The organism is Candidatus Phycosocius spiralis, assembly GCF_030158815.1.
Lineage (GTDB): Bacteria > Pseudomonadota > Alphaproteobacteria > Caulobacterales > Aquidulcibacteraceae > Aquidulcibacter > Aquidulcibacter spiralis.
In genome coordinates, this window is the sequence record NZ_BPFZ01000009.1 from 57,672 (window position 1) to 107,200 (window position 49,529).

Consider the following 49,529-nt stretch of genomic DNA (forward strand, 5'->3'; position numbering starts at 1 on the left):
GTTGCTCCCGTTCCCACCGCATTGAGTACCCGACCGCCCGCAGCACGTAAAGTTCCATCGCCGTCGCGGGTCGTGCCAGCATGCAACACATAGCCTTGCTCACCCCATTGGTTTGCTGCTTCCTCGCCAATACTGGAACCTGTTTGGGGATGATCAGGATAGCCTTGCGCAGCGAGTACGACAACAGCAGCACTCTGATCGTTTAGGTGAAAAGTGGGTGCTTGATCTAATTCACCCCGCGCACAGGCCATAAGCACAGAGGCAAGATCGCCTTCAAACCGCGCCAACAAAGCCTGACATTCAGGATCGCCAAAGCGCGCATTATATTCAACCAGCTTTGGCCCTTGCGGGGTTAACATCAAACCCGCGTATAAAACCCCACAAAATGGCATGCCTAACGTGTTCATGGCCCGCAAAGTCGGATCAATAAAGCGTTCCATAATATCGTCAACAAAAACAGGTGTTACCAAGCTTGTGGGAGAATAAGCGCCCATACCGCCGGTATTGGGTCCCTTTTCACCGTCATAGGCGCGCTTATGATCTTGAGCGGAACCAAAATAGCGGCTCGTTTTGCCGTCACATAAGGCAAAAAACGAAACTTCTTCCCCCACCATATGCTCTTCAATAACAACTTGAGAACCCGCACCGCCAAAGCGACCGCCAAACAGATCAGCAATGGTCTGTTCCGCCTCCTGTAAGTCTGTTGTAATGACAACGCCCTTGCCTGCCGCCAAGCCATCCGCCTTGATCACAAAAGGGCCTGAGCGGGTGCGCAAATACGCCACAGCTTTGTCTTTGTCCTCAAAGATTGTATAGGCAGCGCTAGGAATATCATTGGCTTGACACAAGGCCTTGGTAAAAGCTTTGGAGCTTTCGAGTTGAGCGGCACCCTGGGTTGGGCCAAAACAGGCAATTCCAGCTTGTTGCAAATTATCTGCTAATCCTGCTGCCAATGCCACCTCCGGCCCAACCACCACCAAATCAATGTGTTCAGCCACTGCGTAGTTCACTAAGCTTGCCACATCATCGCTTGCAATTGGGGCCAATGCCGCTAAGGTTCCTATACCTGGGTTACCGGGTGCTACAACCAGAAAGCTGACCTTGGGGCTATCTTTCAGCACTTTTGCCAATGCATGTTCGCGCCCACCCGATCCAACCACCATCACACGCATTTGACTTCCACTATCTTTGGCACCTGAGCAATAGCAGGTGCGTCGCTCCTAAATGACTCTAGCCGCTCTAGGCAGTCATCGACTTTGCGTCAAGCAACACAGGCCAAGTTTCGCCTTTAAACGGTCTTGAATAATTCCTAAATGCTTTCATTGTCTCAGATAGGGTGGAGTACAGATAGTTAGATCGCGCAAATCAGAGTAAGTATGTTGACCATTACAATCTAAAGACAAGACAGCATGACCAGACATTATGACTTGGCACGCAGTGAGGGACGGTTTTGACTACGACCGATCTGGGCCCCATCACGATAACAGACATCGGGGATGCAAGACCCCCTGTTTGGACTTTTAGTGCGGTTTTAACGGCACATATTTTTGTGTCTGCCCTCATTTTACACTACACAAGCCCCATCACCATTCCTAAGTTCGCAGACCGAATCGATATCGTTACCTTGGAAGACGTGGTGCCTCTGTTACCCCACATAAACCCAGAAGTTCCCCCAAACACGGCCCCGATTATGCCCAAGCCAGATGCGGTGGTAGTGCCAGAGGCCGCTGCACCAGTGAACCACAATACCAGCCCCACCCAGCCATCAATCGCGAAACAACCGCACATAGCCGAACCCACTCGATCCAATGTAATCCGTGTCCCCGATGTCGATTCTAACCAACAACCGACCCCCGTTCCCAAATCCGTGACACCGCTCAAAAGCCCATTGCCTGGAACCACCCCAATTTTACCTAAAGATCTACCGCCAACAGACCAAGCCATTGCGCCCTTACCCGCTAAACGCCCTAACGATCAACCCAGCCCAATGTTGCGCGAACCTCCACCTGCCTCACTCCAAATTCAGGGTAAGAATTCCACCCCAAACGCAACTCCTGCTTTACCCAAGGCAGCCGAGGTCACAATGACTAACCCCATCCAACGAGAAGTCGCTAAATCATCATCTCCATCAGAGACACCCAAACCGCAACTGGCCCTGCCCAAGGTGCAAGTCCCCCGCATTCCTCAATTGGATAGACGCCAACCAGAATCAGCCATAGCCACCCCCACCGCTGAAGGAGAAAAGATCGCCCCCACCGGTGCTATTGGGGAGGGACAAAAGGTAAATGGGACTACAGGTGCAACAATCACCCAAGGTATGCCTAACCAAGGGGCTGATACAGCTTTAACCGGGGGAGGCGGGGGATCTTTACCACGCCGTCTCGGCGGTGCTGGCGTGACTGGCATTTTCCCATCCAGTCAAAATAACGACATTTTAAGCCGCATGGCACGCAGTGGTGAATGCGCACGGATCAATCGTCCACGCGATGCCAAATGCCCTGACTGGAAACCATTGGAGGCCACCTCGACACGACCAAACAAATCTTACAGCATCGCCGTGCCAAAAGATGCAGCACCTGGACGCTATGAAATTGGTACCAACCCCTTGCCTCTATGCGCAAAAGGCACACCCCAAGCACAATTTGGACTTTCTTGCCTGCCCAGCATGGAAGGCCCTGGCATTCCCAAACCTTGATTCCTGCACACCTCAACCAAGAATGAAAAGAACAAGGGGTTATCCGGCTGCTTGTGCATCCACACCGCGTTCACGCTTAGCCCGTAATCGGGCCAAAGCACTTGCGTAGGCCTTTGCGGAAGCCACCAAAGTATCCGCATCGGCCGAACGCGCTGTCACCATTCGCCCATGCTCACTCAAACGGACAGACACTTCGGCTTGGGCGTCGGTGCCTTCGGTGACAGCATGCACCTGATAGAGATCAAGCGTGGCATGATGGGGTACGAGCGCGGAGATTGCGTTAAAAACTGCATCGACTGGCCCATTGCCGCGCTGGGTTGTCCAAACAGGTTTGCCATCAATTTCAAGATCAATTTCGGCAGTTTGGGGGCCATCTGTTCCTGCCACAACGCGTAGTCGAACAACCTTAATAGTTTCATCCAAATGGGCGGCAGCATCATCGACCAATGCAATGATATCATCGTCATAGACATGTTTTTTGCGGTCTGCCAGAGCTTTAAATCGTCCAAACGCATCTTGGAACGCATTGTCTGACAACTCATAGCCTAAATCGTGCAGTTTATCCTTAAAGGCGTGGCGGCCAGAATGCTTGCCCATCACAAGATTGGTCGAACCTTGACCGACATCTTCGGGGCGCATGATTTCATAGGTTTGCGCGTGCTTCAGCATACCATCCTGATGGATACCGCTTTCATGGGCAAAGGCATTTTTACCCACAATCGCTTTGTTATATTGCACGGGAAAGCCCGTGATACGACTGACCATTTTGGAAGCCATCAACAGGCGTGTCGCGTCAACTCGGCTGCTATAGGGCATGCCATCGCCCCGCACCCTTAAAGCCATGACAATTTCTTCAAGCGCCGCATTGCCTGCCCGTTCACCCAAACCATTGATTGCACACTCAATCTGGCGTGCACCACCTTGAACTGCTGCTAATGAATTGGCCACGGCCAATCCCAAGTCATTATGGCAATGGGCCGAAAAAATCACTTGATCGGCGCCTGGTACGCGGGCAATGACATCGGCGAAAAGCGCGCCATACTCGTTGGGAAAAGAATAACCGACCGTGTCGGGCAGATTAATGGTGGTTGCCCCAGCGCGGATCGCGATTTCAACCGCGCGCAGCAAAAACTCGCGCTCGGTCCTCGTGGCATCCTCTGCCGACCATTCGACGTCATCGGTGTGATTGCGCGCCAGTGAAACAGAAGCGTGAATGGCTTCAAGAACGGCTTGAGGTTCCATCTGAAGCTTGTGCTTCATATGGATGGGTGAGGTTGAAATGAAGGTGTGAATGCGTTGACGTGGTGCCGGTTTAATGGCCTCAGCACAGCGTTCAATGTCTGTAGTTCCTGCCCGCGATAACCCGCACACCACACTCGATTTGACGGTTTTGGCGATCGCATGCACCGCCTCAAAGTCGCCCTGACTGGCAATTGGAAAGCCTGCTTCGATTACGTCAACACGCATATCTTCAAGCACTTTAGCAAGCTCGATTTTTTCATTGTGGGTCATGGAGGCACCAGGCGATTGCTCGCCATCGCGCATGGTGGTGTCAAAAATACAGATAGCTTGGGTCATGATTATAAATGGCCTGATTTGGTAAAAAATAAAAGATTGAGCTCACTGGCTCGGCCCTGTGTAGCTCATTTTACCCCTAGGTTCCGACCCAAAACCAATTAGCCTAAGAACCCGTGCGCGCCTAAGGGCATTAAAGCAGACCTAGAAATTCTGACCAAAAACACAGCTTACTAGCTAAATCACCCAAACTGATAGGCCCGATAAAGCATAAAATGCTGAGATATTCGCAAAATAGGGATAAATCATGCCCATAAAGTTGCAATTATCCCAAGCAGTGGAATTATAGACCACATCAAGCTTCTAATCAAGGCTTTGGCGTATCTACTTTGGCTTGTCCCCGCAAAAGCATGGGGCGCAAGATGGCAATTACCACAAGATAAACCAGCGTGGCTGCGACAAAAAACCAAAGCGCGCCTTGGTTTTGCCCTTTCATGACTTCGCCCAACCCATGCGCGCCAAAGGCAACGAGGCATATTTTCGGCAAGATACCAAGGCCCGTCCCCCCGATGAACGATGCTAAGGAGACCTTGGCGGCACCCAGCGCCATATTGCACAGAATAAACGGGCCGGAGGGAACAAAGCGTATAATCAAACTTGCCCAAAAACCGTTCCTTCCAATAAAGCTGACCGCCCGGCCACCACGTCCACCCGTCAGCTTAGATAAGGCGGATGCCCCTCCAGCCCGACCCAGTAAAAAGCCGACTTGGGCGGAAACCAAGGTCGCAACCCAACTCACCACAATACCTTCAGTTGGGCCAAATACGGCCACCGTAGCTGCAATCAAAACGACTTGAGGGGCACCGATAAATGCCAAGGCGGTAAAAGTCGCAGTCACTGCCCCCAAGGCCCACCAAGCATGACGTAACCCCCTTAAGAAGTGGGCAATCCCACTTTGGTCAAGATCAATGAATACCATGCCAATGGTCACAACAATGCCAGCAAGGCTAAACAAAAAAACAGCGACCCAAACCGCTCGAGCAGCGGTCGAATCCATCTGGGTAAAAAAAAGGTAGAGGCGCTTTAGCCATAATGGCATCGCATTAACCCCGATCGCGCATCAAGCGGCCCTGCTCACGCTTCCATTCGCGCTCTTTGGTAGTGTCGCGCTTATCATGATCCTTTTTCCCCTTGGCTAGGGCTAACTCTAATTTTACCAAGCCCCGCTCATTGAAATACAGCTTTAATGGAACAATGGTGCGGCCTTCACGGTTGACAGCGGCATATAATTGATTGACCTCACGCGCACGCAGCAATAACTTTCGTTTGCGCCGGGGCTCGTGGTTAAAGCGCGATGCGGGTCCATATTCTGGCACATAGGAATTGATTAGCCAGACCTCATTGTTTTCAGGACTGGCATAACTTTCCCCAATATTGGCGCGCCCTAAACGCAGGCTTTTAACCTCGGTCCCAGTTAATACCAGACCCGCTTCATAGGTATGCTCAATATAATAATCAAAGCGGGCACGTTTATTGTCTGCAATCAACTTACGAATTTGAACTGGGCCCATGGCCTAATTACCCCTCAGCGCCCCAGAAGCGATCATGGCGGTCTGAACCGCTCCACGTGTCGCAGTATTTGGAGGAACCAGCGGCAATCGCACATCTTCAGCGCACAGGTCTATGATCGACAAAGCAAATTTGGCAGGACCAGGATTGGGCTCTAAAAACAATGCGCGCTGTAAGGGGTCAAGTTGTTGATTTAGCGCACGCGCTTGTGTCATTTTCTCAGCGGCCATTAAATCTTGGAGCTGCGCACATTCTTTAGGCATGATGTTAGCAAGAACCGACACGCATCCCACTGCGCCATAAGCGGCAAAAGCAAGTGCTAAATGATCATCACCGGCAAAAATCGAAAATGGCTTGTGGATCCGCGCAAGGTGCAAAACGGTCCGCGAAGGGTCTCCGGCACTGTCTTTGAGCGCTACAATATTGGGATGTTTTGCAATCTCCGCCATAGTGTCGGGTACGATATCTACATTGGTGCGGCCTGGTATATTATACACCATGATTGGCAGATCGACCGCATTGGCCAAGGTGTTGAAATGGGCAATCAGCCCAGCTTGGCTGGGCTTGTTATAGTAAGGCGCAACAACCAAAGCTCCATCTGCACCCGCCTTTTTAGCCATTTCCATGTGACGAATAGCAGCCTTTGTGTCGTTGGATCCACATCCCACTACCACGGGAACCCGCCCATTGGCTGCCTCGATGGCTAAGTCAAATAAATGCCAATGTTCCCCATCATCAAGTGTCGCACTTTCCCCAGTTGTACCAACCGGAATAATGCCGTGCACACCGTTTTCAATCTGGCGCTCAATCAAGGTTTGGAACGTGAGGTCATCAATTTTGTCATCTTTGAAGGGCGTGACGAGAGCTGTATAAACGCCTTTGAAAACCGTCATACGATGTGTGGCCTAGTTGAAGTTGATAGAGTGGCCCACCCTTTGTCTGACGCAATGCCCATCGATGCAAGAGGCATAGACAGGACACTTTCAAATTCAGGTATAACCGCGTAGCTGCTATTGTTCGCATGTTTTTTCACACATATGACTAGGTGAGCTGACAGATGCTCGCTATGAAGGCACTTAGATTGTGACGATTTAACCAAGCGGTTAACACCACCTGACGATTCTCAACTCCTATTCAACTCACATTACCCTCACTCACATCATTTTGACCCGTCGTCACCGGAGTTTTGTATGAACCTGTCTTATAAGCGTAGTTTTATCATGATACGCTGGATGATCGGAATCATGCTTAGCGGCATAGGTGTGCCGTTTGTGGCATTGGCGCAAGTCAATGACCCTCTTGGAACAAGTTCGGCCCCACCCTTAGACCAAGCTACTCCATCACGTGGACCTGCTCAACCCATCCCAGTTTCAACCCCTGTTGCAATAATCCCCAGCCAAGCCGGACAGGCCTTAAAGGATGGTTTAAACAGTGCAGCGCGCGGGGATTGGGATAGGGTTCGCGCCATCATGAACCAGACCCCCGATGCCCGTGTGCGTGCCATGCTGCTCTGGCGCTTGGCAACGTCAGACACCAATGCAGCAAGTTTTGATGAATTACGCCAAGCACTTGACCAATTACGCTTTTTTCCCCAACGCCAAGCCATCCGGATCCGTGCGGAACAAAGTTTGGCGTTCACCAATTTATCAGTGCAAGTGAAGCGTGCTTTCTTGCAGCGCCAAGAACAAGGCCTCGAGATGAATGGCCCGATATCTGGGGAAGGAAAGCTCGAATTGGCCTCAGCTTTATTTACTTTGGGCCAAACCCAAGAAGCCAAGCGGTGGCTCTCTGATGGCTGGCGAAATCATCGCTTGGATCGTGCCAGCCAAGCCGCATTTTTAGAGCGACTGGGCAATGAACTTACCCCCCAAGACCATGATGCCCGTGTCGATTTCTTGTTATGGGCTGACAGGGTCACCCAGTCCAAGCCGCTGTGGCCATTGATGAGTGATAATGGACGCAAAACCGTTGAGCGTCGATTGGGCATTGCATCTGGTGAGACTGTGACTTTATCGGGTACCATGCTCGATGATCGTGGCATCTTGTATCAACGCGTCCGCGCCCTACGTTTGGCCAATCGCCGTTCAGAAGCTTTGGCACTCCTAACCCAGATTGATTCAACCGGTGTTCCTGAACCAGGCCAAGATCTCATTTGGGCAGAGCGGCGCAATCTTCTCAATGAGGCTATTGTAACCAAGGATTGGCAGGCAGCTTATCGGATTGCATCTACCCATGGCTATACGCGCGGTGAGCGTTTTGCAGATGGGGAATTCGTTGCAGGTTGGATAGCGTTAAGATTCTTAAACCAACCCAAAACGGCCATGGTTCATTTTACCCGCCTCGATGCAGCCGTGCGGACCCCAGTGTCCAAAGCGCGCGCCAATTATTGGTTGGGTCGAACCGAAGAAGTCATGGGACAATCTGATGCTGCGCAACGTCGTTACCGCACCGCCGCCCTCTATCCAACTTACTATTATGGTCAGTTAGCAGCGATACGATTAGCCGATCTTTTGAGTCAAACGGCGCTATTGACTTTACCCCCAGAAAAGCGTGCAACCCCCCAAGACCGTGCCCGTTTGCAAGCGCGCCCGATGATGGCCATTATCAACCTCTTATCGGAAATTGGAGAAAGCCAGTATTTCCGCCAATTTGCTTCTGCCTTAGACGACGAGCTTGAAACGGAGGGGGAGCATCAAGCGCTTTCGGAATATGCCAGAGCTCAAGATGAACCAGCCCTTGCTGTTCGGGTGGCCAAGGCTGGCCTCAACCGAGGCATACTGGCCACTGAGGCTGCTTTTCCACTGATGCCGGTGCCAAGGCTAGTTGGCTATGGCCAGATTGAGGATGCATTTACCTTGGCAATCACCCGCCAAGAAAGTGAGTTTAATAGCCGTGCTGTATCGCAAGCCAACGCGCGTGGTCTAATGCAATTCCTACCAGCTACAGCAGCCAATCAAGCGCGAAAAATGGGGTTAGAGCATAATACTGCATGGCTGATCACACGACCCAGCCATAATGTCACCTTGGGTTCGGCACACCTTTATGACCTTGTGAACAATTTTTCAGGCTCTTATGTTATGGCAGCTGCCGCCTATAATGCCGGGCCAGGCCGCCCGCGCCAATGGGTCCAAACCTATGGCGAATTACGCGAAACCGATCTTGAAACCGCCATTGATTGGGTAGAGAAAATCCCCTTTGCTGAAACCCGCAATTATGTTCAGCGCGTTTTGGAAAACATCCAAGTTTATCGTGCTCGCCTCAATGGTGGTTCGGCTTTGATTGGCTTGGCCGATGATTTGCGGCGCGGTAAACGACCCCAACCTACGTTCATTGTGAGCATTGCCCCTAATGCCCATAAATCTGGGGCGATGGTCCCCGAAGATCATCCCTCTGGCGCAAACCCGGTTAATGGTGAAGTATCGAACGAAAATCCAGCGCCAGCCCCGCCCAATCAACCCAATTGACACTTTAGCATCCATGCGATGAGATCACCCTTATTTTAAATACGATTGGCTCAATCAGGCATGAGGTTAAGCTGTCGTCTTCATACTACCTACGCACAACTGTAATAATATAACATTTATGCTTCGCTTTTGGAGACTAAGGCGCTAAAGCTACAATGAGGACAATTAATCGTCGATGCCGTAGCGCAAGAACGGCCGGCTTGTCCAAGTCCTGATTGTTAGGAAATGCACCATGAGCCTTATCATCCATGATCTGTCGATCGGTTATCCCAAGCGTCTTGTCATGGCCGGTGTATGCGCGCGGGTAGAAGCTGGATCCGCCATAGCACTAATTGGGCAAAATGGCACAGGCAAATCAACTTTATTGAAAACACTTGCCGGGGAAATACCGGCTTTGGCAGGCTCCTATAGTTGGAATGCAGAAACGCCTGCCCATCGTGGTATCGCATGGCTGTCCCAGTCCCCAAGCCTTAAGCGCGAAGCCCCGATCAGCGTGCTGACTTTAGTCGGTACGGGTCTTTGGGCCCGTTTGGGTCTATTTGGGCGACCTTGTCGACATGACCGGGACCTTATCGACCACGCCTTGGAACAGGTTGGCCTCTTTGATATGCGCCACCTTCAGGTCAAAGAATTATCGGGTGGGCTGTTGCAACGGGCGCTCTTTGCCCGTGTGGCGGTGCAAGATTGTGGTCTTATACTATTAGACGAGCCTTTTTCAGGTGTGGATCAAGCCTCTTGTTCAAAATTGCTTGATCTGATCTCTTCTTGGGTGAGCGAAGGACGCACTGTGATAGCCGCACTTCATGACCTCGATAGTGCGCGCCAGTTTCCGCAATGGTGGGAATTGTCCAAGTTTGGTGCTTTTATGCGTCGCGCCGAGGAAAAACCACACACCAGCATCTCGCAGCTTTCCTGGGCCACCCATGAGGTACCCTTGTCGTGATCGGCATGGTTTCGCCCTTTATGGAATATGAGTTTATGGCACGCGCAGCATTGGGTGGATGTGTCTTGGCTGTGGCTGGTGCCCCACTTGGTGTTTTTTTGATCTTACGCAGGATGAGTTTAGTGGGCGACGCTGTTGGGCATGCCGTCTTGCCAGGTGCAGCAGGTGCTGCCTTGCTGACCGGTGGCAGTACCGTCTTAATGACGCTTGGAGCTGCTTTAACTGGGCTTTTGGTCTTTGTAACCGCAGGATTTGCCAGCCGCGCGTTACGTCTGCCTGAAGATGCTGGCTTTGCTGTGTTTTATCTTGCCGCTTTAGCCAGTGGTGTGATGCTGGCCAGCGCTGGGGGTGGGAGTGTCGATTTGGACAGGCTTTTGTTTGGGGCAGCTTTAGGCCTTGATGACACAGCGCTGTTGTTAGCTTTTCTGGCCGCTGGGGCAAGTTTAGTGATAATAGGTATCTTATTTCGACCCTTATTACTCGATACGCTCGACCCACAATTCTTGCGCACCTCAGGCGGCCCCAAATGGGCGGGACCCTTGGCTCAAGCTGCTTTTTTTGGTCTGTTAGCGCTGACCACGGTGGCATCTTTTCACGCGCTTGGCGCATTGATGAGCATTGGCCTTACAATTTTACCAGCGATTGGCGCACGCTTTTGGGCCAAAGGCGTGGTTACGATGATGGTCTATGCCTGTGGTTTAGGTTGGCTTGGTGTGATCATGGGTTTGTTAACCTCCTTTTACGCAGATGCGCCTGCAGGAGCTGCCATTGTTGCAAGCTTGGTCGCGATAGTCATTCTTTCCAGCCTCATTGGACCGGTTAATTCGGTCGTGAGCCGCCATTTGCGTCAGGTTTCCCTTGTTGCCTAATCGGAGGTCGGTATTCGGATGGGGGGTTGGCGCGGTACTGGCGGGCGGCTGTCAAGACAAACACAAACCAAAGGTAGTTTCATCTACAAATGTCCCTAAGGTTTTGGCGAGTTTTTCGATTCTTGCCGATGTTGCTCAAACCCTTGCGGGCAACATGGCCCAGGTTAAACCCTTGATCGGCATCGGCCAAGCCGCCCATGATTTTGACCCAAAGCCCAGCGATTTAGCGGATTTGTCAGATTATAGTTTAATCATTCAAGTTGGCTTTGGCCTCGAAGAATGGCTTGATCGCTTACCTCAGAGTACGGGCTTCAAAGGGTCGATCATTCAGGTTTCGCGCGGCATTGAGCCAATAGGTGACACTGCGGCTACGCGCGACCCTCATACATGGCAGAGCTTTGCAAACCTTAGTCATTTTGCGCATGTTATCGTTGGTACTTATCAGCGCTTATGGCCATTTTTTCATGATGTGTTTGCTCGGAACCTTTTGACCTATCAAGCCAATATTGAGCGCGCCCGACTTAAAGCCAGCATGCTTTTGGCACCCATTACCCGAAAACCGCACCTGATTTTGGTACCTCACAACTCGTTTGCCTATCTTGCGCGTGAATTCGGCTTGACGATCATGGGTATCTCGACCCTGCATCATGGAAGCCAACCATCCGCTTTGGAGCTTGCGCACTTAATTCAAAAGGTGAAGGCAAGTCCAATGGCAGCCTGCTTTGTTGAAACCGATGCAGACGCACGCATTATGGCCCAGATCGTGCAAGAAAGCGGCGCACGGTTCGGCGGTCGCCTTTATAGTGATACCTTGTCGTCACCTTCGGGTCCTGCTTCGACGGCTTTGCGTCTTTTGAGTTCTAATGTGGAAACGCTGGCAAGAGCTCTTAAAGACCCGGATCAAAAGTAGCCACGTCAAATACCTGATCCATACTATCGGCTGGATTTTCACAACAGGGTCCACCAACCGGACGGGCCGGTACGCCAGCGACGGTGCAACCATCGGCTACATCGTGGAGCACAACCGAACCTGAGGCTATACGTGCACCACTCCCCACTTTGATATTGCCCAAAATTTTAGCGCCCGCTCCAATCAAAACGCCAGCACCAATTTTGGGATGTCTATCACCACCTTCTTTGCCCGTACCGCCCAAGGTCACATTGTGCAACATAGATACGTTGTCACCAACCACTGCCGTCTCACCAATAACGATGCCGGTAGCATGGTCCATAAAAATCCCCTCACCCAAACGGGCAGCAGGGTGAATATCGACTTGTATCAGTTCGGCGACACGGCTTTGCAGGTGCAGTGCCATCATCTCACGCCCAGACTTCCACAGATGATGGGCAACTCGATAGGCTTGAAGCGCCATAAAACCCTTATAATACAGAAAGGGCTGAACATAAGTGCGACAGGCAGGGTCGCGCATTTTGATCACACGCACATCGGCCACAGCGCTTCGCACGATCGAGGGATCAGCGACAAAAGCCTGCGCACATACTTCGCGCATTTGTAGGCTATTCATATCCGCACCGCCCAGTTTTTGTGCCAATAGGTAGGACAAAGCATCATCAAAGCTCGTGTGGTTTAAGATCGTGGCATTGAGCAAGCTGGCCAATAAGGGTTCTTCAGCTGCGGCAGTCGCCGCCTCTATTCGCAAATTCGTCCAAATGCTCGACAAGGTCGTGGCCAAACCACCTACCAGCTCTAAGCTAATGTTTGACATTATTCCTCTCCTATCCGATCAGGGTTGAAATCGGACCTGCCCAGCAAAGCATGACTTAACATCTTACTTTCTAACTCAGATGGCAATTGGTGAGTAGTGGCTAAATAATAGGCCCGATAGATGGTCGCAACCGTCATGGCATCGCGAATTTGGCCCAGTGCCACCTCTGCCAGCAGATCAAGGAAATGAACCCGCTTAGTTTTGAGCACTTCTGTGCATTCAGGCACTGCTTGGCCTTTGCTTAATCCATAAGCGATATAGCAGGTAGCCACTTCATCGCTGACCGAATTAGACAGATCCATCTCAAGAATTTTAACAAGGGTTTGGGCAATTAATCCGGTTTCTTCGTGCAGTTCACGCCTTGCACCGGCCTCAAGATCTTCTTCATAAGTCACGCCACCTTCAGGCATTTCCCAAGACCATGCTTTAAGTGGACGACGATATTGACCAACGAGCCAGACACAGCCATCCTTGTCAATGGGCAGCACACCTACCGCGCGATGGACAAAGTGCACGATACCATAAATGCCGGGGCTGCCGTCCGGACGCAAAACTTCTTGATGCTCAACCTTAATCCACCCGTTTTGATAGGCAGTCTGGCTAGATAAAGTCACAAATGGATCGTGTTCAGTTACGGCTTCGTTCACAGGCAAATCTCATGATGGTGATTGTGTCGTTAGGCGATGTAAAGGCGTTCACAATGACTTATAGGCACAATGTCTTATAGGATTTTGTTATGACCGTCACACCCAGCGAATTGCCGCCCCACCCAAAAGAACATGACGACTTAGCGTTGCCAGTTGCCGATCGTGCATTCCTGACCCGCTTGGCTTTGCGCCGGTCGAGCAAAGTCATCCATTTAGCAGATCCCGGACCCGATAAAACAACCCTAGAAGCCATTTTGCAGATAGGTGCGCGTGTTCCTGATCATGGCAAGCTTGGGCCGTGGCGGTTTATCGTGCTAACTGGCACGCACCGCGAAAGTCTTGGGCAAAAGCTGGCAGATTTGCTGGAAAGCCGTAGCAAAGACCCTGAACCGGCCCAACTTGCTGCTGAACGAGCCCGGTTCTTGCGTGCACCCTTGGTGATTGGCGTGGTCAGCGCACCAGTTGAAAGCAGCAAAGTGCCACGATGGGAGCAGGTCCTCTCAGCGGGTGCGGTATGTTACAATGTGCTTCTGACGGCCAATGGTTTCGGATTTTCAGGTTGTTGGCTCAGTGAGTGGATTTGCTATGATGGCGCAGCCTTAGCGCTTTTAGGTTTAGCATCTTCTGAACAATTGGCTGGATTTATCTATCTTGGTACCCCTACCCAGCCCCTAAGGGAAAGAGCGCGCCCTGAGATTGGTCCACGGGTGACATTTTGGCAGCCTTAAGGGCGCTCGACGCTCTCCTGCAAGCTCTTTAGAGGGGTGGTGGGTCGTTACTTGTTGCCGGTTTTGTCTCAACTGGGGATTTGGGTCGCAAGGGTGGTTCAATTGGGGCTTGGGTTTCAAATAGTTTTCGCAAGAAACCCGGTGCTAAAGCGGAAATCGGATTGGCGCGCACTTTAGGGTTACCCAAACTCCCCTGGGCACTGAATGTTAAGCCAACAAGGCCCTCATCCTGCCCTCCTCCCAATAAACCCCCAATCAAAGGCACATAACCCAAGCCACGATTGAGACCCCCTGGGGTGGCGACACCGCGAATATCCATTTGCCCCTGTTCAAAATCAACATAGCCTTGCGCCTTGACTGTATAGGCACTGCTATCGGCTTTGCCATCACGCAACGAAAGAACCCCGCCATTGACCTGCATGGGTAGACGAACAAGGTCGAACAAGATCGGAGATTGATTTGACCGCAACAACGATATATCCTTGACTTGAAAAGACAAAAGGCCTTCGCTTTTAGCCCCAACAATCGGTAATTCTCCTTCGATAACACCCATACCACCCTGCAAAGGGGCCCCAGGATACAATAAGCGGGCAAAAAATCCGACGTCGGATAAGGTCCCAGAAATTGTTACCCGGCCATCGGTAAGAGGTAAGAATTCAATCTGAGTAGGTCCGGCGGGGGTGCTCCCACGCAAGCGCAGCGCCCGCCAGCCGAACTGGTCACGAGCCATTGCAACCTCTAAATCGTCTAAGGCGCTAACGGTGCCCGTAGCCACCCGCTTAAAATTGGCCGTCATAGTCATGGGTTGCTTGAGTAAATTGACCGCCTTCTCTGTTACATCACGCCTCAGCACAAAAGGACTTAAATCAAGATAATCACCCACAAGATTGAGGGTAAGACTGCCGTCCCTGTGTGAGAGTTTAAAGCCAAAATCGGCTACATCCTCGATTTTTATCTGGGAAAAGTCCGCCAATTTAAGGTCCATTTGGTCAGAAAATTCCAATTGCCCCCGCACAAAAGCGCTTTTGGTTTCAAATTCTAAGCCATCAACTTGCCAACCAAAACCTGTTTGGCCCAGGATTTGAGCTTTGATTTGACCTGGTTCACCCACAGGCTTTGACCAGCCTGAGTTTGGCAACACCATCCTAGCAGCCTGAACATCGGCCAGCACATCTGCTTTGATCACAGTGCTGGTTTGGGTATGTAGATCGAGGGACACTTTAACCGGGCCGGTTGCATAGGCCGCCACATCCACCCCAATCTGATTGAGGCTCGCTAAATCCACCATCCCAGTGGCTACCAAATGTGACCCATCTGCCACCGGATTTTCAATGCCAGCCATAGGTGAAGGTGGAAGATGGTTCCGCCAAACAAATTCAAAGGGATTCCCCGCGACATGGGCTTGCCCATTCACCTTGATCCGGCTGCCTACAACATCCAGATCTACTTCCCCTTGATTGGCCTCAAGGCCAGCAAAGACATTTTTGAGGCTAGCTTGTTCAAAATGCCCACTTGCACGCACCATAATCGTTTCGGGATTAATATACTTTGACAATGGCAAACCTAAATCAAGCACAACTTCTCCCACACCAGCCAAGCGCGCGGCATCTATTTTGGCTTTGGACAAAATGTGTAACGGCTCACGGTCAATTTCCTGGGCCATGGTCGCTACAGACCCCGAGACCACGGCATGAACAACAGCTAAAGCATCCTTGGGTTGAAACTGGGGAATAGAGAAATACCCTTGCTTCAACTCTAAAGGGCCTAACTTGCCCTGGGCAACATCGAAGCGAAAACTCGTACCGGTCAAGCGCGCGCGCCCAGATACATCGGTCAAAGCGGTCATGCCTGGTAAATAATCAACTGTGCCATCGCGCACATCAAAGTTCAAGGCAATCATGTCTGGGCCACCAATTTGGCCTTGCAAAAGACCCGGCGGAATTCGCAAGGTGAGCTGGTCAGTCGTGGCGATACCAGTGCGGATCACTTGTGCGATCGCCGATCGAACATCACTCAAAAAACCTCGCGGCCAAGCCGCTAGCAAAGTGTCAACAGTGATTTGCCCACCAAACTGGGCGTTAAGAAAAACTTTTGCCGAGCCGCGTGGCGCCTGGGCAACTTCGCCATTTCCGACAACAACAATGCCTTGATGACGCAATTGTGCATCCCTAAACACCACTCTAGAATGATCTATATCACCTTCAAAGCGCAGATCCGTAGCAACAAACGGACGTGGAATTTGACTTGGATTGATCAAGCTTAAGTTCGAAGTTTGAACCAAGACGTCTTTGAAACCTTGTTTCGATAATGTTCCCGCGGCGCGAATAGGGCCAGTTACAGCGCTAAATACAGGGGAAACTAAACTTAAAGCATCGGCGGTCATTGCGTAAAAATTTAAGAACCCGTCTCCAGTGCTTCGTCCAGAAATAGTGAGTTTAGATCCAGATAGTCCTAATCCACGACCAATTTTTCGCCGGGTACCCATGGTATCAATCAGGATTTTAAGTGAGGTTTGCATTGGTGTGCCAAGGCCGATCAGGCTAGCTGACAGACCGCGCGCTTCGATCTGCGGCCAAACCATCCCCCGCCCAAACAATGTAAGATTGGCAAGGGAGGCACTGCCTTGCCAATCTCCTCCAAGTCCTGGCTTAGCAAAATCCATTGCCAATTGATCCGCTTTGCCCAATGGCCCACGGCCATCGGATAAGGCAAGACCTGTCGCACGGACACTCCCCTTGACCATCCCTCCTGCGAAGAATTCATCTATTCCAGATGTCCCTTTCTGCGCTGATCTACCCTGAGACGATAGGCTTAGACGTGCATTCATAAGGGTGACAGCACGTGTATCTGGGCTTGATACACCAAGGGTTTGAGCGCTGAGTTGGAGGTTTTGTAATCTTGCCTGTGATGATATGGTTAAGCTACCTTTGACTTGGCTGCCCATCAGACCCCCTATTGCCCTATCTTGAATGGCAAAAGAACGGGCATTGAGATCGATGCGGCGCGAATTGCCTTGCAATGGAAACAGTACCGCTCGAAGATTGTCGCCGCGCATTTGACGGCCTAAAACCGAAGCCTGCTCTAAGCGAATAATCCCATCCCTAGCATACCAGGAAAATCGACCTTCGGCTCGATTAAGCCAAAAGCCACCCACTTGACCTGCCCCCATTTGCGCCTGACCAGCAACGCTAATGATGGTCCCATTGGGTGACAAATGACCTAAAATGTGTCCGCCAATCGGGCTGGTCCAAGTGACCAATTGTTCAAACTGAGTTGGGCGAAGGCTTTGGGGAATTTGGCTAAATTGAAAATGCTGCACCTGGGCGACCATACTGAGGGTGCCTTGGGGGTCTGGTGGCACGGCCAAACCAAGATTAATGCTGGAGGGCGTGTTAACCACCCGGCCTGAAGCTTGGAAGGTGATGATGCCAATCTCATTGCGATGAAAGCCAGCCTGCGCGCCTTCCAGCACCAATTGCTCACCACTATCTGGATCAATCACTTGCAATCGCGCATTGCGAAGAACGACTTGCGCTACCCGTCCAGCTTGGCCCGTTGGATCAAGGGCTTTGCGTGTGGTTTGGATGATCCGCGCCAGCCCGCCTTGGTGATCTTTGAAACGCGGTAGCGCCAACACCTCTTGCGCAGTGCCAAAACCAAATGCAATTCGGCCTTGTTGATCAACGACCAAAACCGCCTCGACACTCGATAATTTGGCTTGCTTCACAACAGCGCGCCCTGCCAAGAGCGAGGGCGCATCCAAAGCCAGATCAATCTGACCGAGCCTTAAAGGTGAAGTTCGTTGATCGGTCCGCGCAGTGATTTGCCCGGCCAGAACCACAAAATCGTGTTCAATCGGATCCCAACCTAAACGCAAGGAGCCAATCGTAGTTTTGCCACCAACTAAACGCCCCAACGCCTCTTCAGCAATCGGGGTTGCAAGCGCAATCGAGACCGTACCGATCGAGAGACGCCACGCGAGATAGCCAGCACATAATCCCCCCATAGCGATTATCAAAGCAGCACCTTCAAGCAACAATCGCGTATGGCGCATTTGCTTGAGTGTTCGCCTCTTCCCCTTACCACCGCGCTTGCGCCCAGATTGGCGGCTGCTAGAAACGGCATTCTCGCCTGGATCAGGCAGCCTGTTGGGTTGCTTTTGGCGCAAACGGATTGGAACTAAAACCATGAGTGAGCTTGAGATTGGCCAATTGGCCCCAGATTTTGAATTGCCAACCGATAGTGGGACAAAGGTGACTTTGTCTGGATTGAAGGGAAAGTGGGTTGTTGTGTATTTTTATCCAAAAGCTGACACCTCAGGCTGTACAAACCAAGCCATTGCTTTCACACAACATCTGGAAAAGTTTGCGCAAAGTGGTTGTGAAGTCATCGGAATTTCCAAAGATACAATAGAAAGCCATAAGAAGTTCAAGGCAAAATATGACCTCGGAGTAACTTTGGCATCAGATTTTGGCACCACAATCAGCGAAACTTATGGGGTTTGGGTCGAAAAAAGCATGTATGGCCGAAATTACTTGGGTTTGGAACGCACAAGTTTCCTCATTGATCCAAACCAATATATTGCACATATCTGGAGAAAGGTAAAAGTCCAAGGTCATGTTGAGGCCGTGCTCACAGCTGTCAAGGCACTAAAGTCTTAATGCAATTTCAGCTTCTAAAATGGGTGCAATGCCCTTCCAATAGCTTATATCTAGGCAACTGTGATTCACTCCATTGGAATGCTCGCCTAGACAGACTTTGCATGATACGCCAACAACAATTGGGGTTGCGCCATAGCCCTGCTCAGGTATCAAAGGGGTATGAGCACCTTTATAGGAATGACGACAATGGCTTTTTGGCAAGCAAAGACAAAGGAAGATTATCCTGATATGGAAACAAATTCGCTACCATCCATGCGCATGGAAACTCCTGCAACTTCTGTAATGGTCCCAGCCTCAAAGCCTACTGGGTCTGTGATCGCCGTGGGTACTTCAATTCATGGTCCTATCCAGTCATCGTGCGATATCCATATTGACGGTCTCGTGGTTGGAGATGTGCGGTGTGAAAGTTTGGTTGTCGGCAAAAATGGCGAAATTAAAGGGAATGTATGGAGCGAAATTGCTACGATCCGAGGGAAAATATCTGGGAATGTGAATGCAAGAATGATCCAATTGGCCACGGCAGGCTCGATCGACGGTGATTTGACCCACGCTGTATTGATTATTGAAGAAGGTGGTCAATTTGTAGGTCGTTCCATACGTTCTGCTGATCCATTGGCCAGTGATACGGGTAAAGCTGCATTTCAAGATGCCAATTCAGGCCAAAGGGCAATTGCCAAACCTGGCAAACCACAAGCAGGCAAATATGAATCAACCCCTGCACCTGTTTCTACTGACACCAGCCGAACCGATACCCCACAATCCAGATTGGCAGATGCGCTAGGCGATTCCTTTGATGCGAATGCTTAAAGTGGCGCACTGACTACGACAAAGCGGGCACACAATTTACCGGTACGCACTGCTTCAGCACGTGCTTTCCACGTAACGATAGAATGTAATGCAAAGCTGGCTGCAAGGTTCTCGCCAGCCTTTTTGAGCTCGGCCTGGCGGCTTTCAAAATCTTGCAGGGTAACATTTAAGCAGGAACTGATCGCGGCTAAGAAATACGCATCACAATCAATTACAGAATTGATTGTTAATCCAGCAGCGGAGGCAGCGGATTTAAAAATATCCACCGGGGTAAAGAGTCTTTTTTCAATTCCATGTGCCAAATCAATTGCCACTTCGCCATCGTTAGAAAAAAGATCCAACCAAATACCTTGCGCGCCTGGCTTGAGCAGCCGCAATAACGTAAATGCACCAGCCTCGACGCGGGCCACTTGTCCGCCCTTATAGAACATGATCGCAGCATCGGCTTGGCCTTCAAGCAGGGAACTAAATTGTCCATCATAGGCCAAGGATACACAATTCTTATGACAATGACTTGCTTTGATAGTGGCTTCCGACAAGGATTTAATGATCGGATCTGCCTCATAATTGGTTAGTTTAACATCAAATTTTTCCAGTAGTGTCCGCCCAATGTCTCCAGCACCAGCTCCAATTAGGGCCACTTGTGCACCTTGATTTACCCCAAGTGCAACTGCCAATTGACTGGTTAAAGCCAAGGAGGTTGGAAAATTGCGGCCAGATCCCCAGATCAATGCGCTGGCTGTGGCATAGAGATTTTTGTGCTGCAAACTTAGCTTTGTGGCAGCTTCATGTTCCTTGATTTTCGATTCTTTCGTTTGAGATGGGCTATGAGGTGTGCCATGCCACCAAGCCAAAAGCCGGTTCCAAATTGGACCTAAGGCGCGAAAATTTAGGGCTGGATGCCCATCTATTGGTAATGAAATTTTTGTATCCATAGAGGCGAACTAACAAAGTCGATCTAATGGAGCCCTTAAGGCTTAGTCTGCATTTTAAATAATATGCGAATGGATCATGATTGATCAGACGTTAAAAATTAGGAATAAAATCAATGATAAAGTGAGGCACATTTTATCTTTAATTGACCGCCTTGGCCTTAACGAATGCTTGTAAAACAGATTTTACTTCATTGACCCATCTATAGTGCTTCATTGTGTTGACACGCCATCGATTTCCCCGGAGCCCCCAAACGATAGACCCCTTTAAAGCCATTGGGGTCAACGATTTTGCCTTTGCAGTAGATGCTGATTTGACCCTTCCGCGCTAAATGAATTGCAGCCTGACGTACTGAAGGAAGATGCCTACGCCAGCCGTCTTGATCCTCACCAACATAGACAGCGCGCGCCGCTTGGGTTGGGTCAATGGTTCGACCAGGTTTGGCAGCAGCGATAAGGGCTAAAATGGCGGTTTCTTCAGGACTCATAGCCGTTATCCTTTGGCTGCTTTAATCATCTCACGCGCGATCACAATTTGTTGAATTTGGCTGGTGCCTTCATAAATACGGAAGATACGGACATCGCGATACAAGCGCTCTATCCCGTAATCAACAACATAACCTGCGCCCCCTAAAATCTGCACGGCTCGATCAGCGACCCTGCCCACCATTTCTGAGGCATAATATTTGGCGGCAGCAGCCTCCAAAGTGATAGATTGGTCCCCATCTTTCAACCGGGCCGCGTCCAAAATCATAGCTTTAGCGGCATAGGCTTCGGTCTTAGAATCCGCCAACATGGCTTGAATCAATTGGTGCTCACAAATCGGCTTGCCAAATTGCTGGCGTTTAAGCGCGTAATTCAAGCTATCGGAAATCAGACGTTCTGCTAACCCGACGCAGACCGAAGCAATATGGAGACGTCCACGGTCCAGCACCTGCATCGCGAGCTTAAAACCCGCGCCTTCTTCACCCAAGCGATTTTCAACTGGCACTTTGACAGCATCGAAATACACGTCACAAATATGCGCCCCTTGTTGACCCATTTTCTTTTCGGGTTTGCCAACTGAGAGGCCAGGGCTATCCCGCTCAACCAAGAAGGCTGTCACCCCTTTAGCACCCTTCACATCGGCGTCTGTGCGGGCCATGACGGTAAAGAGCCCTGCTCTATCGGCATTGGTGATATAGCGCTTTGAGCCCGTCAACACATAATGATCGCCTACACGCTGCGCGCGGGTTTGTACGGCTGCTGAATCCGAACCCGCTTCAGCCTCCGTCAGGCAAAAACTGGTCACAAGTTCCCCTGAAGCGATCTGGGGCAGATATTTTTGTTTTTGGGCCTCGCTTCCAAATAGAATAAGGCCTTGGGAACCAATACCAACATTAGTACCAAAACAGGAGCTAAACGCAGGGCTGGTGCGGCCAAACTCAAACGCCACCAAGCATTCTACCTCCATCGTCAAATCAAGTCCGCCGTATTTAATGGGAACTGTTAATCCAAACAGACCAAGCTCTTTCATCTGGTTGATTATGGCTTCAGGGACCGCATCATCCTCTCCAACCTGTGCTTCAATCGGGCGTAGCTTTTCTTCTACGAAACGCGCAATGACGCTGATCAATTCTTGGGTGATTTCACGATCATAGGCCACTTGTGTCTCCATGAGCAGATATTCTTGTTTTCTTTGCCAAGCACTTTAAGACCCAATCACACCCGCTGACGAGCCCATTGTGAAAGTCGATAGCATATGAGTGAAAATACTCCATCCAAGCCAAGTCTTGTGCACGAAGGCCCGTTTGCCGGCTGGTCAACCTGGGGCAATGGATCTGATCCGTTTGAGACACTGACCGGGCCATTTTATATGAAGTCATTGGGTGAAGGCCGCTATCAATGCGCCTTCATGCCCACCGATCAGCATTGTAATGGCATGGGCAATATCCATGGTGGGGCATTGATGACCTTTGCCGACTTCGCTTTGTTCGCACACGCATATGATTATATGGAGTCAGGTCCTTGCGTGACGATGCATTTTGAGAGCCAGTTTGTAGGGGCGGCAAAGCCCGACACTTTGATTGAATCAAGCGGTGATATCGTGCGCGCTACCCGCACCATGTTGTTCCTGCGCGGCACACTTAGCCAAGCCGGAAAACCAATCTTAGCCTACTCGGCCATCCTAAAACGCATAGGCTTGTAAGAATCAGCCGCATTATTTCATGGCAGGTCGGCCACATTCGTGGGTAAAATGTGGCCGTAATCAGACAAAAACCGTCACCATTTAGCGGAAGTTCATGTGACGAACATTCTTTGGCCTTAATGTGTATCTTATTGATCACATGATGGTTTTGCATTCAATACATGACATAATATTTAGTTGCAGCCCACATTTTGACCTCCTATCTATAACCTGTCTAAGGGCACTCCTCCCCATCCAGCGACCGAAACAGCGGTACTGAACGAGAGCTCCAAGATCAAATAGGGTAGTTTCTAGGCCATTTCGGTTTAGCGAATTTGCTCGCAACAATTAGATAGGAATGTCAATCATGCGTTTTGTTACTCTCGCAATCTTAGCTACCACCACTTTAGCCAGCGCGCCTAGCTTCGCGCAGTCAAACACCTATATCACAGCCGGTTATGATCATCTCCATACCAAAAAGACCGATACTGGAACCCTCAATGGAAGGGTTGGTTATCAATTCTCGCCAAACATCGGTCTTGAAGGTGAAGGTGGCATCGGCATTAAAGAAGATAAAGTCAATGGTGTTAAAGTGCGTACACGTGGCACCTTGGGAGCCTTCGGAGTAGCCAGTATCCCTGTTGGAGATAGTCTGTCGATCTTTGGCCGTGCCGGTTATGTGCACAGATGGACAGAAGCTAAAGGCGATGCCAGTCTATTAAAAAAACAGGGCTATAAGTCCAAGGATGACGATGGTTCATTTGCGATCGGGGTAGGTGGCCAATATATGTTGGACGATTCCAATGGCGTGCGTTTGGACTATACACGCTACACCAAGGATAAGGGTGCAGACGGCATTACTGCAAGCTATGTCCGCAAGTTCTAAGACTTGGCGACCGCTTTGAATTGAACGGATTAGGCCTTCCCAGTTTCTGGGAAGGCCTTTTTCTACGGCAATGGCTTGACGCCATTACGGGCGATCACACGTTTGGTCTCGGCCATGTCATCAACCCTTTTGGCGATGGCGTAAAGCTTGGGTGCGTGGGCTTGATACCAATCCGAGCGTGGACGCCAGTGGATCAAGACCCAGATATAAAGATCGAGTGCGCTAAAAGTCTCACCCAAAAACCATGGATGGCTAACTTGTTGCTCCAGCTCCAGCATTAGGCGCTTGCGGTGCTGATCGGTACGGGTGCGCAGCGACCCTTCACTGTCTTGATCAGCCCATTTTTGCGGATAATCGCCATATGTAAAGGTGGGATAGATTGCGGCGTTTATCACCATCAGCCAGCGCCAAAACTGGGGACGTAGGTCAGTATCGAGGCTGGGCACCAAGCCCAAATCAGGACGGGAATCATGAATAGTAAGCACAAAGGCGGCGGTCTCGGTCAACACTTGGCCATTTGGAAAAACCAATGTTGGCACTTGCCCAAGTGGATTGGCAGCGTGCAAGCCGTCGCTTTCTAAACCATGATCACCCCAATCTACAGTCTCGATCTGACAGCGCACATCTGCAAGGCATAAAACAATTTCTGCCAGCATAGATCCACCGCCATTACCAACAAATAGGATCGGGTCATTTGCCTTGATCGTCGCCATGATTTAGCCACCGCCCCCAAATTGCAGCTTCCAAGCCGCGACTTGATCGTCTTCAATCTTGGCAAACAATAGCTCTGGTACTTGGATCTGAAGACCATGGGGCAAGGCATCAAGTAGGCCAGCATCATCGGCCTTTGGCCACATCCGTTTGCTTTCAGGCACGCCAAGACCATCAAGGATCCGTGCGGCAGCTTCTGGCACAAAAGGCCCAGCCAAAATAGCAAATAAAGCGACCAGATTTAGGCCTGTGCGCACGCCTAATGCCGCCAAAGTAAAATCGGTTTTGATTGCCGTCCACGGTGCAGCCATTTGCAGATACTCATTACCCAGCGCCCATAAGGCGCGGGTTTCTGCTGCGGCTTTACGAAACTCCATCTCGTCGTGGTAAGCGGTGATGGCCGCGATCTTGACCGAAACATCCGCCCATAACTTCGCTTCTGCTTCCCCGGCCACGCCTTGTGCTGGCACTTGGCCGTCAAATTTTGCGTCGGTAAATTTCAAAATGCGGTTCACAAAATTACCCAAAACATTAGCAAGATCAGAATTGACCGTTGCCTGAAAGCCCTCCAAGGTAAAGGCGGCATCTGAACTTTCTGGCGCATTGGCCATCAAATACCAGCGCCAGTAATCACCGCTTAAAAGCTCTAAGGCTTGGTCCATAAAGATACCGCGTTTTTGGCTGGTAGAGAATTTCCCGCCATACCATGTCACCCAATTAAAGGCTTTCAGCCGATCAACCAACTTCCAAGGCTCACCCGATCCTAAGATCGTGACGGGGAAGGAAACCGTATGAAAGGCGACATTATCCTTGCCCATAAATTGCACATAGGACACATCCTTGGCCCCACCATCCGTGCGCCACCAGCGTTTCCAGTCGCCACCAGTCGCGTCCGCCCATTCTTGCGTGGCGGCGATATATTCAATCGGGGCGTCAAACCACACGTAAAACACTTTGTTTTCAAAGCCCGGCCGGACCTTGCCATCTTTCAGGACCGGAACCCCCCAAACAAGATCACGCGTGATCGCGCGGTCCTGCAATCCCTCGTCTAACCATTTATAAGCGATAGAGCGGGCCAGATGGGGCCAATCTTGGGCTTGATCGACCCAGGCGCGGATTTTTTCCGCCATTAAGGGTTGGCGCAGGAATAAATGTGCGGTGTCGCGCACTTCAATATTGGTCGAGCCTGATATTTTAGAGCGCGGATGGAGCAATTGGGTAGGGTCGAGCAGCGTGCCGCAATTATCGCATTGGTCGCCGCGCGCATCAACATAGCCGCATTTAGGGCACGTACCTTCCACATAGCGATCAGGTAAAAAGCGTGCATCATCCACACAATAGACTTGCGCGGTCACCCGCTCTTCTAACAGACCATTGTCCTCCAGCATTTGGGCGAAATGCTGGGTTAAAGCGTAATTTTGCGGGCTGGAAGAGCGGCCAAACCAATCAAAGGAAAGATGAAACCCAGTCCCTGCTTGACGCTGGATATCATGTTGAAGCTGACAATAGTCGCGCACCGACATGCCAGCCTCACGCGCCGCAAGCTCTGCCGGGGTGCCGTGCTCATCGGTGGCACACACAAACAGGACTTCATGGCCTTGCAAACGGCGAAACCGCGCATGCACATCGGCCGGCAACATCGAACCCGCCAAATTGCCAAGGTGCTTGATACCATTGATATAGGGAAGTGCAGAAGTAATCAGATAACGGGCCATAACAAGTGTGTAAGCGATTTGTGCGCGCCATCCAAGGCTTGGATGGCATAGAGTGCTCACAAAAAAAGGGATCGGCGGGGCCGATCCCAGTTTGGGCATCGCTAGGGACGTTGGAGGCGTAGGGTGCAACGATGCCGGTACGACTAGTGCCTGTCAGAGGCTGCCATGCCTAAAAGGCCAGAAGCGACGATGGTAAGCCAAAGTGCTGCGATAAGATTGATCATTGTTTTGTTCCTTAATGTAGGTTCCGGGGAGGTGGAGAGAGAATGCTAGGTGTGCTTAGACGCGGTCAGAAGCCGCCATGCTGGCGATGCCAGCGCCTAAAAGACTGAGCCATACGGTTGCGATTAAAGTGATCATTGTTTTGTTCCTCAATGTGGGTTCCGGGGAGGTGGAGAGAGAATGCTAGGTGTGCTTAGGCGCGGTCAGAAGCCGCCATGCTGGCGATGCCAGCGCCTAGAAGGCAGAGCCATGCGGTTGCGATTAAAGTGATCATGTTGGTTTCTCCTGTTGGTCTGTGTTTGTTAAATTCGTGCTGCACTGATGTAGTGCATGGGTGTATTACTACTATAGCACACCATATGTGTCAAACACTTTTTTTCAACTTTGTGCAGAAATTTGCAGATTTGCGTTTTTAAGGCAAAAAAGGCATGAAACGGCCATGCAGACTGACACGCTCGATAGGCGATTTTGCGTCGCGCCCATGATGGAATGGACAGATCGGCATTGCCGGGCGTTTCACCGCGTGTTGAGTAAAGGCGCGCTTCTATATACTGAGATGGTCACAGCCGAAGCACTCATCCATGGTGACCGCGCCCGTTTGATTGGCTTTGACGCAAGCGAACATCCCGTCGCGCTCCAAATCGGTGGCTCAGACCCCGCTAAACTGGCGGAGGCGACCAAAATCGGCACGGATTTTGGCTATGATGAGATTAATCTCAACGTCGGTTGCCCCTCTGACCGGGTGCAATCGGGCCGCTTTGGCGCGTGCCTAATGCGCGAGCCGGAGTTGGTAGCAGAATGCGTCACCGCCATGCAGGCCGCAACGCATTTGCCGGTGACAGTAAAAAACCGCCTCGGCGTCGATGATCAAGACCCAGAAGTGAGCTTATTTGGTTTTGTCGAGACGGTTGCAAAAGCTGGCGTCACCGTCTTTGTTGTGCATGCGCGCAAGGCGATCCTCAAAGGTCTCTCGCCAAAGGATAATCGCGAAATTCCGCCCCTGAACTATGATTTGGTGCACAGTTTAAAGGCCTCACACCCGCACCTTACCATGATCTTGAATGGCGGGATTGGAAGTATTGAGCAGGCAAAACGCGCAGTCACGGGTCTTGATGGGGTCATGCTGGGTCGCGCCGCCTATCATGACCCTGCCTTATTGGGCCATGTCGATGATGAGATTTTGGGCCACGATACCGCGATTGTTACGCCCGAAGAAGCTTACCGCGCTTTTCGACCCTATGTGGTGCGACGCTTGGGTGAAGGCGTGCCACTACACGCGATCACCCGTCATATGCTGGGCTTGTTTGCGGGCAGACCTGGCGCGCGCCTATTTCGGCGCCATCTGGGTGAGACCAGCCGCGCGGGGGCCGGGATTGAAGTCTATGATGAGGCACTGGCCTTGATCGAGCGCGAAGCAAGTCGCTTTGCGAGCCGTGGGCAGATCGCTGCTTAGGGGCTACCGCTTTATCGAGTGGCTCGCCGATACCAAGGTATCCTAGAGCCTGTATCGACCTCTTCACCTTCCTCGCCAAAAGCCAAAACATGGCCTTGCTCAGCCCGCAATTCGAGAACCCAGCGCACCCGTTCGATGACAGCGGCACCATGACTGCTAATTGCAAACACAATATAAAAGCCGACAAGCTCCGCAATATGGCTGTCTTGAAACCGCGTGTGATTGATCATGCTGGTAACCATGTAGACCATGAAGCTAATCAAGATTAGCATCGACACCACCAAAAGCGCCCTGCTCAACCGAGTCCGCCGTTGGGGAATACCACTTTGATAAGTTGGATTACGCAAGTCGTCGCGGTCACCAAGTGGCGTCCCGATGAAAATTACGAGGAAATTGGCGAGAATCAGCAAGATGGGGCCAAATGGCGCGTGGGAAAAGTAATTGAACGAAGAACCCTCCAAAGAGCTGTCGATCCCCCGGCCAGGCAGAATCTGAAAAATAATCCCGACAGCGATTGATACAGTAAGCATGCGATAGGCGCGCTGACCCAACTCTGCGATGGCGCACGTTATCCTTGTCTCCACATCGGGTGCTATGGGTCGCTTGTCGGTTCAAAACCATATTTTTTGGGGACTAGGCTGTTGGCTTACAGTTTCGGTCATATGGCCTCGCTAGGAAGTCTGCGCTAGGTACGGCTTTGGGGGCAGTTGGTCGAATGGGATAGGCCATCTTCGAAGTAGACGCCCTCAACCTAGCCCCCTACATCCACCCTTGAATAGACTTAGAGGCTAGTGCCAATCACTCAATCTGGCAACCTAGGATTTAGCGGAGATTTAAGATTATCTTCTAAACCAATTGATCGACCCGCGCGGCAACAATATCGACCAGATCGCCCATAATCTCGGTGATCTTAAAGTCCTTGGGCGTATAGACAGCCGCGACGCCAAATTGCTTGAGCGCGCGGGCATCTTCTGGCGGAATGATACCGCCCACCACCACGGGCACATGTGCTAGCCCTGCTGCCCGCATCCGCGCCACCACATCGCGCACAAGGTCTAGATGCGATCCAGACAGGATAGAAAGACCGACCGCATGGGCACGCTTTTCTACTGCACGTGCAACAATTTCTTCGGGCGTCATGCGGATGCCTTCATAGGTCACATCCATGCCCACAGCGCGGGCGCGTGTCGCGATTTGTTCGGCCCCGTTTGAGTGGCCATCAAGGCCCGGCTTCCCAACCAAAAAGGCCAATTTGCGGCCTAGTTTTTCGCTGATCGTATCAACCTTTTTGGACACGGCTTCGATATCTTCGCCCTCGATGTTCACAAGCAGCGAAACCCCCGTTGGCGCGCGATATTCCCCGTAAATACTGCGCAATAATGTGCCCCACTCCCCAGTGGTGACACCGGCTTTGGCACACGCGATGGACGGCTCCATGATGTTGCGGTTTTCCCGCGCTGCGGTTTCCAAGGCCGCAAGAACCGCCGCAACGGCAGTAGGGTCGCGGGTGGCGCGCCACGCATTTAATCGTTTGATCTGATCGGCCTCCACCATCGGGTCTACGGTCTGGATCGCACCCTCCCCAGCGGATAAAGGTGATTGTTCTGTATCGGTCCAGCGATTGACGCCAACCACAGTTTGGCTGCCTTGTTCGATGCCAAGCAAGCGGTCACGATTGGCCTGCACCAAACTTTCTTTCATATAAGGCACCGCAGCAACTGCCCCGCCCAGAGCCTCGATCTTAGCCAGCTCTGCCTTAGCGCCGGCCACCAATTCAGCGACCTTTTTTTCCACCACGTGCGAGCCTGCAAACAAATCCTCATATTCGAGAAGATCGGTTTCATAGGCTAGAATTTGTTGAAGCCTAAGGCTCCATTGCTGATCCCATGGGCGGGGAAGGCCTAAGGCCTCATTCCACGCAGGCAATTGCACGGCACGCGCACGGGCGTCCTTGCTCATGGTCACAGCCAATGTTTCAAGGAGAATGCGATAGACGTTATTCTCAGGCTGGGGTTCGGTTAGGCCCAAGGAATTGACCTGCACGCCATAGCGAAAGCGGCGCATAGCAGGATCGGTGACACCATATCGATCCTGGCAAATCTCGTCCCATAAGACGTTAAACGCGCGCATCTTGCACAGCTCCGTCACAAAACGAATGCCGGCGTTCACAAAAAAGCTGATCCGGCCCACCACGGCTGGGAAATCATCGGGGATGACTTGCCCTTGCGCTTTAACTTCATCGAGCACGGCAATGGCGGTGGCGAGCGCAAAGGCCAATTCCTGATCGGGCGTCGCACCTGCTTCTTGCAAATGATACGAGCACACATTCATCGGGTTAAACTTAGGCGTTTCCTGCAAGCACCAGGCAATCGTGTCAGCAGTCAGTTTCAAGCTGGGTGCAGGGGGAAACACATAGGTCCCGCGTGAGAGATATTCCTTGATCAAATCGTTTTGCGTGGTGCCTTGCAGCTTCTTGCGGTCGGCCCCCTGCTCATCCGCCAAAGCGACATAAAGCGCCAGTAGCCAAGGAGCAGGCGCATTGATCGTCATGCTGGTATTCATGGTTTCAAGCGGTATACCCGAAAACAAGGTACGCATGTCTCCCAAATGGCTAATCGGCACACCCACTTTGCCGACTTCACCCTTGGCCAGCACATGGTCCACCTCATAGGCCGTCTGGGTCGGCAAATCGAACGCAACCGACAGGCCCGTCTGCCCTGCGGCAAGGTTAGCGCGATAGAGCGCGTTGGACTTCTGCGCCGTCGAATGGCCACCATAGGTACGAAAAATCCATGGTTTATCGGGGGTGTGTTGAAAGGGCTGGTCGGTCATTGGCGCGTCCTTGTGCAAAGGCGAGATGGCATAGGCACCGGGCAAGTTGCAAGGGGAACTTCTTGAGGCTAGGGAAGGGAACAAGAAAAAGCCGTCAGAACTCGATTATTCAGGCTGTCACCTTGCAGATCAATGGGCGTTGAAAACTGAATTTTCTGGACAGATTGAATAATTATAGCTATGTCTGGATTAAGTCTGGATTGAATTATGGCCTCCCAAGTCGCTGCGTTTGACGCAAAGCAAAAGCTGTCTGAACTCTTAAACCGCGCGCATGGCGGCGAGACGATTGTCATTACGCGTCATGGCGTGCCCTATGCTAAATTGGTACCCATTGAAGCGCCTGCCGATCGCCAAGAAGCCAAGCACCACTTGTTGGAGCGGTTGCGTACTCAGGCGAGTTTAAATCTGCCACCTGTGCCGCGTGAATGGCTTTACGAGCGCGATTCTATCTAATCAGGCGTTTTAGTCCTAAGCATAGACAATCTCCCCGTATTGAATCATCAACCCTTTAACCGTGGCTGGAATGTCGCGCTTGCAAGCGATCCTTGGATAAGCCTATCTTTGCACAAGCGCTGGAGGCCCAAACCTTGAACCCTACCCTCTCGATCCACCCCTGGTCACCAGATCTAGCTGGCGCATTCCACGACATCAATATGCAATGGATTGAGGCGATGTTTGGGTTGGTGGCAACCGATCGTCTGGTGCTGGAAAACCCCCAATCCATGATCATCGACAAGGGCGGGGATATTTTATTTGTCTCCGTTGAAGGGCTTGGGATCGTTGGGGCTTGTGCTTTGCTGCCCGCTAAAGACCTTGGCACATTTGAATTGGCCAAAATGGGCGTCTTAGACAGTGCGCGCGGGCAAAAGGCCGGGGAGTTCTTGCTGGCGGCTGTCCTTGAGCGCGCGCGAAAGATGAAGATTGAAACCTTGTTCCTTCTGACCAACAAAAAATGCGAAGCCGCGATCCATCTTTATGAGAAGCTAGGTTTTGTGCACGACCCCGATATCATGGCCCGCTATGGCTGCAATTATGAGCGCTGCGATGTCGCGATGCGTTATAGTGTGTAGGCCTGACCTTTTTGGGTTGTCGCAAACCTTCATAAACGGCCCAGTTAGAACGGCCTTTCTAGACTAGGTCAGAAGAAACTTGACAATTTATGCTGCAGTGCAGCACATACCTGTCCCATCACACACCTAGTTTACGGCTAAAATTGAATGTTTTTACCTTCAAAGTGTCGTGAATTAAAAATATATTGCGTAAATGGCCGTAACCTTTAAATCAGGTCGGTTGGTAAGGAGCATTCGGGATGCCGACAATAGACCCAGCAGCACCACAAGTTTCAGCTGAGCCCCTGCTCGATCTGTATCCCGTCGGCCAAATCCCTCCTGCCTTTCATGTACCCAAAACCATGTGGGGGTGGGCGATCCGCAAAGAGCGCCACGGCCGTCCGCTAAAGGCTATGCAACTGGAAGTCTTGCCCACACCTGAAATTGATAATGACGAAGTGCTCCTGTTGGTGATGGCCGCTGGCGTCAACTATAACGGGGTTTGGGCTGGGCTTGGTGAACCAGTCAGCGTACTGGATGGCTATGACCAAGATTACGCCGTTGTCGGCTCTGATGCGGCGGGGATCGTGTGGGCCGTCGGTAAAAATGTTAAGCGCTGGAAGCCCGGTGATGAGGTCGTTGTCCATTGCAATCAAGACGATGGCGACGATGAAGAATGCAATGGCGGCGACCCGATGTTCTCGAGCAGCCAGCGCATCTGGGGCTATGAGACACCAGATGGGGCCTTTGCCCAATTTGCCCGCGTCCAGTCCCGCCAACTGATGACACGGCCCAAGCATTTAACGTGGGAAGAAAGTGCTTGCTATACCCTGACATTAGCCACTGCCTATCGCATGTTGTTTGGTCATCGCCCTCATGTGCTTAAACCCGGTCAGAATGTATTAGTGTGGGGGGCCTCAGGCGGGCTTGGCGTATTTGCGACCCAATTGTGCGCGGTTTCAGGAGCCAATGCTATTGGCGTGATTTCAGATGAGGGCAAGCGCGACTTTGTGATGTCGATGGGCGCTAAAGCTGTCCTCAACCGCAAGGATTTTGATTGCTGGGGCCAATTGCCGCTCGTCAATGGGCCTGAATTCAATTCCTACATGAAGGAAAGCCGTAAGTTCGGAAAAGCTATTTGGGCGGTAACGGGCAATAAGGACGTCGACATCGTCTTCGAACATCCTGGCGAAAGCACATTCCCAGTATCCGTCTTTGTAACCAAGCGCGGCGGCATGGTCGTTATTTGCGCCGGGACCACAGGGTTTAACTTAACCATGGATGCCCGTTTTTTATGGATGCGGCAAAAACGCGTTCAAGGTAGTCATTTTGCTAACCTCCAACAAGCCAGTGCGGCCAACCAATTGGTAATAGAGCGACGAATTGACCCATGTATGTCCGAAGTCTTTGCTTGGGAGGATATTCCCTTAGCCCACGAAAAAATGCTCGATAACTTACATCTCCCTGGTAATATGGCGGTTTTAGTATGCTCACCCTGCCCTGGGCTTAGAACGTTTGAGGACGTTATCGAGGCATCCCGATCAGTTTAGACGTGGGAAATAAAATTTTATCTTGCAGTAAGCCAAATTTAAGTTACATTCTTTTAAAAACAAACATTTTCGGGTCCATTGCCGGTTAATTAAGATGACACAGCTCAACACTAACCCACCATTAAAGCAGATTGGCATTCGTAAGTTACATCATTCATTAGGCGCTGAAGTATCAGGCGTTAACCTTGCTGCACCTATGGGCGGGGAAATATTCTCATATCTGTGTGAAGCCTTGCTCAAGCACAAGGTATTAGTATTTCGTGAGCAACAGTTGAATACTGAGCAGCAAATCACATTTGCCCGGCGTTTTGGACCCTTAGATGTTCATCCAACCCGTGAAGTCGATGAAGTTAATCCTCACATCACGCGCGTTACCAAACAGGTTAAAACCCTTAACCAATACATAGAATTGAATTCAGATATGACTTGGCGTGAACGCCCACCCATGGGATCGGTCATGCGGGTCGTTGCAGGACCTGTTACGGGCAGCGTTGGCCAGTTTATAAATATGGAAGCTGCCTATGACGCGCTAAGTGATGCCAAAAAAGACTTCACCTGCTCCTTAAGATCCAAGCATGATCTATTACATGCCCTCCCTGACTTAAGTGTGCGTGACTCCTTACAGTTAAAATCTAAGTTTCCGGTGCAAACCCACCCATTGATCCGGACGCATCCAGAAACACGCAACCGAATTTTATTCATCCATAAGGCCTACACCATCGGGGTTGTTGGCATGTCACCGCAATCGAGTAAGTGGCTTTTGAACTCTTTGTTTGATACCCTCTTCAAGCCCGAGCACATTTTTAGCTTTCATTGGACACCTGGAACAGTTGTTTTGTGGGACAATCGCTCATGCCAATATCATGAAGATGCCAAGTCAGTTGCACCAGATCACGTGATGGAGCGTGTATCTATCACTGGAGATCGGCCATTTTTCGATCCACAAATTGCCAACACAGCGATACAAAATGGGGAGAATGGAGACATTTTGGGGTTTAAAATCGAACCTCTTGACCCCAAACCCATGTATAAGCAACCAAGTAAATCAAACGCTGCTTAACGCTCCACTGACTTGGGAATTAACCTTGATTGGGACCTTCTGAAAATATCTGCGCGGTTTCTTGTGGCGTCAACACGACAAATGACCCGACAGCAAGTGTTGTCGGCAACATTAAATCACCAATTTGATCGCGGTGTAGGCTCACCACATGATTGCCTATAGCGGCAAACATCCTTCTAACTTGATGATAGCGTCCCTCAAAAAGGGTCAAAACTGCCGTACGCTCGGAAGTGACAACCAAATGGGCAGGTAACAAGGGTTTGTCTTCGCCCTCCAACATCATGGTTCCAGATGCAAATAGGGGAGCCTCTTGTCCTGACAAGGATCGATCCAAACCAACAACATAGCGCTTCGGAATATGGTGTTTTGGCGAGATAATTTTATGGAGTAGCTCACCATCATCGGTCATCAAAATCAGTCCAGATGTATCTTTGTCCAAGCGGCCTATGGTAGACACAACAGGTTCGCGCGCGCGCCAGCGTTCGGGTAATAGGTCATAAATCAACTTACCTGCTTCTTTATGGGAACAAGTATAACCTAAGGGCTTGTGCACCATCAAAACCATCCCTGGCAAAGGATCGATGGCATTGCCCCGAAGCAATAGACGCTTGGGTAAATCATCGCTCAAAGCAAGTTTGACAGCCCCTTCCTCGAGCGTGATCCCATCCAACACCACCCAGCCAGCCTTCACCATCAACGCAATTTCACGGCGCGAGCCATAACCCATATTGGCCAATAACCGATCGAGCCGCATGGATTTAGGTCTAGTGCTCACAATATCGCCTGATAGACTTTATAACCCAAAGCTTCGCGACATAGGGTAACTGACTTAAAATGAGCTCGTAACACAGCCTCATAAGGAAGATGACGGTTGGCGGTTAGCCATAAACATCCCCCAGGTCTCAACGCATCCGCGGCGCGCTCAATCATCCTTATGCCAATGCTGATATCTTCTTTGCCCGAAAAATGAAAAGGGGGGTTCATGACTATTGAGTCCAGATGGTTGACCCCCGCCCCCTCTTGACACAAATCCACCCAGACAGCTGAGAAACGTGGATCGGTGATATTTGCCACAGCAGCCTTTATCGCACGCCGATCACGGTCAAATCCTGTCACAGCACTCACCCCTGCATGGGTGAGAACAGCCTTAGACAATACACCAGAGCCACAACCAAAGTCACCAATCCGTCCAACCAGCTGCGGCAACACAGTCAATAGGCAGGCGGTTCCAATATCTAATCGATCCCAACTGAACAAACCAGGTTGACTGAGTAAGCCAAGATCAGTCACCAGCCTTAATTCGCCCGCACTAATCGCTTCCTCTATACCATAGAGAACTTGTGGACGAGGTGCTGTAGTCATGCGGTGGTGCCGCTTAGGCTGATCTCGAACCAAAACACCAAAGCTGGCCAATTCCTTTGCCAGTCGCGTGCCGCCCTTATCTTTAGGGGCAAAAATACAAATGGGTGCGCCGATTTTCAAAGCCCGTAACGCGAGGGCCATCTCATGGCGGCGTTCGACTGTATTTGCAGGTGCCCACATGATAAGGCCGTCATAAGTTTCGTGCTGGAGCGCTTCAAGTGGTACTGAGCCTGGCCAAAAAGGGGAAACCTGTAGGCCATCAAGAGGGAGCGTCACTAAATCGGTTGGAATATCGCCATAGATAATCGTCCTACTCATGATTTCGTTCCGATCTGCCATGCCTGTCGTGTTAAGCTTAGATCGGCATGCGCATGATTTCCTGATAGGCTTGGATAGCCTGATCGCGGAAAGCCAGCATGGTCTCCATTTGCACTTCGGCAGCGGCTACGGCCGTGACCACATCAATCATTTCAGCCTTGCCGGTTGCGGCTTGAGCCCCTTGGATCTCCGCTGCCTTGGTTGCATCAACTGTGGCCGCCACTTGTTTGGCCAACATAGCTGAAAAATTAAAATCCGTATCGGCGACCGCAGGGCCCGAGGTGAGTATGCCCGTTGGTGGTGCAGCACCATAGGCCTTGGCGGCTAAAAGAGCGGCTGAATTCATAGTTCAGGTTTCTCCTGATCAAAACGAAAGGGATTTATCGACGCAATACGTCGATGGTTCTCGACATCATGGCCCGCGCACTTTCGACAACATTCAAATTGGCTTCATAAGCACGCTGCGCCTCACGCATATCCAAGGTTTCGATCAACGTATTCACATTAGGCATTTTGACATAGCCTTCAGCATTGGCACCTGGATGGGTTGGGTCATACCGCAAGCGATAGTCAGAATTATCTGGGATTACTTTGGTCATTTTGACTTCGGTTAGCCCCTTTTCACGGTTCAAAACCTGACCAAAAACAGGTACCTTACGCCGATAAGGGTTATCGGCTGGATTGGGTGCAGTATTATTGGCATTAGCGATGTTCTCAGCAATTACCTTCATCCGTGCCGTTTGTGCACGAAGTCCAGAGGCAGCAACATTTAGCGCATCATACATATCAGCCATGGTCTAACTCCCTATTGCGGTTTGCGGGCCGCCAAACGCATCAATTGCAAACCTTTTTGATAAAGGCCCATAGCAGCATCATAACTCATTCGCGTGTCGGCAACTTTAATCATTTGTTCTTCCAAAACAACTGAATTGCCATCGAGCGTTGTTTCACTGTCGGGTGAGCGAATGATTTTTCCAGCGCTGGGAGCTGGTGGCCCGCCATCCATATGGTTGGCATTTGTTTCTTTCATCCTGACCAGTTCCAAAGGTGCTGCTCCGGGAACGCCACGGCGAGCTTGGGGCATTTGACGTTCAACAGCATCGACAAACAACCGATTATTGAGGTCTTTGGCAACAAATTTTGGCGTAGACGCATTGGCAACATTGTAGGCCAATACTTTTTGGCGCTCATTTAAGAACCCCAGTCGCTCCTTTAGAACAGCAAAAAAAGGTGTATTGGCGATACTCATTGACAGATCCTAGCGATTCTTTGCACCAGTATGATTGGCGTGATTATGGTTAAGTACTGATTAAGAAAACCATCGCACCCACATTGCATAGATCCAGCAACCCCATCGATACGCCGTAAAACAGGGAAAATAGAGGATTATGAACTTCTTCGACCTTATTCGTGCCCTTGCCGCTTTATCTTTAACTTTGGGTTTGTTGCTTGGTGCTGCATGGCTTGCCCGCCGTTATGGCCTGATGCAGGGGCAGTTACCTAACTCTGGAAAAGGGCGACTGAAATTAGTTGAGCAGCTCTGGCTAGATGCGGGAAGGACTCGTGCCATTGTCCTGCGATGTGATGATCAAGAGCATTTGGTGATCATCTCCCCAACTGGGGCGACCGTACAGAGCATAGCACCGATTAACCAAGATCCAGCCACAATTGCGGATCAGACATAAGATTAGGCAGCAGCCCATGAAGAAAACCACCCCACTTAAAGCACGTAGTCCATGCGAGCTGAACAAGATACTCAAGCGCTGGGCCATCATCCTAATCAGCGCTATGGCAGCTTCCATGGTGGGTGTAGCTACGGCTATGGCTCAGACAGTCAATCTAGATCTTGGTAACGGAACCGGCTTGACCGAACGTGTGGTTCAAACAATCGCGCTGATCACAGTTTTATCTCTAGCCCCATCCATCGTGATCATGACCACAAGTTTTGTGCGTATTGTGGTGGTGTTATCTTTATTGCGCACGGCCATAGGCCTCCAACAGGCCCCCCCCAATGCTGTTATGGTCTCCCTAGCCATATTTCTAACCGCCTTTGTGATGCAGCCTACCTTTGAGCGGGCTTGGAAGGAGGGGATTGGCCCGATGACGAAACAAGAGCTCACCTTACAACAGGCTTGGCCAAAATCCACAGAACCACTCAAGCAATTCATGCTCGCCCAAACGCGCGAAAAGGATTTGGGCCTTTTTATTCGACTGGCCCGCATCCCTACACCACCAACCCCACAAGCCTTGCCATTAAGGGTGGTGACACCCGCTTTTATGATCTCAGAATTACGACGTGCGTTTGAAATAGGATTTTTGCTGTTTGTGCCATTTTTAGTGATTGATTTGGTGGTGGCCTCGCTCTTGATGGCGATGGGGATGATGATGTTGCCGCCGGTTGTTGTTTCGCTACCTTTTAAACTGATTTTCTTTGTGCTTGTTGATGGCTGGCGGTTGGTAGCTGAAAGCTTGGTTCAAAGCTTTAGAGCTGTGCCACCGATTTAAGCTTGGCCACGTGTTGTTGATCTGACCAATCTAGCGCATCGAGACTTGATTTGGGGACGCCCGATTTTGGGATGCTTGGTTAGAGGAAAATTGATCGGGGGGAGGGTCACGTGGTGCATCAAGAGTTGGACGCGAGTTGGCTCTTTTGGGTGTGGCTTTAGGTTGATTTTGAATGGGGGGCCGAGTGACTGGGCGTGTTGCACCTGCCTCTGGATTAAGCGGTGGTGGGATTTTAGTTATGGGTGCTGAGCGTCGTTGCAAGGGCGGCATGAGGGGTGCGGGAGGTTTTGCCGCTTCAGGGTTAGGCTTTGGCCGCAAACCCTCTGGCAAGACTGCTAATAGGGTTGATGCTAGTTTACCCGTTGGATTACCATCTGATACACCATTGGCGTTTTCAGCCATAATGGCTTGATTTTCTATCGGTGCCTCAATGTCATTGAGCCGGGTGCGTAAACGACGCATTAAACCGTCATAGGGCGAACCACTGGTCACTGAATTCACTGCTGCCACAAGGGTAGCATTGGACGGTATAGCCGTATCGGTCAATACTTTGAAGGCTTCGGCATTGGCACTTTTAGCCATGGCAGGTCCATAAGTGCGCGCCAATTCTCGATTATTAGCCGTCTCACGCGCCATGGCTTGGGTAACAGCCACCCGCAACACTTCACCGGCATCTTCTGGGCTAAGTCGCGGTTGAACCGGGGGCAAAGTAGCCCGCGCATTAGCAGCCGCATTCGGCCAGTCTTTGGCACGCATATAAATCTCGGTGCGTAAACGGGCAGCGTCGCGGGATCCATCAAATTCAATGGTTTCAAGTGCATGATCGCGTCGACCGAGCTCTGCTAAACTTGCCGCTTCGATCAAACGACGTTGCTGATTAAGGGCTTCTGGCAATAAAGCCACACGGCTATTCCAGATGGCACGAAGCGCATCTTCAGGCCGACGGTCCATCATGTAAATCGCGGCTAAATCTGTAGAAACTTGCGCTTTTGCAAACCCTTCCAATCTTTTATCTACTTGATGTTGTAATAATTGAGTGGCTTGGGGCAAAAGATCGAGCGCGACCAAACGTTCAGCTAAGCCACGCACCATCCGATCGCCGTCTGGTCCGATAGGTGCGAGATTTCTGAAATCATAAAATAGCGCAAGCGCCTGAATAGGATCCATTCCATCTGCCCCACCTTCCAAGAACAATTGCTTAAACTGATCGGCAAGTTCTATACGTAAACGCCGCGCAGCTGGAAGTTCTGGGCGCAATGTCATCGCGCTGGCCATGGTAGAAAGGCCGGATCTAACATCACCAACTTGAATATAAAGCGAACCTAGCAGTCGTAACACGTCTATTTCCAAATCATCCCCGCGCCAAGCAAATCGCAATCCATCCAAGATACGGATAGCCTCTATTGGATTGATTTTGCCGGTACTCAATCCTAAATTGACCTTCTCATAACTTGCCCGCGCGGCTATTTCTGGATCGGGTGCTGCTGCTAATTTGGTCAAAGCAAATAAGGCTTCATCGCTACGACCTAACCTCGCCATCGAACGGGCCGCTAATAAAGCAGCCTGCAATTGTGTGACTGGCTCTTGAGCATCACTTTGGGCAGCACTTGCTGCGATATTGGCTAAAGAAAAGTCGCCTAAATCCATCGCTGCTTCGCCATTGGCGATCGCGAAACGTGCGCGATAATCAGGTTCGAACAAACGTAATGCAGGTTCACCACGTTCAAAGCGTAGCCGCGCCTCACCTAAATTCCCATTTTGATAGGCAGCCAGTCCAGCCCATAATTGCGATGATGGATCATTACCCAATTTAGGGTCACTCAGTTTGGTAAAGGCATCTTTGCTGTTTCCCGTCATCAATGTTGCGATACCCTCAAGCGCGATGAGGTCAGGAAATTCTGACGCGACCGGAACATCGTCGCGCACTTGGCGTATAATCCCAGCCGCTTCTGGCCCCATGTCCCAACCAAGATAAAATCGTGCAAGATCCAAACGTGCCGCCATCGCCATACCTGTGCCACCTAGCTCTGCAGCGGCTTTACGGCGTAACTTACTGAGATTAGGAATAAAATCGGCTTTTGCACCTTGTTTCCAAGATTTAAAATTGACAAAACCCGGCGGAGTGACAGGATTTTCGGTCACATTATCTTCGTCGGACAATCCAGATAAGGCCATGCCTTGTGGACGCACCAACACAAACCCATCCACAGATCGGCGCAACTCAAAATCTTCGGTGCGCGGAATGACAGCCAAGCCTTGGTAAGTCTCCGGTAATGTGGCCTCCAAGAATGAACGTTGGGCTTGTAATGCGCTAACAGGGCCGAGGGATAGCCCTAACAATAAAGTATCTCCCACCCCAGGGTCGGTCATAACACCTGTAGCCGCACCATCGGGTACAATGGCCTTGACCCGAGAGGTCCCATCGAGCGCACGCTCACGATCGATTACGATGTTACGGGCGACACTAGATCGTTCAGGCGATAATGTGATGCGCCACTTGTTGCCCATCGCGCTTGGTATGGCGTTGACTTCGGGTGGGGCAACAATGCGAACCCCCGATACCCCATTCCCACGAAGTGTTTCAATCCGACTTAGATATTTCCCACTCGCAACCCGGCCAATATCTACATTGGCTGCCGTGGCAAACATAGCATAGATCGAATCTCCACGACGAAAGATAACCGATGCGGCGGGTGCTTGAAAATCAAATTCGAGCTGGAGGCCAGAAGCAATCATAGCACTGCTCATCTTGATCCGACCTGAAGGCGCAGGATCAGGACGCTGAGTAAGGGCAGCTTGTTCATTTAACGTCGATTGCGTGGCTGGATTGGATCCTTGCTCACTTGTCTTAGCAGCATTTTCCTTCGCCTCTGCCTTTTTGGCTTCCGCTTTTGCACGCACAGCAGCAGCTTGCTGTTTAAAGCCCGTGACGGCGTCACTATTGGCCCCTGCCGGTAAGATATCAATAACGATGGCATTGCCATCACGATTATGACGCACCACACTGCCAGGTTTGACATCGAGTACCAAAGAAGTGTCTGTTGCAGAATTGTAACGTGCCGCATCCAGCACCCCTTCTGGGGGCTGATTTCGTAAAGAGGCAATGTCAAACGCAAAAAGCCCAGGCAGTGCTATCGCCAGCCTATCGCCGCTACGCGAATAGCCATAATTGGGTAAAGGTGATTGCGAACCCTGACGCGTCAAGCGCAATCTCGTAAATTCCTTAGACGGTAGTATTTCAACCAATACGCGTGGAGCCCCAATTGGAGCTGGACTATTAATCATCTTTTTGGGCTGAACATCGCGATCTGGGCTTAGCTCTTCTTGTCCCTGATCGTCATTGTTTTGTTCAGATATGCCTTGGTAAGGTGGCGGATCAGGTGCATCTGCCAAGACAAAATCGAATGCTTGGATATTTGAAAAACGGCTTTGAACAACCCTTGTGCCTTGTAACAAAACCATACGAATGGTGCGTTTATCGGCGCTTAAGGCTGCGGAAGCTAAAAAATCAGGTGCACCTCTTACAAATTGGATTGGATCAGCCTCGACGGGTCGTGGTAAACGAATGAACGCTAAACCATTATTGGGCGGCGCGTTGGCGCTGGCACTTAGATTGGTTCCTGCAGGCCACTCAATTAACAAGCGTGCATAGGTTGGATTTTGAGTTGCAGATAATGTGACCCCAGCCAGACCTTTAACCGGTGGGGCTTTAGCAGCTGCAGGTGGGTTTGCTTGCCCATAGGCAAAGGGTGGCGCTGCCAGCGCGACGCACAAGATATAAGCAAGTAATTGACGCAGCTTGGCCATCTGGTCTCTAAATCAAAAATAGCTATGTGCTGAACCCAAGAAGCTCAGCCGTATCATCACCCTACTTATCAAGCATGGCGGTTAAATTGATCTTACCAAATAAAGGGTGTTGTCACTTATTTAATGTAAATGTCAGACTACTTCAACTTAGTGTGCGTTCATGTGCATCACGCGCCTTTATCAAATGCATCATTTTACCAATTAAAGCTATAAAATATTGATTTATATGATATATATTTCAAACTGCACCAGATAAATGAATACGCAGTTCACGCCAAGCCCCGTTTGTCTTGCGACATAAAGGTGAAAAGGGATCATTTGAGACACAAATTGGGCAGGTGAGCGCTCATAACCGCTATTTTGGGGCGGCCGGTGTTTGTCCAGATGCTGCTTTTGCTGCTGCTTGCGGTGTCCTAGGGGCATTGGGTGCTTTGGTCACAGGTGAACGCGGGGGGGTTGGACCCGCTCCAGCTGGTGTTGAACCTTGAGCAGCGGATGGACTGGTAGCTTGCTGGGAAGCAGGCGCAGGTGACGGTCCCGCTTTAGGTTGTGGAGTTAATGCAGCTTGTTGCCCAACCGCATTGGCGGGTGGCGCATTGGCGGGTGGCGCATTGGCGGGTGGCGCATTGGCTGCGGCTGCACCCGTCTGTGCTGGAAGTGTTTTAGCCGCAGGCAGTTGTGCAGGGGCATTATTGGCAGTCAGAGGTAAGACTGGGGGATTTAACTCTGCTAGGCGGCTTGTCACTTCACGGGCACGTTCAGGCGACATTTTAGCCAAGATGAGCGAAAGGGATTGCTCCTTCATTTTTTGAGCAATTTTCAGCAGAACCTCAATATCGAGACCCTCCCATACCCTACCAGCCTCTTTTGGTTTCATCTTCTCATAAACGCGGACTAGACCCGCAATACGCTGGGCTTCCAATTCATCGACTTGGCCCAATAACTTTTGAATACCGGCTTCAACTTCTTTGAGCGATGCCAGTTTATCTTGAATTTTTGCGTCCGCATTGGTTAACAGATTTTCACGGGTGATGAGTTCACGTTCTCGCGTATCAAGCGCCTGCCGGCGTTCTTGCAAGGCTTGCAACAAACGATACTCAGCCGCACTAATACCCGCTTCCTTGGCTAAATCGACAGGCAAACACATAGGCGGCCCCACTTTTTGGCCAGGGGGTGAGGAACCAGCCTGTGCAGCAGGTACTTGAGCTGTCCCAACCTCCTTTGTAGCTTCGCCCTGAGCAAGCGCATTGGTAGCATCAAGAACAACACGCCCAACCTGAACAGCTCCAACGATGCCCAGCGCCAACGCCAGACCCGTTAATGGCCTTATGTTAAAACTCATCTCAATCCGCCCCATTTTTCAGAGGTTGGGCGATCCCGGCGCTTCAGGCGAAATTCATCATCCAATGGATCGTCATTCCAGCGTAAATCGTGCTGGGCTTCACGGTCTACCCTTGAAGGAGCAGACTTACCCTCTAAGGCACGCGCGGTTGAGGATAGGAATTTCAAGGTGTCAGCTGCTGCGCGCGCCTCTTGAATGCCGCGCTCTAAATGCGTTTGGGCCTCCTGTGAACTCGCTTTAAGTGTGGCCACGGAGGCTTCAGCGCGCCCCACTGCCAAAGCCAATTCTTTAGCAGCTGCTGCCACACCATCCTTGCCTTCCCGCAAGGCTGTGATTTTTCGGTCCAAACGGATGCATAAAAGAGCCACCACCAACATAGCAATCGCCAGAATGATTTGGGCGGCGGGGATAAAATAGGCGCTCATTGACTTAATAATTCCAATCTAGCAGAGTTTGATAAAGGGGCATCCAAGCTTAAAGCAATAGCGCGCCCCAACTTACCCATCCGCCCTTTGGTTAAGGGAATTTGTCCACAACGTAATTCTACGCTTCCATCAGGTGGCTGATTTAAAAACACTGTTTCACCAACCTTCAAGTTTAACAAACGACCCAATGGAACAGGCAGTTCATCCAACACAGCCTCAACCTGCATATCAGTTGACCATAATTCGGTCGCCAAGTGACCTTCCCAAATATTATCGCGGCCAAATTTCTCACCCATAAATTGTTGGATTAACATTTTACGGATTGGTTCCAGCGTTGCATAAGGTAGCAAAAGCTCTACCCGGCCACCCCGATCTTCCATATCGATCCGCATCTTGATCATGATTGCCGCGTTGGCAGGCCGGGCAATTGCGGCAAAACGAGGATTGGTTTCAATACGGTCCAGGGAAAAATTCACTTGCTTTAGCGGCTCAAATGCCGATTGCATGTCTTGTAGAATTACTTCGACCATCCTAGTCACCAACATACGTTCAATGGTCGTATAGGGACGCCCTTCAATACGCATAGCTGTGGTACCGCGCCGCCCACCTAATAGCACATCGACAATGGAATAAATCAAATTGGAATCTACGGTCATCAAACCATAATTGTCCAATTGTTCCGCCCGAAATACGGCTAAAATTGCCGGCAGTGGGATGGAGTTAAGATAATCACCAAATCGGATAGAGGAAATATGATCCAACGATACTTCGACATTATCAGAGGTAAAATTCCGCAAACTAGTCGTCATCAATCGCACCAAGCGGTCGAAGACGATTTCCAACATCGGCAGGCGCTCATAGGAAACCAACGCGGAATTAATGATACCGCGAATGCCGTTTTTCTCGTTTCCTTCTTCGTCGCCTAAATCAAAGCCGAGGAGGGAATCGATTTCATCTTGGTTGAGAACCCGCTCGGCTCCAATGGCCATGGCTGAGAGTTTTGCCTGTCTCATTGCCGACCATAGCCTCCCACCCGCTGCTTCGGCTTCCCAAGCCGCAGCCATGGCATCTTGATCGACTTCATCCGCCATTACTGAACCAACATTTCTTCAATTAACACATCATCGACTTGTGCTGGGGCAACCGCAAGATTAACGCGTTTGAGCAATTCCAGTTGCAGCCGCGAATAGCCCGCTGACCCGGCGATATCTTCGGCCCGCAACTCCCGCAAAAAGCCGGTAAATTGATCTAGAATCCGCGGCAATAGCGGCCTGATTGTTTCAGCGGTTTCGGTATCTTTAGTTTGCAAAGTTAGACGCAGCTTTAAATAGACCGGACGGGCATCGGAGGTCACAATGTTGACGATAACATCTGGAACGGTCATAAAGCCCTCGCCATTGGGGCCCTCTGAGATTTTGATGCCACCTTCTTGTTTGGGCTGTCCCTCCTTACCTTTTTCCCCGCCCTTTGCCTCGGCCCCCTTTTTTTCTTCCTTGTTCTCTTTGGCTTTATCCTTAGTCTTTTCGGGGGATTCCGCGGTGGCGGGTTTATTAAAGAGCAAGAAATAAGCGGCAGCACCGCCACCCAAGAGAACAACAACTGGAAGAACGATGAATAAAATCAATTGCTTGCCAGCAAGCTTCTTTTTCCCGCTTCCTTCGGCATCTGCTGCCACATCGTCCTTTTTGTCCGCCTCATCTGCCATTTGTATCTCGCCATTTTGCGTGCAAAGCCCGACTCACGGGTCTTATATCATGTAATTGTCTTAAGTGCTTAAGCCAATCATGGTTAATGAAATGTCACCAAATTAGAGGAAGGCGGCAAAATCTGCCCAGACTAAGCCCATTAGCTGGCTAACAAGCTATTCTTTCGCGGCAATTCTTACCTATCTTTCGATTTGTCATTATTAAACATCTGTATTTCAAAATATTTTATTCTGGCCCGTCCTTTGCATCACAGGTGCAAGCTCAGAACAATCGGCACTAAAATGTACCTCGAGCACCCCAGAAGGTAGACAAAAGAGATGGATAATACACTTCTCATAACCCTATCCGCCCAAAATGCGATCCGGCGGCAAATGGATGTAGCTGCCAATAATATGGCGAACGTAACAACGGCTGGTTTTAAATCTGAGGCGGTGTTGTTTGAGCCGGTTATTCGCCGCCCTGCTTCGATCAAGGAGCGACCTAGAACCATTGAATTTGTGCGCGACTATACAATTGCCCGTGACTTTCGCCCGGGTAGCTTACAGCGCACCGATAATCCGCTTGATTTCGCTGTGGCTGGTGAAGGATATTTTACGGTTCAAACCGGCCAAGGCCTAGCCTATACGCGCGATGGACGCTTTCAAATCAACCCCGAAGGCACGATCGTCACAGGTGATGGGCGCCCTGTTTTAGATAATTTAGGTCAGCCGATTGTTTTAAATGTTGCAGCAGGATCGCCTACCGTCGGCAAGAATGGGACAATTACACAAAATGGCGTGCCCGTTGGTCAGTTTGGTATTGCCCGCTTTGATCGCCCAGGCGCATTAGACAAGATTGGTGATAATTTGTGGCGACCAAACAATGAGGTTGCCCAAGTCGCTGCTGACCCACAAATCGTACAAGGCATGATTGAAGGGTCCAATGTCGTTGCAGTAACCGAGCTAACACGCATCATGGAAATAAGTCGCGCCTTTGAAAGCGTGACGCGACTGCAAAAACAAGCCGAAGAATTACGTGGACGGGCGATTGACCGCCTAGCCCGTGTTCAATCCTAAATAATATGAGGAACTAAACCTATGCGTTCGATGAATATTGCAGCAACTGGTATGTTGGCTCAACAATTAAACGTAGAAGTCATATCCAACAATATTGCCAATATGAATACCACAGGCTTCAAGCGCCAGCGCGCAGAATTTCAAGATTTGATCTATCAAAATTTAGAGCGTCCAGGTGCAACCACCTCAGATTCTGGTACCATTGACCCAACAGGGGTCCAAGTTGGCTATGGCGTTAAAACTGGCTCTGTCTATCGTATCGCCGAGCAAGGAAGTTTGTCCCGCACGGACAACAAATTTGACTTAGCCATCAATGGGCGCGGTTATTTTCAAGTGTTATTGCCAGATGGCAGAACGGCTTACACAAGAGCTGGCAATTTTTCTTCATCACCAACTGGGCAAATTGTTACGGGCGACGGCCTGATTGTGCAGCCCGAAATTCAGATTCCTGAAGGCGCACTTGATTTTTCCGTCTCACCCTCAGGTCAGGTCCAAGCGGTTCTATCTGGGCAAACGGCACCCCAAGATGTCGGTCAATTGACCCTTGCGACTTTTGTGAACCCAGCAGGTCTTGAAGCCTTAGGCGATAATTTGCTCGTTGAAACAGCAGCTTCAGGCCCTGCAACTGTGGGCAATCCTAATGTCGCGGGACTGGGATCGATCAATCAAAGCTATGTGGAAGCGTCCAACGTCAATCCGGTGTTTGAGATTTCCGCTCTGATCATTGCCCAACGTGCCTATGAGATGAATTCAAAGGTCATCAATGCGACCGATGAAATGATGCAAGCTACTTCACAAGTCCTGAGATAGGAATGATTGAATGCGGTTGAAAACCCCAAAATCCATGCTTTCCAAGCTGCTGAGCAACGCCCTCCTCCTCATGATGGGATGGGCCAACATCGGTTCGGCGGTTCAAGCCCAAATCATCACTCCAAGCTTGAGGCATGGGGAACCAGAATTAAGATTAAAGCCCATGCCTCAAGCAAGTGGATCCTATATCACTTTTGGTGATGTATTTGAGCATGCAGGGGCACTGACAAACCAGAATCTTGCCCGTGCCCCAATTGCAGGTCAAACTGTGGTTTTTGGTGTTGGGCCGATGCAAGCGCGCATTCGCGCCTCTGGAGCGGTCTGGTCGAACACAGAAGGCGTGCGCCAGATCGTAGTCTCAAACGCTACCCCTGTCGGTGAAGCCAATACCAACTCATCCAATCCAGGTTATCAAACCGTTGCCGCACCAAAAGATACACGCCCGCAGCCAAAAGTGATTGCCGCCCTGGGGCGTGCTATAGCGCGGGGTGAGGAAATACGTGCTGAGGATATAGTTTGGCTCGATGCACCAAGTCTTGCACCCCGCGATGCGCTTGAGGATGCTGATTTTCTCATTGGGAAAACGGCTAGACGGGAATTGAATGCCCATATGCCATTGCGCGCCATCGATGTCATTGAAAAACCAGCTATCAGACGCAATGAAACTGTCACTTTGGTCTATGAAGCTTCTGGTATAAAATTATCTTTGCGGGGTCGCGCGTTGTCTGATGCGCCCCTTGGCGCAACCGTTCGGGTCGTCAATCCTCAATCTAAAAAAATCCTTGATGCTATCGTCGAAGGCCCCGGAACAGCGCGCGTTGTGATGAGCCAAGTTTCAGCCCAATTCGTCAACAGGAATGGAACCAACTAATGCAAAAGTTGACTATGATCTTATGTGCGGGCCTATGTGTAACCGGATGTGCCTCTACGCTTGCAGAAGTAAGTCAAGTGGGCAAACCCCCTGAAGTCAGCCCTATCTATAACCCTGCCTATAGTACAACGGGTCGGCGGCAAGTCGTGATGCCGATGCCAACCGCGCAAGGGCAAATTGCCGCATCCAACTCCCTATGGAAAGCTGGATCACGGCAGTTTTTCAACGATCCACGCGCTTCCAATACGGGAGATATTCTAACCGTTTTGATCCAGATCAATGACCAAGCCCAAGTCAATAATTCTACGGGAAGGACGCGTTCATCAACTTTGGATTCAGGGGTCACCAATTTTCTCGGCTTGGAGCAATTGCCTGGTAAACTCCTACCACAAGGTTTTACACCCAACACAGCTGTTGGCGTATCGTCAGGTGGCACATTTGCCGGACAAGGCCAAGTGGCCCGCAACGAAGTTGTGACTATGACGGTTGCGGCGATCGTTACCCAAGTCTTACCAAATGGCAATTTGGTGGTCGCAGGGCGCCAAGAAGTTCGTATCAACAATGAATTACGCGAACTTTTGGTTTCAGGTATCGTACGCCCACAAGACATTACTTCGGCCAACCAAGTACGTCACACCCAAATGGCAGAGGCGCGCATCTCTTATGGCGGGCGTGGCCAGATCAGCGCCTATCAGCAGCCCCCCAAAGGCCATCAGATCATGGAAGCCATCAATCCGTTTTAGCAACATGGGCCAGCAAGCCTTGGCCGGAGCAGGAAAAAGAGCGCAGCACGGTTGCAGTCTATGGATCCAAGAAACGCTTCTAGTTTAATGTGATGGCCTTTTACATTCTCTATAAAGGTTACACAGACCAGATAACCTTCAAAGCTTCACCAAACATGAACTCTTTGACTTTAAGGTATATTGTCATCATCAACGACGACACTTCCAGACATGATGTCCCATCAACTACCCATTAGTATTGGATCGTTTCATCGTCTGATTGAGTGGACTGATTCTCGATCCTTGCAGGAGTCTAGCTGGCAAACTGGCATTCCTCAGCATGATCGTCCATCCATAGCGACATTTAAGCGATGTTAGAACAACAACAAAGCCGGGCGCGTCTT

The 49,529-nt window shown here is 50.7% G+C and carries 46 protein-coding genes (1 of these 46 only partly in view); 21 read left to right on the plus strand and 25 right to left on the minus strand.

Translation table 11 applies throughout. From position 1 onward, the window contains the following. Positions 1-1,172: the 5' portion of a phosphoribosylamine--glycine ligase gene (gene purD, locus PsB1_RS07930; RefSeq protein WP_284360288.1), read on the minus strand. Its footprint begins 133 nt before the window's first position; 1,172 of the gene's 1,305 nt are visible here — the first part of the coding sequence; it begins with the start codon at positions 1,170-1,172; the stop codon falls past the left edge of the window. Positions 1,173-1,450: 278 nt separating this feature from the next. On the opposite strand from purD, the gene PsB1_RS07935 reads away from it, so the two are divergent. Further along, positions 1,451-2,695: a hypothetical protein gene (locus PsB1_RS07935; protein ID WP_284360290.1), complete on the plus strand. Its 1,245-nt coding sequence runs from the start codon at positions 1,451-1,453 to the stop codon at positions 2,693-2,695. A 39-nt stretch (positions 2,696-2,734) separates the two neighbouring features. On the opposite strand, the gene PsB1_RS07940 is transcribed toward PsB1_RS07935, so the two are convergent. The 4 genes from PsB1_RS07940 to dapA all read right to left on the minus strand — a co-directional run bounded on the left by PsB1_RS07940 (position 2,735) and on the right by dapA (position 6,672). Then, positions 2,735-4,273: a 2-isopropylmalate synthase gene (locus PsB1_RS07940; RefSeq protein WP_284360292.1), complete on the minus strand. Its 1,539-nt coding sequence runs from the start codon at positions 4,271-4,273 to the stop codon at positions 2,735-2,737. 304 nt (positions 4,274-4,577) lie between these two features. Further along, positions 4,578-5,309, minus strand: a complete 732-nt coding sequence (locus PsB1_RS07945; protein ID WP_284360293.1) for a TVP38/TMEM64 family protein — start codon at positions 5,307-5,309, stop codon at positions 4,578-4,580. Between the two features lie 4 nt (positions 5,310-5,313). Then, on the minus strand, positions 5,314-5,766 hold the full coding sequence (smpB, locus tag PsB1_RS07950; protein WP_284360357.1) for an SsrA-binding protein SmpB: 453 nt from the start codon (positions 5,764-5,766) through the stop codon (positions 5,314-5,316). 18 nt (positions 5,767-5,784) lie between these two features. Next, complete coding sequence (dapA, locus tag PsB1_RS07955; RefSeq protein WP_284360295.1) at positions 5,785-6,672, minus strand: 4-hydroxy-tetrahydrodipicolinate synthase; 888 nt, start codon at positions 6,670-6,672, stop codon at positions 5,785-5,787. A 297-nt stretch (positions 6,673-6,969) separates the two neighbouring features. Here dapA and PsB1_RS07960 point away from each other — a divergent pair, with 297 nt between their 5' ends. The 4 genes from PsB1_RS07960 to PsB1_RS07975 all read left to right on the plus strand — a co-directional run bounded on the left by PsB1_RS07960 (position 6,970) and on the right by PsB1_RS07975 (position 11,965). Next, complete coding sequence (locus tag PsB1_RS07960) at positions 6,970-9,243, plus strand: lytic transglycosylase domain-containing protein (RefSeq protein ID WP_284360297.1); 2,274 nt, start codon at positions 6,970-6,972, stop codon at positions 9,241-9,243. Positions 9,244-9,475: 232 nt separating this feature from the next. Next, positions 9,476-10,186, plus strand: coding sequence for a metal ABC transporter ATP-binding protein (locus tag PsB1_RS07965; protein WP_284360299.1), 711 nt, complete (start codon positions 9,476-9,478; stop codon positions 10,184-10,186). A gap of 5 nt (positions 10,187-10,191) precedes the next feature. Next, positions 10,192-11,055, plus strand: a complete 864-nt coding sequence (locus PsB1_RS07970) for a metal ABC transporter permease (RefSeq protein WP_284360359.1) — start codon at positions 10,192-10,194, stop codon at positions 11,053-11,055. Positions 11,056-11,158: 103 nt separating this feature from the next. Next, positions 11,159-11,965 carry a metal ABC transporter solute-binding protein, Zn/Mn family gene (locus tag PsB1_RS07975; protein WP_284360301.1) on the plus strand — a complete coding sequence of 269 codons (807 nt, stop codon included), beginning with the start codon at positions 11,159-11,161 and terminating at the stop codon, positions 11,963-11,965. On the opposite strand, the gene cysE is transcribed toward PsB1_RS07975, so the two are convergent. Continuing rightward, positions 11,943-12,782 (minus strand): serine O-acetyltransferase, encoded by an 840-nt coding sequence (gene cysE / locus PsB1_RS07980; protein WP_284360303.1) that lies wholly within the window; start codon positions 12,780-12,782, stop codon positions 11,943-11,945. The genes PsB1_RS07975 and cysE overlap by 23 nt on opposite strands. Beyond that, a complete protein-coding gene (locus PsB1_RS07985) occupies positions 12,782-13,429 on the minus strand; it encodes an NUDIX domain-containing protein (protein ID WP_284360305.1) in 648 nt (215 codons plus the stop codon). The genes cysE and PsB1_RS07985 overlap by 1 nt, the downstream gene beginning before the upstream one ends. A gap of 89 nt (positions 13,430-13,518) precedes the next feature. On the opposite strand from PsB1_RS07985, the gene PsB1_RS07990 reads away from it, so the two are divergent. After that, a complete protein-coding gene (locus PsB1_RS07990) occupies positions 13,519-14,157 on the plus strand; it encodes a nitroreductase family protein (RefSeq protein ID WP_284360306.1) in 639 nt (212 codons plus the stop codon). Positions 14,158-14,185: 28 nt separating this feature from the next. Here the strand turns inward: PsB1_RS07990 and PsB1_RS07995 are convergent, their stop codons facing one another. Beyond that, positions 14,186-18,346, minus strand: a complete 4,161-nt coding sequence (locus PsB1_RS07995) for a YhdP family protein (protein WP_284360308.1) — start codon at positions 18,344-18,346, stop codon at positions 14,186-14,188. Between PsB1_RS07995 and bcp the strand changes: the two genes are divergently transcribed. Together bcp and PsB1_RS08005 are read left to right on the plus strand one after the other, a co-directional pair. Further along, the gene (gene bcp / locus PsB1_RS08000) at positions 18,345-18,818 is read left to right on the plus strand and encodes a thioredoxin-dependent thiol peroxidase (RefSeq protein ID WP_284360309.1); all 474 of its coding nucleotides are present in this window, start codon (positions 18,345-18,347) and stop codon (positions 18,816-18,818) included. The genes PsB1_RS07995 and bcp overlap by 2 nt on opposite strands. A 186-nt stretch (positions 18,819-19,004) precedes the next feature. Continuing rightward, complete coding sequence (locus tag PsB1_RS08005) at positions 19,005-19,625, plus strand: bactofilin family protein (RefSeq protein WP_284360310.1); 621 nt, start codon at positions 19,005-19,007, stop codon at positions 19,623-19,625. On the opposite strand, the gene PsB1_RS08010 is transcribed toward PsB1_RS08005, so the two are convergent. The 3 genes from PsB1_RS08010 to PsB1_RS08020 all read right to left on the minus strand — a co-directional run bounded on the left by PsB1_RS08010 (position 19,622) and on the right by PsB1_RS08020 (position 22,202). Then, positions 19,622-20,560: a hypothetical protein gene (locus PsB1_RS08010; RefSeq protein WP_284360311.1), complete on the minus strand. Its 939-nt coding sequence runs from the start codon at positions 20,558-20,560 to the stop codon at positions 19,622-19,624. The genes PsB1_RS08005 and PsB1_RS08010 overlap by 4 nt on opposite strands. Before the next feature lie 200 nt (positions 20,561-20,760). Further along, positions 20,761-21,045 (minus strand): DUF3253 domain-containing protein, encoded by a 285-nt coding sequence (locus PsB1_RS08015; RefSeq protein WP_284360312.1) that lies wholly within the window; start codon positions 21,043-21,045, stop codon positions 20,761-20,763. A gap of 5 nt (positions 21,046-21,050) precedes the next feature. Further along, entirely contained in the window at positions 21,051-22,202 is a 1,152-nt protein-coding gene (locus PsB1_RS08020; RefSeq protein WP_284360360.1) for an acyl-CoA dehydrogenase family protein, read from the minus strand. Between the two features lie 96 nt (positions 22,203-22,298). On the opposite strand from PsB1_RS08020, the gene PsB1_RS08025 reads away from it, so the two are divergent. Together PsB1_RS08025 and PsB1_RS08030 are read left to right on the plus strand one after the other, a co-directional pair. Next, positions 22,299-22,745, plus strand: a complete 447-nt coding sequence (locus tag PsB1_RS08025; RefSeq protein WP_284360313.1) for a PaaI family thioesterase — start codon at positions 22,299-22,301, stop codon at positions 22,743-22,745. A 346-nt stretch (positions 22,746-23,091) separates the two neighbouring features. Further along, positions 23,092-23,610: an outer membrane beta-barrel protein gene (locus PsB1_RS08030; protein WP_284360314.1), complete on the plus strand. Its 519-nt coding sequence runs from the start codon at positions 23,092-23,094 to the stop codon at positions 23,608-23,610. A gap of 62 nt (positions 23,611-23,672) precedes the next feature. Here PsB1_RS08030 and PsB1_RS08035 read toward each other — a convergent pair whose 3' ends face one another. After that, positions 23,673-24,323, minus strand: a complete 651-nt coding sequence (locus tag PsB1_RS08035; protein WP_284360315.1) for a glutathione S-transferase family protein — start codon at positions 24,321-24,323, stop codon at positions 23,673-23,675. A gap of 3 nt (positions 24,324-24,326) precedes the next feature. After that, the gene (gene metG, locus PsB1_RS08040; protein WP_284360361.1) at positions 24,327-26,036 is read right to left on the minus strand and encodes a methionine--tRNA ligase; all 1,710 of its coding nucleotides are present in this window, start codon (positions 26,034-26,036) and stop codon (positions 24,327-24,329) included. 661 nt (positions 26,037-26,697) lie between these two features. Between metG and dusA the strand changes: the two genes are divergently transcribed. Continuing rightward, positions 26,698-27,711, plus strand: a complete 1,014-nt coding sequence (dusA, locus tag PsB1_RS08045; protein ID WP_284360317.1) for a tRNA dihydrouridine(20/20a) synthase DusA — start codon at positions 26,698-26,700, stop codon at positions 27,709-27,711. A gap of 11 nt (positions 27,712-27,722) precedes the next feature. On the opposite strand, the gene PsB1_RS08050 is transcribed toward dusA, so the two are convergent. Both PsB1_RS08050 and PsB1_RS08055 read right to left on the minus strand, forming a co-directional pair. Beyond that, a complete protein-coding gene (locus tag PsB1_RS08050; protein ID WP_284360318.1) occupies positions 27,723-28,295 on the minus strand; it encodes a hypothetical protein in 573 nt (190 codons plus the stop codon). Positions 28,296-28,557: 262 nt separating this feature from the next. Further along, a complete protein-coding gene (locus tag PsB1_RS08055) occupies positions 28,558-30,543 on the minus strand; it encodes an ethylmalonyl-CoA mutase (RefSeq protein ID WP_284360319.1) in 1,986 nt (661 codons plus the stop codon). Positions 30,544-30,750: 207 nt separating this feature from the next. Between PsB1_RS08055 and PsB1_RS08060 the strand changes: the two genes are divergently transcribed. The 4 genes from PsB1_RS08060 (at position 30,751) to PsB1_RS08075 (ending at position 34,202) form a co-directional block, all read left to right on the plus strand. After that, positions 30,751-30,996 (plus strand): type II toxin-antitoxin system Phd/YefM family antitoxin, encoded by a 246-nt coding sequence (locus PsB1_RS08060; RefSeq protein WP_284360320.1) that lies wholly within the window; start codon positions 30,751-30,753, stop codon positions 30,994-30,996. 92 nt (positions 30,997-31,088) lie between these two features. Beyond that, entirely contained in the window at positions 31,089-31,613 is a 525-nt protein-coding gene (locus tag PsB1_RS08065) for a GNAT family N-acetyltransferase (RefSeq protein WP_284360322.1), read from the plus strand. A 239-nt stretch (positions 31,614-31,852) separates the two neighbouring features. After that, positions 31,853-33,142 carry a crotonyl-CoA carboxylase/reductase gene (gene ccrA, locus PsB1_RS08070; RefSeq protein WP_284360324.1) on the plus strand — a complete coding sequence of 430 codons (1,290 nt, stop codon included), beginning with the start codon at positions 31,853-31,855 and terminating at the stop codon, positions 33,140-33,142. A 94-nt stretch (positions 33,143-33,236) separates the two neighbouring features. Further along, positions 33,237-34,202, plus strand: coding sequence for a TauD/TfdA dioxygenase family protein (locus PsB1_RS08075; RefSeq protein ID WP_284360326.1), 966 nt, complete (start codon positions 33,237-33,239; stop codon positions 34,200-34,202). A 19-nt stretch (positions 34,203-34,221) separates the two neighbouring features. Here PsB1_RS08075 and PsB1_RS08080 read toward each other — a convergent pair whose 3' ends face one another. Genes PsB1_RS08080 through PsB1_RS08100 form a run of 5 tightly spaced genes read right to left on the minus strand, consistent with a single transcriptional unit; the run spans position 34,222 to position 37,131 of the window. Continuing rightward, positions 34,222-34,977 carry a pseudouridine synthase gene (locus tag PsB1_RS08080; RefSeq protein WP_420887897.1) on the minus strand — a complete coding sequence of 252 codons (756 nt, stop codon included), beginning with the start codon at positions 34,975-34,977 and terminating at the stop codon, positions 34,222-34,224. Continuing rightward, on the minus strand, positions 34,974-35,903 hold the full coding sequence (locus PsB1_RS08085; RefSeq protein ID WP_284360328.1) for a class I SAM-dependent methyltransferase: 930 nt from the start codon (positions 35,901-35,903) through the stop codon (positions 34,974-34,976). The genes PsB1_RS08080 and PsB1_RS08085 overlap by 4 nt, the downstream gene beginning before the upstream one ends. A gap of 16 nt (positions 35,904-35,919) precedes the next feature. Further along, positions 35,920-36,228, minus strand: coding sequence for a flagellar hook-basal body complex protein FliE (gene fliE / locus PsB1_RS08090; RefSeq protein WP_284360330.1), 309 nt, complete (start codon positions 36,226-36,228; stop codon positions 35,920-35,922). Positions 36,229-36,262: 34 nt separating this feature from the next. Next, the gene (gene flgC, locus PsB1_RS08095) at positions 36,263-36,676 is read right to left on the minus strand and encodes a flagellar basal body rod protein FlgC (protein ID WP_284360332.1); all 414 of its coding nucleotides are present in this window, start codon (positions 36,674-36,676) and stop codon (positions 36,263-36,265) included. An 11-nt stretch (positions 36,677-36,687) separates the two neighbouring features. Further along, the gene (locus PsB1_RS08100; protein WP_284360336.1) at positions 36,688-37,131 is read right to left on the minus strand and encodes a flagellar biosynthesis protein FlgB; all 444 of its coding nucleotides are present in this window, start codon (positions 37,129-37,131) and stop codon (positions 36,688-36,690) included. A gap of 139 nt (positions 37,132-37,270) precedes the next feature. Here PsB1_RS08100 and PsB1_RS08105 point away from each other — a divergent pair, with 139 nt between their 5' ends. Together PsB1_RS08105 and fliP are read left to right on the plus strand one after the other, a co-directional pair. Beyond that, complete coding sequence (locus tag PsB1_RS08105; protein WP_284360338.1) at positions 37,271-37,567, plus strand: flagellar biosynthetic protein FliO; 297 nt, start codon at positions 37,271-37,273, stop codon at positions 37,565-37,567. Positions 37,568-37,583: 16 nt separating this feature from the next. Then, complete coding sequence (fliP, locus tag PsB1_RS08110; protein WP_284360339.1) at positions 37,584-38,387, plus strand: flagellar type III secretion system pore protein FliP; 804 nt, start codon at positions 37,584-37,586, stop codon at positions 38,385-38,387. Positions 38,388-38,417: 30 nt separating this feature from the next. Here fliP and PsB1_RS08115 read toward each other — a convergent pair whose 3' ends face one another. From PsB1_RS08115 to PsB1_RS08135, 5 genes are all read right to left on the minus strand, one after another. Next, positions 38,418-42,194 (minus strand): tetratricopeptide repeat protein, encoded by a 3,777-nt coding sequence (locus PsB1_RS08115; protein ID WP_284360341.1) that lies wholly within the window; start codon positions 42,192-42,194, stop codon positions 38,418-38,420. A gap of 355 nt (positions 42,195-42,549) precedes the next feature. Next, positions 42,550-43,536: a MotE family protein gene (locus PsB1_RS08120; RefSeq protein ID WP_284360343.1), complete on the minus strand. Its 987-nt coding sequence runs from the start codon at positions 43,534-43,536 to the stop codon at positions 42,550-42,552. Next, on the minus strand, positions 43,533-43,961 hold the full coding sequence (locus PsB1_RS08125) for a DUF6468 domain-containing protein (protein WP_284360346.1): 429 nt from the start codon (positions 43,959-43,961) through the stop codon (positions 43,533-43,535). The genes PsB1_RS08120 and PsB1_RS08125 overlap by 4 nt, the downstream gene beginning before the upstream one ends. Then, positions 43,958-44,974 carry a flagellar motor switch protein FliM gene (gene fliM, locus PsB1_RS08130; RefSeq protein WP_284360363.1) on the minus strand — a complete coding sequence of 339 codons (1,017 nt, stop codon included), beginning with the start codon at positions 44,972-44,974 and terminating at the stop codon, positions 43,958-43,960. Before fliM ends, PsB1_RS08125 begins: the two co-directional genes overlap by 4 nt. 77 nt (positions 44,975-45,051) lie before the next feature. Beyond that, positions 45,052-45,666 (minus strand): flagellar basal body-associated FliL family protein, encoded by a 615-nt coding sequence (locus PsB1_RS08135; protein WP_284360347.1) that lies wholly within the window; start codon positions 45,664-45,666, stop codon positions 45,052-45,054. A gap of 318 nt (positions 45,667-45,984) precedes the next feature. On the opposite strand from PsB1_RS08135, the gene flgF reads away from it, so the two are divergent. Genes flgF through flgH form a run of 4 tightly spaced genes read left to right on the plus strand, consistent with a single transcriptional unit; the run spans position 45,985 to position 49,146 of the window. Continuing rightward, positions 45,985-46,722, plus strand: coding sequence for a flagellar basal-body rod protein FlgF (flgF, locus tag PsB1_RS08140; protein WP_284360348.1), 738 nt, complete (start codon positions 45,985-45,987; stop codon positions 46,720-46,722). Between the two features lie 21 nt (positions 46,723-46,743). Next, on the plus strand, positions 46,744-47,532 hold the full coding sequence (flgG, locus tag PsB1_RS08145; RefSeq protein ID WP_284360350.1) for a flagellar basal-body rod protein FlgG: 789 nt from the start codon (positions 46,744-46,746) through the stop codon (positions 47,530-47,532). A gap of 10 nt (positions 47,533-47,542) precedes the next feature. Then, positions 47,543-48,403 carry a flagellar basal body P-ring formation chaperone FlgA gene (flgA, locus tag PsB1_RS08150; protein WP_284360353.1) on the plus strand — a complete coding sequence of 287 codons (861 nt, stop codon included), beginning with the start codon at positions 47,543-47,545 and terminating at the stop codon, positions 48,401-48,403. Next, positions 48,403-49,146, plus strand: a complete 744-nt coding sequence (gene flgH, locus PsB1_RS08155; protein WP_284360355.1) for a flagellar basal body L-ring protein FlgH — start codon at positions 48,403-48,405, stop codon at positions 49,144-49,146. The genes flgA and flgH overlap by 1 nt, the downstream gene beginning before the upstream one ends. Positions 49,147-49,529: the final 383 nt, after the last annotated feature.

Excerpts from the sequence above, each read along its gene's own strand:
- PsB1_RS08120 (WP_284360343.1), bottom strand. The coding sequence starts at position 43,536 with ATGAGTTTTAACATAAGGCCATTAACGGGTCTGGCGTTGGCGCTGGGC.
- metG (WP_284360361.1), bottom strand. The coding sequence starts at position 26,036 with ATGGCCCGTTATCTGATTACTTCTGCACTTCCCTATATCAATGGTATC.
- PsB1_RS08005 (WP_284360310.1), top strand. The coding sequence starts at position 19,005 with ATGGCTTTTTGGCAAGCAAAGACAAAGGAAGATTATCCTGATATGGAA.
- PsB1_RS07965 (WP_284360299.1), top strand. The coding sequence starts at position 9,476 with ATGAGCCTTATCATCCATGATCTGTCGATCGGTTATCCCAAGCGTCTT.
- PsB1_RS07960 (WP_284360297.1), top strand. The coding sequence starts at position 6,970 with ATGAACCTGTCTTATAAGCGTAGTTTTATCATGATACGCTGGATGATC.
- PsB1_RS08035 (WP_284360315.1), bottom strand. The coding sequence starts at position 24,323 with ATGGCGACGATCAAGGCAAATGACCCGATCCTATTTGTTGGTAATGGC.
- PsB1_RS08085 (WP_284360328.1), bottom strand. The coding sequence starts at position 35,903 with ATGGCAGATCGGAACGAAATCATGAGTAGGACGATTATCTATGGCGAT.
- PsB1_RS07970 (WP_284360359.1), top strand. The coding sequence starts at position 10,192 with ATGGTTTCGCCCTTTATGGAATATGAGTTTATGGCACGCGCAGCATTG.
- dapA (WP_284360295.1), bottom strand. The coding sequence starts at position 6,672 with ATGACGGTTTTCAAAGGCGTTTATACAGCTCTCGTCACGCCCTTCAAA.
- PsB1_RS08025 (WP_284360313.1), top strand. The coding sequence starts at position 22,299 with ATGAGTGAAAATACTCCATCCAAGCCAAGTCTTGTGCACGAAGGCCCG.
- PsB1_RS08055 (WP_284360319.1), bottom strand. The coding sequence starts at position 30,543 with ATGACCGACCAGCCCTTTCAACACACCCCCGATAAACCATGGATTTTT.
- cysE (WP_284360303.1), bottom strand. The coding sequence starts at position 12,782 with ATGTCAAACATTAGCTTAGAGCTGGTAGGTGGTTTGGCCACGACCTTG.
- fliE (WP_284360330.1), bottom strand. The coding sequence starts at position 36,228 with ATGAATTCAGCCGCTCTTTTAGCCGCCAAGGCCTATGGTGCTGCACCA.
- fliM (WP_284360363.1), bottom strand. The coding sequence starts at position 44,974 with ATGAGACAGGCAAAACTCTCAGCCATGGCCATTGGAGCCGAGCGGGTT.
- PsB1_RS08125 (WP_284360346.1), bottom strand. The coding sequence starts at position 43,961 with ATGAGCGCCTATTTTATCCCCGCCGCCCAAATCATTCTGGCGATTGCT.
- PsB1_RS08075 (WP_284360326.1), top strand. The coding sequence starts at position 33,237 with ATGACACAGCTCAACACTAACCCACCATTAAAGCAGATTGGCATTCGT.
- flgC (WP_284360332.1), bottom strand. The coding sequence starts at position 36,676 with ATGGCTGATATGTATGATGCGCTAAATGTTGCTGCCTCTGGACTTCGT.
- PsB1_RS07990 (WP_284360306.1), top strand. The coding sequence starts at position 13,519 with ATGACCGTCACACCCAGCGAATTGCCGCCCCACCCAAAAGAACATGAC.
- ccrA (WP_284360324.1), top strand. The coding sequence starts at position 31,853 with ATGCCGACAATAGACCCAGCAGCACCACAAGTTTCAGCTGAGCCCCTG.
- PsB1_RS07995 (WP_284360308.1), bottom strand. The coding sequence starts at position 18,346 with ATGGTTTTAGTTCCAATCCGTTTGCGCCAAAAGCAACCCAACAGGCTG.
- flgA (WP_284360353.1), top strand. The coding sequence starts at position 47,543 with ATGCGGTTGAAAACCCCAAAATCCATGCTTTCCAAGCTGCTGAGCAAC.
- PsB1_RS08060 (WP_284360320.1), top strand. The coding sequence starts at position 30,751 with ATGGCCTCCCAAGTCGCTGCGTTTGACGCAAAGCAAAAGCTGTCTGAA.
- PsB1_RS08015 (WP_284360312.1), bottom strand. The coding sequence starts at position 21,045 with ATGAGTCCTGAAGAAACCGCCATTTTAGCCCTTATCGCTGCTGCCAAA.
- dusA (WP_284360317.1), top strand. The coding sequence starts at position 26,698 with ATGCAGACTGACACGCTCGATAGGCGATTTTGCGTCGCGCCCATGATG.
- PsB1_RS08115 (WP_284360341.1), bottom strand. The coding sequence starts at position 42,194 with ATGGCCAAGCTGCGTCAATTACTTGCTTATATCTTGTGCGTCGCGCTG.
- PsB1_RS08105 (WP_284360338.1), top strand. The coding sequence starts at position 37,271 with ATGAACTTCTTCGACCTTATTCGTGCCCTTGCCGCTTTATCTTTAACT.
- bcp (WP_284360309.1), top strand. The coding sequence starts at position 18,345 with ATGAGTGAGCTTGAGATTGGCCAATTGGCCCCAGATTTTGAATTGCCA.
- fliP (WP_284360339.1), top strand. The coding sequence starts at position 37,584 with ATGAAGAAAACCACCCCACTTAAAGCACGTAGTCCATGCGAGCTGAAC.
- PsB1_RS07945 (WP_284360293.1), bottom strand. The coding sequence starts at position 5,309 with ATGCCATTATGGCTAAAGCGCCTCTACCTTTTTTTTACCCAGATGGAT.
- flgH (WP_284360355.1), top strand. The coding sequence starts at position 48,403 with ATGCAAAAGTTGACTATGATCTTATGTGCGGGCCTATGTGTAACCGGA.
- PsB1_RS07940 (WP_284360292.1), bottom strand. The coding sequence starts at position 4,273 with ATGACCCAAGCTATCTGTATTTTTGACACCACCATGCGCGATGGCGAG.
- PsB1_RS08030 (WP_284360314.1), top strand. The coding sequence starts at position 23,092 with ATGCGTTTTGTTACTCTCGCAATCTTAGCTACCACCACTTTAGCCAGC.
- flgF (WP_284360348.1), top strand. The coding sequence starts at position 45,985 with ATGGATAATACACTTCTCATAACCCTATCCGCCCAAAATGCGATCCGG.
- PsB1_RS08135 (WP_284360347.1), bottom strand. The coding sequence starts at position 45,666 with ATGGCAGATGAGGCGGACAAAAAGGACGATGTGGCAGCAGATGCCGAA.
- flgG (WP_284360350.1), top strand. The coding sequence starts at position 46,744 with ATGCGTTCGATGAATATTGCAGCAACTGGTATGTTGGCTCAACAATTA.
- PsB1_RS08010 (WP_284360311.1), bottom strand. The coding sequence starts at position 20,560 with ATGGATACAAAAATTTCATTACCAATAGATGGGCATCCAGCCCTAAAT.
- PsB1_RS08100 (WP_284360336.1), bottom strand. The coding sequence starts at position 37,131 with ATGAGTATCGCCAATACACCTTTTTTTGCTGTTCTAAAGGAGCGACTG.